This is a genomic window from Shimia thalassica, assembly GCF_001458215.1.
In the GTDB taxonomy this organism is placed as follows: Bacteria; Pseudomonadota; Alphaproteobacteria; order Rhodobacterales; family Rhodobacteraceae; genus Shimia; species Shimia thalassica.
In genome coordinates, this window is record NZ_CYTW01000001.1 from 1,945,933 (window position 1) to 2,002,964 (window position 57,032).

Annotated in this window: 56 protein-coding genes and 1 tRNA gene (2 of these 57 only partly in view); 25 read left to right on the forward strand and 32 right to left on the reverse strand. The window is 53.9% G+C overall.

Annotation, left to right across the window (positions count from 1 at the left end; translation table 11 throughout):
* The 10 genes from PH7735_RS08765 to PH7735_RS08805 form a co-directional block, all read right to left on the reverse strand.
* Positions 1-1,328: the 5' portion of a DNA polymerase gene (locus tag PH7735_RS08765; protein ID WP_058310869.1), read on the reverse strand. It extends 211 nt beyond the left edge of the window; the window shows 1,328 of its 1,539 coding nt (coding positions 1-1,328); the start codon lies at positions 1,326-1,328; the stop codon falls past the left edge of the window.
* Positions 1,325-2,992, reverse strand: coding sequence for an RNA-directed DNA polymerase (locus tag PH7735_RS08770; protein WP_058310870.1), 1,668 nt, complete (start codon positions 2,990-2,992; stop codon positions 1,325-1,327). Before PH7735_RS08770 ends, PH7735_RS08765 begins: the two co-directional genes overlap by 4 nt.
* Before the next feature lie 244 nt (positions 2,993-3,236).
* Positions 3,237-3,389 (reverse strand): hypothetical protein, encoded by a 153-nt coding sequence (locus PH7735_RS20690; RefSeq protein ID WP_158503204.1) that lies wholly within the window; start codon positions 3,387-3,389, stop codon positions 3,237-3,239.
* On the reverse strand, positions 3,386-3,553 hold the full coding sequence (locus tag PH7735_RS20695; RefSeq protein ID WP_158503206.1) for a hypothetical protein: 168 nt from the start codon (positions 3,551-3,553) through the stop codon (positions 3,386-3,388). The genes PH7735_RS20690 and PH7735_RS20695 overlap by 4 nt, the downstream gene beginning before the upstream one ends.
* Before the next feature lie 205 nt (positions 3,554-3,758).
* Entirely contained in the window at positions 3,759-4,544 is a 786-nt protein-coding gene (locus PH7735_RS08775; RefSeq protein ID WP_082645163.1) for a phage major capsid protein, read from the reverse strand.
* Positions 4,480-4,878: a hypothetical protein gene (locus PH7735_RS08780; protein WP_058310872.1), complete on the reverse strand. Its 399-nt coding sequence runs from the start codon at positions 4,876-4,878 to the stop codon at positions 4,480-4,482. Before PH7735_RS08780 ends, PH7735_RS08775 begins: the two co-directional genes overlap by 65 nt.
* A gap of 607 nt (positions 4,879-5,485) precedes the next feature.
* Positions 5,486-5,680, reverse strand: coding sequence for a thiamine pyrophosphate-dependent enzyme (locus PH7735_RS08785; RefSeq protein ID WP_058310873.1), 195 nt, complete (start codon positions 5,678-5,680; stop codon positions 5,486-5,488).
* Between the two features lie 65 nt (positions 5,681-5,745).
* Positions 5,746-6,417 (reverse strand): hypothetical protein, encoded by a 672-nt coding sequence (locus PH7735_RS08790; protein ID WP_145865288.1) that lies wholly within the window; start codon positions 6,415-6,417, stop codon positions 5,746-5,748.
* 825 nt (positions 6,418-7,242) lie between these two features.
* On the reverse strand, positions 7,243-9,537 hold the full coding sequence (locus PH7735_RS08800) for a VapE domain-containing protein (protein WP_058310876.1): 2,295 nt from the start codon (positions 9,535-9,537) through the stop codon (positions 7,243-7,245).
* Positions 9,538-9,679: 142 nt separating this feature from the next.
* Complete coding sequence (locus PH7735_RS08805; protein ID WP_058310877.1) at positions 9,680-9,886, reverse strand: hypothetical protein; 207 nt, start codon at positions 9,884-9,886, stop codon at positions 9,680-9,682.
* A 554-nt stretch (positions 9,887-10,440) separates the two neighbouring features.
* Between PH7735_RS08805 and PH7735_RS08815 the strand changes: the two genes are divergently transcribed.
* Positions 10,441-11,577, forward strand: coding sequence for a tyrosine-type recombinase/integrase (locus PH7735_RS08815; RefSeq protein WP_058310879.1), 1,137 nt, complete (start codon positions 10,441-10,443; stop codon positions 11,575-11,577).
* Positions 11,574-12,242, forward strand: a complete 669-nt coding sequence (locus PH7735_RS08820; protein WP_058310880.1) for a hypothetical protein — start codon at positions 11,574-11,576, stop codon at positions 12,240-12,242. Before PH7735_RS08815 ends, PH7735_RS08820 begins: the two co-directional genes overlap by 4 nt.
* 82 nt (positions 12,243-12,324) lie before the next feature.
* On the opposite strand, the gene PH7735_RS08825 is transcribed toward PH7735_RS08820, so the two are convergent.
* Positions 12,325-12,414 (reverse strand) — tRNA-Ser (locus tag PH7735_RS08825).
* A 129-nt stretch (positions 12,415-12,543) separates the two neighbouring features.
* Here PH7735_RS08825 and PH7735_RS08830 point away from each other — a divergent pair.
* The 8 genes from PH7735_RS08830 to PH7735_RS08865 all read left to right on the forward strand — a co-directional run bounded on the left by PH7735_RS08830 (position 12,544) and on the right by PH7735_RS08865 (position 19,271).
* Complete coding sequence (locus tag PH7735_RS08830) at positions 12,544-13,383, forward strand: DUF2059 domain-containing protein (RefSeq protein ID WP_082645205.1); 840 nt, start codon at positions 12,544-12,546, stop codon at positions 13,381-13,383.
* Positions 13,384-13,580: 197 nt separating this feature from the next.
* Positions 13,581-14,213: a 50S ribosomal protein L21 gene (locus PH7735_RS08835; protein ID WP_058310881.1), complete on the forward strand. Its 633-nt coding sequence runs from the start codon at positions 13,581-13,583 to the stop codon at positions 14,211-14,213.
* 23 nt (positions 14,214-14,236) lie between these two features.
* Positions 14,237-14,506 (forward strand): 50S ribosomal protein L27, encoded by a 270-nt coding sequence (gene rpmA, locus PH7735_RS08840; protein WP_058310882.1) that lies wholly within the window; start codon positions 14,237-14,239, stop codon positions 14,504-14,506.
* A gap of 82 nt (positions 14,507-14,588) precedes the next feature.
* Positions 14,589-15,182 (forward strand): LysE family translocator, encoded by a 594-nt coding sequence (locus PH7735_RS08845; RefSeq protein ID WP_058310883.1) that lies wholly within the window; start codon positions 14,589-14,591, stop codon positions 15,180-15,182.
* A 13-nt stretch (positions 15,183-15,195) separates the two neighbouring features.
* The gene (locus PH7735_RS08850) at positions 15,196-15,735 is read left to right on the forward strand and encodes a GNAT family N-acetyltransferase (RefSeq protein ID WP_058310884.1); all 540 of its coding nucleotides are present in this window, start codon (positions 15,196-15,198) and stop codon (positions 15,733-15,735) included.
* Positions 15,736-15,804: 69 nt separating this feature from the next.
* Entirely contained in the window at positions 15,805-16,842 is a 1,038-nt protein-coding gene (gene obgE / locus PH7735_RS08855; protein WP_058310885.1) for a GTPase ObgE, read from the forward strand.
* Positions 16,830-17,936 carry a glutamate 5-kinase gene (gene proB / locus PH7735_RS08860; protein ID WP_058310886.1) on the forward strand — a complete coding sequence of 369 codons (1,107 nt, stop codon included), beginning with the start codon at positions 16,830-16,832 and terminating at the stop codon, positions 17,934-17,936. The genes obgE and proB overlap by 13 nt, the downstream gene beginning before the upstream one ends.
* 66 nt (positions 17,937-18,002) lie before the next feature.
* Positions 18,003-19,271: a glutamate-5-semialdehyde dehydrogenase gene (locus PH7735_RS08865; RefSeq protein WP_058310887.1), complete on the forward strand. Its 1,269-nt coding sequence runs from the start codon at positions 18,003-18,005 to the stop codon at positions 19,269-19,271.
* 5 nt (positions 19,272-19,276) lie between these two features.
* Here the strand turns inward: PH7735_RS08865 and PH7735_RS08870 are convergent, their stop codons facing one another.
* Positions 19,277-19,876, reverse strand: coding sequence for a histidine phosphotransferase family protein (locus tag PH7735_RS08870; protein ID WP_058310888.1), 600 nt, complete (start codon positions 19,874-19,876; stop codon positions 19,277-19,279).
* A gap of 29 nt (positions 19,877-19,905) precedes the next feature.
* On the opposite strand from PH7735_RS08870, the gene PH7735_RS08875 reads away from it, so the two are divergent.
* The 3 genes from PH7735_RS08875 to olsA all read left to right on the forward strand — a co-directional run bounded on the left by PH7735_RS08875 (position 19,906) and on the right by olsA (position 21,815).
* Positions 19,906-20,097, forward strand: coding sequence for a DUF3553 domain-containing protein (locus PH7735_RS08875; protein ID WP_058310889.1), 192 nt, complete (start codon positions 19,906-19,908; stop codon positions 20,095-20,097).
* Between the two features lie 111 nt (positions 20,098-20,208).
* The gene (gene olsB / locus PH7735_RS08880; RefSeq protein ID WP_058310890.1) at positions 20,209-20,982 is read left to right on the forward strand and encodes an L-ornithine N(alpha)-acyltransferase; all 774 of its coding nucleotides are present in this window, start codon (positions 20,209-20,211) and stop codon (positions 20,980-20,982) included.
* Positions 20,979-21,815, forward strand: a complete 837-nt coding sequence (gene olsA, locus PH7735_RS08885) for a lyso-ornithine lipid O-acyltransferase (protein ID WP_058310891.1) — start codon at positions 20,979-20,981, stop codon at positions 21,813-21,815. Before olsB ends, olsA begins: the two co-directional genes overlap by 4 nt.
* Here olsA and PH7735_RS08890 read toward each other — a convergent pair.
* Complete coding sequence (locus tag PH7735_RS08890) at positions 21,812-22,969, reverse strand: porin (RefSeq protein WP_082645164.1); 1,158 nt, start codon at positions 22,967-22,969, stop codon at positions 21,812-21,814. The genes olsA and PH7735_RS08890 overlap by 4 nt on opposite strands.
* 244 nt (positions 22,970-23,213) lie before the next feature.
* Between PH7735_RS08890 and rpsB the strand changes: the two genes are divergently transcribed.
* Together rpsB and tsf are read left to right on the forward strand one after the other, a co-directional pair.
* Entirely contained in the window at positions 23,214-23,987 is a 774-nt protein-coding gene (gene rpsB / locus PH7735_RS08895) for a 30S ribosomal protein S2 (protein WP_058310893.1), read from the forward strand.
* 72 nt (positions 23,988-24,059) lie between these two features.
* Complete coding sequence (gene tsf, locus PH7735_RS08900) at positions 24,060-24,935, forward strand: translation elongation factor Ts (protein WP_058310894.1); 876 nt, start codon at positions 24,060-24,062, stop codon at positions 24,933-24,935.
* A gap of 425 nt (positions 24,936-25,360) precedes the next feature.
* On the opposite strand, the gene PH7735_RS08905 is transcribed toward tsf, so the two are convergent.
* The 13 genes from PH7735_RS08905 to PH7735_RS08965 all read right to left on the reverse strand — a co-directional run bounded on the left by PH7735_RS08905 (position 25,361) and on the right by PH7735_RS08965 (position 40,540).
* Positions 25,361-26,107, reverse strand: coding sequence for a LuxR family transcriptional regulator (locus PH7735_RS08905; protein WP_058310895.1), 747 nt, complete (start codon positions 26,105-26,107; stop codon positions 25,361-25,363).
* On the reverse strand, positions 26,104-26,547 hold the full coding sequence (gene aroQ, locus PH7735_RS08910; RefSeq protein ID WP_058311215.1) for a type II 3-dehydroquinate dehydratase: 444 nt from the start codon (positions 26,545-26,547) through the stop codon (positions 26,104-26,106). Before aroQ ends, PH7735_RS08905 begins: the two co-directional genes overlap by 4 nt.
* Positions 26,548-27,124: 577 nt before the next feature.
* Positions 27,125-30,667, reverse strand: coding sequence for a calcium-binding protein (locus PH7735_RS08915; RefSeq protein WP_058310896.1), 3,543 nt, complete (start codon positions 30,665-30,667; stop codon positions 27,125-27,127).
* A gap of 301 nt (positions 30,668-30,968) precedes the next feature.
* The gene (phoB, locus tag PH7735_RS08920) at positions 30,969-31,658 is read right to left on the reverse strand and encodes a phosphate regulon transcriptional regulator PhoB (RefSeq protein WP_058310897.1); all 690 of its coding nucleotides are present in this window, start codon (positions 31,656-31,658) and stop codon (positions 30,969-30,971) included.
* A gap of 20 nt (positions 31,659-31,678) precedes the next feature.
* On the reverse strand, positions 31,679-32,392 hold the full coding sequence (gene phoU / locus PH7735_RS08925) for a phosphate signaling complex protein PhoU (RefSeq protein WP_058310898.1): 714 nt from the start codon (positions 32,390-32,392) through the stop codon (positions 31,679-31,681).
* Between the two features lie 12 nt (positions 32,393-32,404).
* Complete coding sequence (pstB, locus tag PH7735_RS08930) at positions 32,405-33,202, reverse strand: phosphate ABC transporter ATP-binding protein PstB (RefSeq protein WP_058310899.1); 798 nt, start codon at positions 33,200-33,202, stop codon at positions 32,405-32,407.
* A 20-nt stretch (positions 33,203-33,222) separates the two neighbouring features.
* The gene (pstA, locus tag PH7735_RS08935; RefSeq protein ID WP_058310900.1) at positions 33,223-34,575 is read right to left on the reverse strand and encodes a phosphate ABC transporter permease PstA; all 1,353 of its coding nucleotides are present in this window, start codon (positions 34,573-34,575) and stop codon (positions 33,223-33,225) included.
* Complete coding sequence (pstC, locus tag PH7735_RS08940) at positions 34,572-36,032, reverse strand: phosphate ABC transporter permease subunit PstC (protein WP_058310901.1); 1,461 nt, start codon at positions 36,030-36,032, stop codon at positions 34,572-34,574. Before pstC ends, pstA begins: the two co-directional genes overlap by 4 nt.
* Positions 36,033-36,109: 77 nt before the next feature.
* On the reverse strand, positions 36,110-37,144 hold the full coding sequence (locus PH7735_RS08945; protein WP_058311216.1) for a PstS family phosphate ABC transporter substrate-binding protein: 1,035 nt from the start codon (positions 37,142-37,144) through the stop codon (positions 36,110-36,112).
* A gap of 131 nt (positions 37,145-37,275) precedes the next feature.
* A complete protein-coding gene (locus tag PH7735_RS08950; protein WP_058310902.1) occupies positions 37,276-38,316 on the reverse strand; it encodes a sensor histidine kinase in 1,041 nt (346 codons plus the stop codon).
* Between the two features lie 158 nt (positions 38,317-38,474).
* Complete coding sequence (locus tag PH7735_RS08955) at positions 38,475-38,996, reverse strand: gamma carbonic anhydrase family protein (RefSeq protein WP_058310903.1); 522 nt, start codon at positions 38,994-38,996, stop codon at positions 38,475-38,477.
* Entirely contained in the window at positions 38,996-39,637 is a 642-nt protein-coding gene (gmk, locus tag PH7735_RS08960; RefSeq protein WP_058310904.1) for a guanylate kinase, read from the reverse strand. Before gmk ends, PH7735_RS08955 begins: the two co-directional genes overlap by 1 nt.
* A 12-nt stretch (positions 39,638-39,649) precedes the next feature.
* Positions 39,650-40,540 (reverse strand): YicC/YloC family endoribonuclease, encoded by an 891-nt coding sequence (locus PH7735_RS08965; RefSeq protein WP_233488284.1) that lies wholly within the window; start codon positions 40,538-40,540, stop codon positions 39,650-39,652.
* Between the two features lie 174 nt (positions 40,541-40,714).
* On the opposite strand from PH7735_RS08965, the gene PH7735_RS08970 reads away from it, so the two are divergent.
* Positions 40,715-41,335, forward strand: a complete 621-nt coding sequence (locus tag PH7735_RS08970) for a PAS domain-containing protein (RefSeq protein ID WP_058310906.1) — start codon at positions 40,715-40,717, stop codon at positions 41,333-41,335.
* Between the two features lie 60 nt (positions 41,336-41,395).
* Here PH7735_RS08970 and PH7735_RS08975 read toward each other — a convergent pair whose 3' ends face one another.
* Positions 41,396-42,763 (reverse strand): class II 3-deoxy-7-phosphoheptulonate synthase, encoded by a 1,368-nt coding sequence (locus PH7735_RS08975; RefSeq protein WP_058310907.1) that lies wholly within the window; start codon positions 42,761-42,763, stop codon positions 41,396-41,398.
* A gap of 270 nt (positions 42,764-43,033) precedes the next feature.
* Here PH7735_RS08975 and PH7735_RS08980 point away from each other — a divergent pair, with 270 nt between their 5' ends.
* A complete protein-coding gene (locus PH7735_RS08980; protein WP_058310908.1) occupies positions 43,034-44,038 on the forward strand; it encodes a GlxA family transcriptional regulator in 1,005 nt (334 codons plus the stop codon).
* A 97-nt stretch (positions 44,039-44,135) separates the two neighbouring features.
* Here PH7735_RS08980 and PH7735_RS08985 read toward each other — a convergent pair whose 3' ends face one another.
* Both PH7735_RS08985 and PH7735_RS08990 read right to left on the reverse strand, forming a co-directional pair.
* Positions 44,136-44,573, reverse strand: a complete 438-nt coding sequence (locus PH7735_RS08985) for a hypothetical protein (protein ID WP_058310909.1) — start codon at positions 44,571-44,573, stop codon at positions 44,136-44,138.
* 57 nt (positions 44,574-44,630) lie between these two features.
* Positions 44,631-45,731 (reverse strand): PQQ-dependent sugar dehydrogenase, encoded by a 1,101-nt coding sequence (locus PH7735_RS08990; RefSeq protein ID WP_058310910.1) that lies wholly within the window; start codon positions 45,729-45,731, stop codon positions 44,631-44,633.
* A 168-nt stretch (positions 45,732-45,899) separates the two neighbouring features.
* On the opposite strand from PH7735_RS08990, the gene PH7735_RS08995 reads away from it, so the two are divergent.
* From PH7735_RS08995 to PH7735_RS09020, 7 genes are all read left to right on the forward strand, one after another.
* The gene (locus PH7735_RS08995) at positions 45,900-47,084 is read left to right on the forward strand and encodes an ABC transporter substrate-binding protein (protein WP_058310911.1); all 1,185 of its coding nucleotides are present in this window, start codon (positions 45,900-45,902) and stop codon (positions 47,082-47,084) included.
* A gap of 99 nt (positions 47,085-47,183) precedes the next feature.
* Positions 47,184-47,966, forward strand: coding sequence for an ABC transporter ATP-binding protein (locus PH7735_RS09000; RefSeq protein ID WP_058310912.1), 783 nt, complete (start codon positions 47,184-47,186; stop codon positions 47,964-47,966).
* The gene (locus PH7735_RS09005) at positions 47,963-48,178 is read left to right on the forward strand and encodes a hypothetical protein (protein WP_058310913.1); all 216 of its coding nucleotides are present in this window, start codon (positions 47,963-47,965) and stop codon (positions 48,176-48,178) included. Before PH7735_RS09000 ends, PH7735_RS09005 begins: the two co-directional genes overlap by 4 nt.
* A 73-nt stretch (positions 48,179-48,251) precedes the next feature.
* The gene (locus tag PH7735_RS09010) at positions 48,252-48,959 is read left to right on the forward strand and encodes an ABC transporter ATP-binding protein (RefSeq protein ID WP_058310914.1); all 708 of its coding nucleotides are present in this window, start codon (positions 48,252-48,254) and stop codon (positions 48,957-48,959) included.
* Between the two features lie 3 nt (positions 48,960-48,962).
* Positions 48,963-49,130: a hypothetical protein gene (locus PH7735_RS20700; protein WP_158503208.1), complete on the forward strand. Its 168-nt coding sequence runs from the start codon at positions 48,963-48,965 to the stop codon at positions 49,128-49,130.
* A 40-nt stretch (positions 49,131-49,170) separates the two neighbouring features.
* The gene (locus tag PH7735_RS09015; RefSeq protein WP_058310915.1) at positions 49,171-50,181 is read left to right on the forward strand and encodes a branched-chain amino acid ABC transporter permease; all 1,011 of its coding nucleotides are present in this window, start codon (positions 49,171-49,173) and stop codon (positions 50,179-50,181) included.
* Positions 50,178-51,479 (forward strand): branched-chain amino acid ABC transporter permease, encoded by a 1,302-nt coding sequence (locus PH7735_RS09020; protein WP_058310916.1) that lies wholly within the window; start codon positions 50,178-50,180, stop codon positions 51,477-51,479. The genes PH7735_RS09015 and PH7735_RS09020 overlap by 4 nt, the downstream gene beginning before the upstream one ends.
* Before the next feature lie 267 nt (positions 51,480-51,746).
* Here PH7735_RS09020 and PH7735_RS09025 read toward each other — a convergent pair whose 3' ends face one another.
* Both PH7735_RS09025 and PH7735_RS09030 read right to left on the reverse strand, forming a co-directional pair.
* On the reverse strand, positions 51,747-53,372 hold the full coding sequence (locus PH7735_RS09025; protein ID WP_058310917.1) for a hypothetical protein: 1,626 nt from the start codon (positions 53,370-53,372) through the stop codon (positions 51,747-51,749).
* Positions 53,373-53,467: 95 nt separating this feature from the next.
* Positions 53,468-55,009 (reverse strand): helicase HerA-like domain-containing protein, encoded by a 1,542-nt coding sequence (locus tag PH7735_RS09030; protein WP_058310918.1) that lies wholly within the window; start codon positions 55,007-55,009, stop codon positions 53,468-53,470.
* Between the two features lie 427 nt (positions 55,010-55,436).
* Between PH7735_RS09030 and PH7735_RS09035 the strand changes: the two genes are divergently transcribed.
* Entirely contained in the window at positions 55,437-56,036 is a 600-nt protein-coding gene (locus PH7735_RS09035; protein ID WP_058310919.1) for an invasion associated locus B family protein, read from the forward strand.
* Positions 56,037-56,113: 77 nt separating this feature from the next.
* Here the strand turns inward: PH7735_RS09035 and PH7735_RS09040 are convergent, their stop codons facing one another.
* Positions 56,114-57,032, reverse strand: the 3' portion of a protein-coding gene (locus tag PH7735_RS09040) for a beta-ketoacyl-[acyl-carrier-protein] synthase family protein (RefSeq protein ID WP_058310920.1). It continues 290 nt past the right edge of the window; the window shows 919 of its 1,209 coding nt (coding positions 291-1,209); its start codon lies beyond the right edge, outside the window; its stop codon occupies positions 56,114-56,116.

A 57,032-nucleotide genomic window follows, 5' to 3' on the forward strand; every position in this document is an offset into this window, starting at 1 on the left:
CCTTGAACGACCTGACTAATAGCGGAAAGTTGTTCCTTATTTGATGGCTTGGATCCCAAGAAATAAAATCGGTTTCCAAAGCTAGTGGAAACAAAACCTGTTTTTTTGAAACTTTTCAGAACTTCCTGTTTCCAAATCTCATAGCGTTTGAATTTCTTGAACGCATTCCTAACAACGGATCGGCCCACACCGAATTTCTGGCCAACAATGGGGAGGTTATTTAGTTTCATACCATATGCATAAGCCAAGAATAGTATCTTGGCCGCTTGACGTGAACCTTCTCCGTTAAGATGTTCTATACGGAAAGTCTCATACATGTCAGGCTCAGAAAATAGGCGGAGCAACTCTGGATCTCCTGACAATGCAGCCATGATTCCAACCTCAAACTGGTCAAAATCAACATAACAAAGTTCAAAACCTTCGGCTGCGCACAGAATAGACCTATACCTTTTCGCAAGGCTTTGAAGGAATGGACTGCGAACAGATATTCTAGATGTCCTTGACCCCTGCGTGTCCAGCACAGGATGAACCCTACTATCTTTGACTGCTATACTGTCGAGGACACCCCGAGTTAAATCCAATTCTCGAAGTGTAAGCACGGACTCTGTGTAGTCTCTAATCTGAGGCATAAAGTTCAACACAAATTCAAAGCTATACTCTTCGAAGTCCACACCTTTCGCTACGGCATATCTTTCCACGTCTTTATTGGATGGGCGTTCAAGTGGCACATCAAACTTATCTGATAAATCCCTCAAATTGGTGTAATACTCATGTCGCGCTTGTGCGCGAAATTCAGTTATTTTCGCATTGTCTACAGGAAGGCCTTGAGAGGAAATCAATGAGCAAATTAGTTGACAAGGGACTTCAATCTCAATGAACCTATGAAACTCCCCATTTATATGTGCGTGACGGCAAAGTTCGATGTAGTAAACCGTTAAGATTTCATGAAATGAGCTTACCGTTTCTGCATCCACGTCTACTTCACCATAAAATATCTTTTTGTAGCGCTGGCAGGCTTCATAATTCGTTGGGTAGATTCTGTTGATCTCTTCGATTATGTCAATTTTTTCGCGTCTTAACCTATCCTTGTTGTTTCGAGAAACGAATACTCGATATTCATCGAGGTCGATGACTTTCCTTGGCAGCGCACCCGCAGACTCAAAGAGGTCTCGGCAGATCATCCAATAGTCGTGCGTGATAAGGTAACCTTCATAGTTAGAGACTTCCTTGGCGGTAACCTCTCGGAAACCATTGAAATCGCTTAAGAAAAATCTAGAAATCGATGATGATGAAAAGTTCTTAATGAACGAAAACACAGCAATTGTCATGAATAATCCTTGATGTCTTCGTATAGCGCCGAAAACGACGGTCGCTCTCGCTCCACGATGGCAACGCCATCGGCTCGGTACTTTTTCCTTGCTCGTTTCATTGTTCCAAGCAGCTTTTCAGGTATCTTACCTCGAAGTATCTTTTGCCGATCAGCGGACAACCCGCTCGCCGCGAACAGGAAGTACCGCTGGTTTTGAAAAGGCCAAAGATTGCTGTAATTCTCTAGAAGCAAATCAATGGGGCCTAAGTTACCTACCGACTGAAGCCAGATAAATACACCTGAAGATTCGCCTGAAGTAGGGTCTGCAGAAACTATCTTCAGCGCCAATTCATGTAGAATTTCACTGTCAAACTTCGTCGATGCAAGCAAAATCCAAAGGTGATGGTTTTGCCAATCGTGTATACAAGCGCTTCGGTTTGTAAGGAAATTTTGTATTTCTATCAGAACTACATCACTTGGCTGAAGAACAAGCAGTAGACGGCAAAGTTGGTCGGTTGAAACAGCGTCGCTCCCTAGTGCAGAAATTGCGTAAGTTAGAAGTTGGTCAGCCTCTTCTCCGGCGACATCAAAAAGTCCTGCGTCAATCAACTGACTCAAACGATTCACCGCAAAACGAAATGATCGCGACTGAGTGTCTCCTGCGGTCAACGCGGTTTGAATGATTTGGATGATATATTCTACAGATCGAATGAAGACTCGGCGACTTTTGGAACGCCACATATTATCAATGGCAAGGACCAAAGGGTTTTGAGACGGGAAAAGCTCTTGCACATCAGCATCTGAACTTGTCGGTGAAAGAACGTTAGTCTTTTGCGCGTTGATATTCATACCAACTTCTCTGAGTAAGCCTATCGACGTTTGGATCGCCTTACGTGCTTCACTTTCGGAGGAGCACACGATTCTTATGTCATCGACATAACGATAGTAATCATATCCCTGTTCTTGCATTTCAAAGTCAAAACTGCTGAGCAGTATATTTGATAAGAAGGACGAACAGTCTCGATTTTGCGGAAGGCCAAACTCTCCAGAGAACGACCAGTTTTTTAGAAGTTCTTCAAGCATCCGAGTTGCGGCCAGTATTTGTCCTTTCTCGTACCCGTCGCAGTCACTTCTCTGCGCAAGGGTTCGAATTTCAGTGATTAAGTGCTTGGAAGATACGTTTTCGAAAAAGTTTCCCACATCGGTAACGGCCAGATAGGACCCTTCTTTTCGAAACCGATAAGTTAGGCCTTCGTAGTCTAACCACTTTCCGATTTTGCTACGGAAGAGGTACTTTGGGTCCAAACTATCCCTGTTGTACCTATAACTTAAGACGCGGTGAGAAAGGAGCGGGTCCAGCTTTGGTATCAGAAATGTGCAAACAGCTTGATATACGAACCTATCGAAAAAGTCTGTTTCTAAGGAGTATCGCTCTGCGTATGCTTTTTTGGGGATGCCGCGCAGAACACGCTTGTCGCCGACATACAGTCCACCCCATTCGTTCAGACACCGCAACAAAACTTGAGCAGCATAATTTTGATCTGCAAAGATGTCAGTGTACCTAAGTGTATCGGCATACCAGTCGTCTCGCATGTCTTGCTGCAGATGACGCATGACTAGGTTCACGTCTACTGGGAAACCAAAAACTTGCCCCGTCTGGAACAATTCCAATCCATCTTGCATCTAAGTAATACCAACCAATAAATGTCCATAGAAGGTACACCTTTGAGGATGCTGTGCAAGGCAAAATGCAATTTTTGGCTGAGCGTGGAGTTACTTAGTTTTGCCTACTTCCATGAGGTCAAGATTAACTCCAGAAATGACCAATCGGCTGGGCCTCATGAGACTACCATGCTGAACTATGCGATTGCAGCGAATGTCTGCGTCCGCCCACTATGTAAAAAATCCGACGTTTCAGCTTTCAATTTCATCCACGTATTGCCGCCTTTTCCAACTCTCTTGCCGCAACCAGCAAACCAGCTTTGCGGCATTCAGCGGCACGTTTCAGAAGGTCTTCACGGTTGCCTTCGATCTTGGCAGAGTTGGCCAAAACACGTTGCGCGTCGGCTTGGCTTCTCATGCTGCGTCCTCCAACCGATCATGGATTGAACCAAGCAAAACGGCGTATTCGATTGCCATAACGCTCAAGTCTTCTCGGACATATGATTTCAGGCTTTCCACCTCTTCATATTTCAACTCGCGCCGCAACTTTTTCTCGGCCTCCAAAATTGCGTATTCGATCATTTCGACATCTCCTTAAGTGCGGCGTGGTATCCAACCAAGGCCACTTCGACATCGGCCTTGAGGGTTTGGTTGCTTGGCACGTGGAAGGCCACGGCATCGGGTGTTGCCGTTGCGATTGTTTGCTTGATGCGGCTGCATCGAACGGTTGCGATCAGCGTCCGATCACGGGCAGTTGCGACCTCAAAATCTCCTTTACGTTCCCATATCAGTAATCGACCCCCGTGATCGCGACGACTGCACCCGCTCGTGTCGTTCCCCACGAAACAGGCTGGATAAAGCGGACAGCGGACGTCCAAGTTTGGAACAGCGAGCGGGTCTGTACGGTGCCTTCGTCGGCCTCTGGGTCGTCGCCCATGACCAGCATTGCTTCGCTTGATGCGTCGAACTCTGGCAGGTCCAGACCGATGAAAACCGAGTCGGCATCCATGGCAATAATCTGGATCGGGTCGGCAAGATCGCTGGTGATAAACGGCAGTCCGGCCAGCTTCCCAGCGGCAATGTCAGCCTTGAACGCATAGACACCAGTGCCCGTGGTCGTGACCATAGAAAGCGCGGCAAGCGTCAGCGGGTGCAGGATCAAGACAGGCTTACGCGCACGGATCGTCAGCATTTGTTGCAGCAACCATTTCAGGTCGGTGTTGATCTGTTCAATACTCGCGCCTGCCGATACCTGTGTCGTCGCGCCGTTCATCATTCCAGCGGGTCGGACATGGGCGGTTGCGGCTTCGGCATCGAAGAAAAACTGATCCAGAGCGGCGGCACAGTCTTCGATGATTGAGCCTTCGATTGTGGCCACCAGATCAACGGCACTGACACGTTTGATATCTTCTGTGATCGTGGTGATCACGCCAACCTTAAATCGGTTCAGCAGAGCCGTTCCGACCATGCCCTGTTTCACAGGAATGAGTGATCCTTCTGTGACCCAGTCAGCGGCAAGATAGCCTGTCTTGCGCCCGTCTCGCGCTGTCTCTGGCCCTTGTCGCCGCGTCATTCATCAGCGCAACCAAGGGCGCGGCATCACAGCCAAGCAGGGCGGCTTTGCGGGCTAGGTGGCTCACAGCATCGGTTGCGGGTGTTGTCGGGTGGCGCAGGCACAATGCAGCGCGGGTGAAGTCATCAGCGTGACGCTCTGTGTCACGGATGAGTTGCTGCGCATTGTCAGCATCAGCACAGAACCCAGCCGCAATGCGTTCGCGTTCGGCTGTCGCGCCTTGTGTGTCATTCTGTTCAGCTTTGGAGATTTCCGACAACTGGCGGCGCGTGTAGCCTGTGCGCTTTGTGACTTTGCGTGCTGCTACGGGTGCAGATTTTACGTTCAGCGTCATTGTTGTCGGTCCTATCAAGAAGGTGCCGACAGTATGAGGTGATTCTGCAAATTTGCAAAGTAGATATTGCTAATTTGCTAATGCGGGTGTTAGCTGGGGCTGCGCTTGATCTGGCCAGCCGACGCAGGCTGGCGCACGAAGAAAGCGCACAGCGTCCCGATTTTGGCCCTCTTTATCGGGGCGCTTACACACTCAGCACCAGCAAATAAGAATGCGCCCGACGGCTGTGGTGTTGCGATAATTGATTTGGGTCATGGAATCACATATCGAATCTTGAATAAGATGAGTTGTCCCGCCCATATTCTGGGTATGTGTGTGTTTGCGAGTTGAATTTTAATCAACCTCACCCCGCTTCTTCCCCAGGAGGCGGGGTCAATTTTTGCAAACGGTCAACTGCCACCACGCACCGTACACAAAACAAGACCGTCTGGACGTCGCCCACAGGTGCTGCACCTTAGCCGCTGGGTGACATCACCCAACCGCGCATCAGCGCCTAGCAAGCCAATGAGTTTTTGCACCTCAAACTCCCTATGTCGTCCGCAATGTCTCGGGTCGCAATTGACGCTCACGACAACAGGCAGAGTGAGCAATTCCATCAGCCTCTGGCTCATAACATTGACGACACAGCCGCATAGGATACCAAGCCAGCCAGCACGGCAAACACGATGCCCAAAGGCGTGATTAAGGGCACAGGCTCTGGCTCTGGCAGTTCGATGCGCACGCGGATGACGTGCGGTTCGGGTGAAACGTCTGCGTCACGCAACGGTTCGCCTGTGTCGATGGAATACACATTATCTGTCATTGCTTGTCCCAACCCGCGCCAATCGGGGTGTTTGTAAATGGTTGTATTGATCCCAATAGTGGTCCCTACTTTTTTGCCTCACAAGCATTGAGGTCGCCTCGCAAGAACACCTCTCTTTCTTTACACCCCCTGAGCCACGATTCGCTTTTCATCGCGTTTGAAGCTAAGAAACCAACCACTCGTGCAGGCAGTGTTATATCTCCGTCGTCATGGTAACTTGGAATTCGCGAACAGCGGTAATCGAATACACGGTTCTCCAATTTTGGTTTTTCGCCGTTCTTGGTTGGTGAAGAGGTTTGAATTTCTGCAATTCCCCTGTCTGGAATAAACTTATGATTGCCTTCAGAGACTTCACTTTGGCTGGGCAAGCGGATTGTTACTTCTTCTCCGTCGAATTGCTTACCGGTGCATGTGAAGCCATCGCAGGAAAGTGACCCGCCAGTAGAGTCGTCCCAGAACATGAATGATCGCTCAAGATAGCCATCCATTCGAGCGACTAGGTGAGGAATACTTCCGCGACCTTGTTCATCTAAGAAACAGTACATTTGTTCAAGCCATACGGTTTCCGCGTCGGCAACTGAAGCAAACAGCGAAACATGCAGGGCAACTAAAACTTGTTTTTGAATAATGCTCTCCCACTGACATAGGCGCGACGGTTGCAGGTTACGAAGGTTCTGTAAATTAGTCGAATTGGAATTGCCGACCTTATGAAACAACAAGCCATTGTGCTGCGTCACCCAATAAAGCTGCCCACATTTGGTTCATAGAAAGACTCCCTGCGTTGCGGCCTCATGTTTCCACTGTCGGACGATGTCATTGCTGTTTCGGACGCCAGTGGGGTCAACTGTTAGCGTGACGCCAGCACAGGTGATTACATGGGTGTCCGGGGCGGGGTGCTGATACCGTGTCGGGCAACCAGCGTGACGCGCAATTCGTCGTCTAGCGTTGGTGATCGCATTCGCTACGTCGATGGCCCTAATTTCGTCTAGAATCGTCTGATCCATCGAAAATCACCTTCAAATGGCTGCGCTGTCCGTGTCGGGGCGGGCGCGATATGGGGTATTTTAACACCCCACAATCGCCGCGTCCATGAAGTGATTTTTGCGGTGTTTTCTCAAGATCAACTTCCCTGCGCGGTGCGCGTTCCCCGCGATAGTTGCTGGATGCCCTCCCCCAAGACAGACACCAGCGGCCCATCATCGGTCAGAGAACGAATAGCTGTTGGGCTATAGGTGTGTGGGGATGAAGTGTTGGTGGATCGGTGATGGACAGGGCTTTGGATCGGTGACGGATCGATAGCGAATAGGTTATAATTTAACATGTTAATGTAGATCGCGTATCGGTTTTCTATAAAGTACACAACATCCAAAACACCAATGTAGAACACCTCATCGTTCTACCTACTATATGAATATTAATATAACACTAAGTGATTGATAATAAACAATATTGAGAATTCATATGGAGGGAGAGTACGTACTGTCGATGCGATCTACAAACCGATAGGTGATCGAATATAATAGGTAGAACGGGGGTGTTCTACCTATTTTGATACGACCGTTCTACACTCGAATAAAGCGTCTTGAGTTCCTGTAGGGAACACCCATCACACCGTCGGGAACCCAACCGTTCTGACGCAGGGCACGACCAACAGCCTGTTCCATCTTCGTATCTCTCTTGCCGTTGATTGGTTCCAACCCTAGCGCGAACATGCATTCTCTCACACAGGTTTGAGATTTATCGGCCAAAAACATGGTCAGTCCGACTTCCCATTCTTCCTTGGGATTTCGGCTTTGCTGCACCTGACGTGCGACAGCTTCCATCTCGGGTGACAGCCACCATTGCTCACCAGCTTTGTAGGCATGGACAGCTTCGGCCCATAGCTGGTCGCGGTCGCGCTTCACGCCTGCAATGTCCATCACACCGTCACAGCGCACGATCCAGAACCGACGCTCGCCTTCGGCATCCTTGATGTAGTCATCGCGGTTGGTCGTACCTGCAAACACACAACGGCGCGGGGCTTTTGTTTCCAGCCGTCCATAGCTTGCCCGATACTGTTCCACCCGACGTGTCAGGAAACGGCGCATATCTTCCAGATTGCTACGCCAGACAGATGTTAGTTCGGCCAGTTCGATGATCCATTTCCCGTTCAAATGCTCGCTGGCATCTTTGGTGTGAAAGTCGGGCACACCATCAGAGAACCAATCAGGATCGGGGCACAACTCTCGCAGGACGGATGATTTACCCACCCCTTGGCCACCTTCAAGGATTAGAGCGTGATCGACCTGACAGCCCGGTTTCATGGCCCGTGCAACGGCGCTGATCATCCATTTGCGCCCAACCTGACCGACATAGTGCAATTTGGAAGGGTCCAACGTATGAAGCACGACTCCCCCATAGTCGATCAACCAATTGCTAATGCGGGGCACCCCATCCCATTGAACCCCTTCAAGATAGTGCTGCACAGGCTCATACACATTCTCATGACAACGTATATCCACGGCATCAATGACATCCCCTTTAGTAATCTTCTGAAACACGTTCATCTGAAACCAGACATGGACCACCCGATAATCGTTATCGGTCAGCATGCGTCCCACACGACGGTCAGGTGATTTCGGGATCGGGGCGGTCATGATTGGTTGCTGGTTGAACGCATCGAAGGCAAAGCAATCTCGCCACATATCCATGTTGTGAAGGTAGGCGTGAACATTCCCTTTGTTGGCGACAGGGTTCCCATCCGAGTCCACCACATAATCGATCCATGGGGTATTCTCTGCACCATCAGCAGGTGCGAGCGGTACACCAGCAGGTGAGGTAGGCATAGTGGACACTGCGGCCCCATACCGTACACGGGACGCAATCTCAGGCGGTAGAAACCCGCCTTGGTCCTGTCGGGCTAGGTGTACCAATGTCCCAAAGCCTGTGGACCCGTCAGGCTTTAGTCCAGACCATATTCGCTTGGTCATTTTCGGATCGTCTTTTGCGGCCTTTGCGGACCATGTGGCAAACGCCTGCCATCCGACATCCCCCAGCGAGGCTTTGATTGCATATCCTACGCGCACCCAGTCGTCGTATTCCAGATCATCATTACCAATCATATCCACCAGAGGGGCGACCAGCGACTGATCAAAGGGCTGGGCACCCAAAGCACTGGTGCCATCGTTTGATCCTGTTTTGGTCGCTCTGCCACGCGTCCAGCCATGTGACTCGGCGATCCGCAAACAGTAATCCACCAAAGCGTCCATGTATTCCTGTGTCACAAGCGGCATCATGTCGGCTGTGATAGTGCGATCCCACTGGTAATCCATACCCTCTGGGTGGCCACCATAGATCACAACCTGTGTCGGGGTCTTCTTGTTGGACTGACCTTTGACTTCGATCAGTTGACGGCCTTCGACGCCTTCTTTCCGCATCGGGTACTGGCGCGACAAAATCGGATCACCAGAGACTTTAAACAGGATCATAAACTTCGGTGCCTTACCGACACGGACAGGCCACACAGCCCCCGTTCTGGCGGCTTCGCCCATCAGATAATCGTACATAGCACGGGCCAATATCTCGTCGGTGACATCGATATCCAGCGCCACCCAGACAGGGCCGCATTTAAGGCCCACATTTGCGCCTAGCTGGTCCCACTTGACGGCTAGGGCTTCTGTCATCTGATAGGAGGGCCAACATCCAAGACCGTCCCAAGCACCTGAGTAGAAATCAGCGGGTACTTTGCCCCGCGCGTCAGGGTCCACCAGACTGTGTTCGTGCAATGTGGCGTTCGGCGGGATTACGGGGATGGTTTCGGTAAACCCAGCACGGTACGCCACTTGATGTGCGGTGGGTGTTATAGTATAACCATTCATATGACAGACCTCTTTTTTGATCCTTTTGAGGTTACGATTTGGCCCCGTCACGATTCATTTCGCGACGGGGTTTTTTCATGCACAACCGTTGGTCTGTCAGTTTCAGGTTCCGGGTGTTACGTGCGATGAATTTCAAGTGAACTTACGAACCGTAGGGCGGCACATGGCGTCCGTACCCATTAGCTAGATGGTATTCGAACGCCTCTTCGGTAATCATCAGTTTCGCACCGGCAGGTATAAAGGGGATGAGTCCTAGTTTGGCGGCGCGGTAGATCGCAGCGGGTGTTACGCCGGACGGCGCGGCAAGGTCTGCCAAAGGACGGCGGGTTGATTTGGTCGGTTTTTCCATAGCATTTCCCATCGTTACGGTAAATACGCCAAAAAGCGTTACTTGTATAAAACAACAGAATGGGTATTTTATTGTCAATAACATAAATGCATGTTAGGTTAAATACATTGAATGCGTTTAAAGGAACCATGAAGAAATGCAAAAAATTTGCTTGGGTGAAGACGTCAATACCTTTCCGGATTGGCTAAATCAGTTCGTTGACGCCGCTTGGACAGAGCCAGACCGTGACAAACAGCGCACCCCGATTGACCGACTCGACCCGAACCTTTCGCAAGAATTCGCTACGCGCATAAATACCGCGATGCAGGAACACAGGTTCGCGCAATTCCATTTTGCGTTGGATGAAAAAGGCGGGTCGTTCCAAACGACCTATTTTTGGACGCCGGACCATCTGACTACCCAAATCGCGCAAAAGCTGTCACAGGTTTGGTCGGATCGTCTCAATTTGGCAAACTGCCAAACGTGCAACGCATTGCTGGTGCCCAGTAAGGGCCGCGTAACCAAATTCTGTTCAAATAAGTGTCGGATCGCGGCTCACAGGGCAGGGGGGTGAGATGGCAAGCCTTTACAAATCATCTGATGGACGCTGGACCGTACAATGGTCGGCAGGTCGCGACAGGCATGGCAAGACAGTCCGAGACTCTCGAACATTCAAGTCTGAAGACCTAGCGTTTCACTTCAAAGTAGAACAGGAACGGCGCGGGACGGGAACGGGCAAAGAGTCCCTTATCAGTCGCGCGGATACTTGGGTTGATCATCGCTTGGGGATTGGAAAAATTGGTGAAAAAACAGCGGTTGGATACCGTGAACGGATCGCGGCATGGGGTCGTCTACTGGGTGACCGTCCCTACAAAAAACTGACAAGTGCGGACATCGAGTCTGCATATGGACGTCTTGCGGCGGGAGACACTCCTACCGGGCGGATACCGTCCGCACGGACTTTGAATCATTACAAGTCCGTAATACGTGCATTCTTCAATGCTATGGAAAAAGCTAGCGAGATTGACCGCAACCCCACGAGAGCACTGGAATCGCCAAACGGTCTGGATAAACGCACCCGACGCGCCCCATCTCGTACAGAGATGCAATCAATTCTAGATGAAGCAGAAGCCAGCAGGGCGCTATTTGGTCAAATTGGATTCATTTTACGTCTATCGTCACATCTTGGATTGAGACGCGGTGAAATTGCCGCCTTGCGTTGGTCCGATCTTGACCTTGTTGCCATGACCGCTTCAATCACACGCGCGGCCACGCAGCCAACGGGGCGGGAGGTCTATTTCAAAACGCCCAAATCAACCGCAGGTATTCGCAACATTTCAATGTTGGAACCAACCGTCCAGCTATTGCACCAGCAACGTAAAAGGGTCGCCGCGTGGCGTCTTAAGGCTGGCCGCTCATGGGCAGACAATGATTTGGTTTTCTGTGATCCGTTCGGTCAGGTTTTGGACTTGGAAGAAATGAGCCGATCGGCTGGACGAATAAGAGACGCAGCGCAAGTCTCGCGTGAGGTATCACCTTTACATGGCACAAGGCACTACAACCTTACCCAACTACACAAGGCGGGTGTAGACAGTGTCACAATCAAAACGCGGGCAGGGCACGCCGATATTCGCTCTACGGTAGGGTACATAACGGTAGATGACGAAGAAGACCGCAAAGCCGCAGAAGCGGCAAGGGGGGCTTTGTTGTGAGTAGATACTATCAAACAACTGCACGCATTGCTTCAGGCTTGGCTGCATTCGTGACTTTTCTATGGTTGCTTTGGCCTTCGGATGAATGGCGTATTGAAGGAGAGCCAACGGTCGCTTTTCTAATCGCCATCGGTTTTTGGATTTTGACCGAGTTCAAACACAGCGAAGAAGTAGTGTTCCGTGCTTCAACTCCCAATGACATAAGGGTTGCCCGAGAGATGTTGTGCTATTTGACAGGCAAAATGCGCACCATGCTGAAAGATCACGATTTTCACAGAGGAATTGAGTCCCGATATCTATACGAAATCGATTACCTTCTAACAGAAGTGGAACTTGATTTGGTTTACTTTCAAGACAGAAAGATAGAACCGATATTTCAGGATTTTTGCTATAGTCTCAAGCAGTTTGACAACTATCTAGGCGTTCATTCATCGCCAGAAGAATTCAATGGTCGCTGGCTTCAGAGTATTAAGCATCCGAAACACGATGATTACAATTTGCCTGCAAAGGTACAGGATGAAATCTCGGAGACAAATCGACTAGCAAGCGAAGCATGGGCCACTGCATTGCCCCTAATTCGTATTATAAGACAAAGAGTACCTGAAGCCTTTGACCACCCTATACAAAAGGGTTGGGTACGCACCAAAGACGAAGCGACCGAGTGATGAAACGCAAATGGAATGCAAATGATACACCGAGACAGCACCCCGAAGGGTTCATTTCTATTTGGCTAAGTCATTGATTTAATGGCGGAGAGACAGGGATTCGAACCCTGGGAACCCGTGAAGGCTCAACGGTTTTCGAGACCGCCCCGTTCGACCACTCCGGCACCTCTCCGCGGGGGTCTTGGTGAAGGGGCGTTTAATGATGTTTCCAGAAGGGTGCAAGAGGCGTTTTGCATTGTTTGGCAAAAGATTTTTGCTACGCTACATCTCGAGAAAAAAAGGAAACGGAAAGGACCTTATGATGGCAAGGGGTTTTGCAGGTTTGTTCAAGACAATTGCGGTGGGTGCAATCTGTCTTGTCACGACGGCAAGCGTGTCTTTTTCGGCCTCGCGTGAAAGCGTTGAAGCGTTCCTGAAAACCACTGGGTTCGATGTGGCGATTGATTCCATCGCTCTGTCTGCGGCGGGGGCGCCATCGATGCTCGGTCTGGAAGAGGCCGAGTTCGGGTCGGAATGGGCGCGGGCAGCTGATCTGGTGTTTTCGGAAGAGATCATGCGGGACCGTGCCATCACAATCCTTGAGGCCACACTGGATGACGATGTTCTGGCACACGCCGCCGGATTTTACGCTTCTGACCTTGGCATGCGTCTGGTCGAGGCGGAAAACATCGCCCATTTTGCCGATGACGAGGTAAAGCAAACCGAGGGGCAGGAAATTCTTGAGGAATTGATGTCGGACAACCATGAACGTGTCATGGCATTTGAACGCATGGGGCAGGCGATTGATCCCAACGATATCGGCCCCAAGGCGTTTCAGGAAGTCCAGATCCGATTTGTTCTTGCCGCGGCCTATGCCGGAATTATCCAGTTGCGCACGGACGAAGACGGGCTGCGGGCTGCGGTTGCAGAAGATTATGAATCCCTGCGGGATCTCATCAACGAATCCGCCTTGGTGGCCAACGCATGGACATACCGCGATTTTTCCGACAAAGACGTTCTGATCTATGCAGAAGCGCTTGAACATCCGGACATGGCCACGGTGTACGAGTTGATGAATGCGGTGCATTACGAAGTGATGATGAACCGGTTCGAAGCATTGGCCCTGATGCTGGGGCAATTGGGGCCCGCACAAGAGCTTTGATGCCTGTAAACAATAGGTCTTGACACGTTCGCCGAAAGTCTGGATAAGCCCGCATCCGGCGTAAGGACCTCCTTGCGCCGTGTTTTGTTGAAACAACGCCTAAAAATAGGCGCGCGGTTCGAGGCGGTGCGGGGTAACCCAATCCACAAACACCCGAAAGGGGGCCACAGAACGCGGTCAAATCAAAGGAATAGGACATGTTCGCAGTCCTGAAGACCGGCGGCAAACAGTACAAGGTTCAATCGGGCGATGTGCTCCGCGTTGAGAAACTTGCTGCTGACGCTGGCGAAACCGTACAATTTAACGAAGTTCTGATGCTTGGCGGAGACAACACTGTTGTTGGCGCCCCTCTGGTTGCAGACGCAGGCGTTCAAGCCGAAGTGATCGACCAGATCAAAGGCGAAAAGGTCATCCACTTCGTTAAGCGTCGTCGTAAGCACAGCTCGAAGCGCACCAAGGGTCACCGTCAAAAACTGACTTTGGTTCGTATCACCGACATTCTCGCCGCTGGCGCAGACAAGTCGGGCGTAAAAGCTGCTGTTGGTGCTGGCTCGGTATCGGCTGCTGCTGTTGAAGCTGCTGCTCCTGCCAAGAAAGCGGCACCAAAGAAAGCTGCTAAAGCAGAAGCTCCTGCTGGCGCAGACGATCTGAAGAAACTGTCGGGTGTTGGTCCCGCTCTCGAGAAGAAACTTCTTGAAGCTGGCGTGACAACTTTCGCACAAATCGCAGCCTGGACCGAAGCCGATATTGCCGAGTTCGACGAGAAATTGTCGTTCAAAGGCCGCATCGAGCGTGAAGGCTGGGTCGATCAAGCCAAAGAACTGGCATAAGCTGAGATTAGGAGACAAGCGATATGGCACATAAAAAAGCTGGCGGTAGCTCCCGCAACGGTCGCGACTCAGCGGGTCGCCGTCTTGGTGTAAAAAAATACGGTGGTGAGAACGTCATCCCCGGGAACATCATCATGCGTCAGCGCGGCACAAAAATGTGGCCGGGCGAAGGCGTCGGCATGGGCAAAGATCACACCATCTTTGCAACCACCGAAGGCAACGTGAAGTTCCACAAAGGCCTCAAAGGCCGCACCTTTATTTCGGTTCTGCCACTGGCGGAGGCCGCAGAATAAGCCGACCTTAAAGGTATGAAGACATTAAGGGACCGGCTGAACAGGCCGGTCCCTTTTTATTTAGCAAACAGGAGCAGCGGACATGCCCGTTGCGATCATCAGTTTTAGTGCATTCGCAGCAAGCCAGGTGGCAACACCGGGCCCCGCAAACATGGCGCTTCTTGCCACCGGAGCCCGCTTTGGGTTCAGGGCCGCCTTGCCATTTGTGGCCGGCGTTGCCTTGGGCAAGCAATTGATTATCTGGCCCATCGGATTTGGCCTGATGTCTTTGGCCGATACGGTGCCCGGTCTGTTTGTGGCGCTGAAATGGATTTCCGCCGCCTATATCTGTTATCTGGCTTGGCGTGTCGCGCATTTGCGTTTGTCACCAGACGGCGCCTCGGTCGAAAAGGCCCCCGGTTTTGCCGCTGGTTTGGTGGTGCACCCACTCAACCCCAAAGCATGGGCCATGATTGTTACGGGCTTTACCAGTTTTGTGACGCCGGACACGCCCGTCTTGCAAGCGACGGCGACAATCGCCATCTGTTTGCTGGCATGTCAGGCGATTTTCCACCCGATCTGGACTTATGGAGGAGACCGGATCGCTCGTTTTGTCGCGGGTCGTCCCGCGGAACGTTATTTGATGCGAACCTTGGCCGCTTTGACGGTGGCCTCGGTTCTGTATGTGCTGTTTTGAGGAGGGCAGGCATATGAAACACGACACGATCGTTAACCAACCCGTTATCAATGCCGACCGCATTGTATTGCGTCCCTTGCGCCGTTCGGATCAAGGCCTGATCGAGATGTATGCCGGAGACAAGGATGTCGCCGCAAACACGACATCGATCCCGCATCCTCTGCCACCGGGCAGTATCGAAGCCCTGATTCAGCGTGCGCAATCCGAAGACCGCATGGAAGATATCTGGGCGATGGACGGGACGGCCGATGGCGGCCCCGAAGTGATGGGCGTAATCGGGCTGACTCGCGTAGATCACGGCAAATCCGAAATCGGCTACTGGGTGGCGCCTGCGTTCTGGAACACCGGTCTTGCCTCCGAGGCGGTGCGCACCCTGATTGCGGCAAACCCCCTGCAAAGCGACACGATTTTCGCAAGTGTCTTTCAGGACAATCCGGCATCGGCCCGTGTTCTGACCAACTGTGGTTTCCAATACCTTGGCGATGCCGAGAGTTTTTCGGTGGCGCGCGACGCAGCTGTGCCCACATGGACCTACAGCCTGAAACAAAGCTGAAACAACATTGAGCCTTGCCCCGCTTGGCGTTATCACGCGGGGCAACCCCTCGCCCGAAAGGATAAACAGATGAAATTCCTCGACCTTGCCAAGGTTTATATCCGTTCGGGTGGCGGCGGTGGCGGCTGTGTGTCCTTCCGTCGTGAAAAATACATCGAATACGGTGGCCCTGATGGTGGCGACGGCGGCAATGGTGGATATGTCTGGGCCGAAGCGGTCGAAGGCTTGAACACCTTGATCGATTTCCGCTATCAACAGCACTTTTTCGCCAAGAACGGCCAGCCCGGAATGGGGCAACAGCGCACCGGTAAATCCGGGGACGATATCATTCTGCGCGTGCCCGTCGGCACCGAAATTCTGGACGAAGATCAGGAAACCCTAATTGCCGACCTGACCGAAGTCGGCCAGCGCGTCTTGCTCGCCAAGGGCGGTAACGGCGGTTTCGGGAACCTGCACTTCAAATCCGCGACCAACCAGGCGCCACGCCGTGCGAACCCCGGTCTTGCCGGTGTCGAGCGCACATTGTGGCTACGTCTGAAACTGATTGCGGATGTGGGTCTTTTGGGTCTGCCCAATGCGGGCAAATCGACCTTCTTGTCGGCGACATCAAATGCGCGCCCCAAAATTGCAGATTACCCGTTCACAACGCTGCACCCGAATCTGGGTGTTGTAGGCGTTGATAATGTCGAATTTGTCGTGGCCGATATTCCCGGTCTGATCGAAGGTGCCTCAGAGGGGCGCGGTCTTGGCGACTTGTTCCTTGGACACGTCGAACGATGCGCCGTTTTGCTGCATCTCGTCGATGGCACGTCGGGCACACCTATCGAGGATCACCAGACCATCGTCAAAGAAATCGAGGCCTATGGCGGTTTCCTTGCCGAAAAGCCCCGCGTCACGGTGTTGAACAAGATCGACACGCTGGACGCAGAGGAGCGCGAGTTCATCAAAGACGAACTCGAGGCCGCCACAGGCACAAAGGTCATGTTGATGTCCGGCGTCAGCAAAGAAGGCGTGACGGATGTTTTGCGGGCCTTGCGCCAACAGATTGACGATAACCGCCTCCGGCAGAAAAAACTTGGCGAGGAGCCTGAAGATTGGCGACCCTGACTGACGCAAAACGTGTTGTGATCAAAATCGGATCTGCCTTGTTGGTGGATCGGAACAGTGGGGATTTGCGCAAAGACTGGTTGCAGGGGCTGGCCGAAGACGTGGCTTGGCTCAAAGGGCAGGGGACAGACGTTGTTCTGGTCTCTTCCGGCTCGATTGCACTGGGGCGCGGCGTTCTGGGATTGCCCCGCGCCGAGTTGCCGCTTGAGCAGTCACAAGCAGCAGCGGCCGTGGGGCAAATTCGCCTTGCGCGGGCATACGAAGAGGCGTTAACGCCGCTCAACATCACAACCGCACAGGTTCTGGTGACGCTGGAAGACAGCGCAAACCGGCGCCGCTATCTCAATTCCCGTGCGACGCTGGAACAATTGCTGGGCTTCGGGGCAGTGCCGATCGTCAACGAAAATGACACGGTGGCCACCGACGAAATCCGCTATGGCGACAATGACCGTCTGGCCGCGCAGGTGGCTCTGACCACGGGGGCAGACCGGTTGATCCTGCTGTCGGATGTGGACGGTTTCTATAGCGACAACCCCATGACCAACCCCGATGCGCACCGCTATGACGTGATTGACGAAATCACCCCCGAGATCGAAGCGATGGCCGGCGAAGGCACGTCCGGTTTGTCCAAAGGCGGCATGATCACCAAATTGCTGGCCGCGAAGACCGCGACCGCGGGCGGATGCGCCATGGCCATCACCGAAGGCAGCGCATTGCGGCCTTTGACGGCCCTGGAAAACGGTGCCAATGCCACGTGGTTTACGGCCACTGTCACACCACATCAGGCCCGTAAACGGTGGATCGGCTCGATGAAGCCCCAAGGCACGCTGACGCTGGACGCCGGCGCCGTAATCGCGCTTCATAAAGGCAAAAGCCTTTTGTCGGCTGGTGTGAATGCCGTTTCCGGCGCCTTTGGCCGTGGTGATCCGGTGGCCATTCTGGGCCCGGATGGTCACAAACTGGGGCAGGGGCTTTCGGCCTATGCCGTGGACGAGGCCGACGCGATCAAGGGCCACCACAGCAAAGATATCGAGGGCATCCTCGGGTATCCGGGACGCACCGCTCTTATCCACCGTGACGATATGGCCCTCTAGGGCCGGTATTGATAAAATAGTTTTGCCGGAGACCACCCCCGGCACTTTCGAAAAAGGACCAGGCGCATGAAAGACATCGCAGACATTCCCGCCCTGATGGCAGACATCGGAGCCAAAGCCAAAGCAGCTGCCGCAGATCTTGCCTTTGCCCCGGCCGAGGCCAAAAAGGCTGCTTTGCTGGGCGCTGCTGATGCTGTTTGGGACAATCGCGCCGCCATTATCCAGGCCAATCTCAAAGATCTGGAGTTCGGCCGCGAAAAAGGTCTGAGCCCCGCCATGATGGACCGCTTGATGCTGGATAAAGACCGGATTGGCGGGATCGTTGGCGGATTGCGGGCCGTGGCAGAGCAAGCTGATCCTGTAGGAGAAGTTCTCGAAGAATGGGATCGCCCGACCGGATTGAACATCCGGCGCGTCCGCACGCCTTTGGGGGTTGTCGGCGTGATCTATGAAAGCCGTCCGAATGTGACTGCGGATGCCGGTGCGCTTTGCCTGAAGTCAGGCAATGCCGTGATCTTGCGTGGCGGATCGGAAAGCTTTCATTCTTCCAGCGAAATCCACGCTTGTCTTGTCGCGGGCCTGAAATCTACTGGCCTGCCGGAACATGCGATTCAACTGGTGCCAACGCGGGACCGTGCCGCGGTGCAGGAACTTCTCACGATGATCGACACTGTCGATGTGATTGTTCCCCGGGGTGGCAAGGGACTGGTCGGATTGGTCCAGCGCGAAGCGCGCGTACCTGTTTTTGCCCACCTTGAGGGCATCGTGCATGTGTATCTGGACGCTGCTGCCGATCCTCAAAAGGCGCTGGATGTGGTGCTGAACGCCAAGACACGGCGCACGGGCATTTGCGGCGCGGCAGAGTGCCTTTTGATCCATGAAAGCCTGCTCGATACTGTGGGGCAGGGCATTCTTGAGGCGCTGATCAAGGCGGGTGTGACCGTTCATGCGGATGACACCATTGCGGCCAAGGTTGCAGGCACAGTGCCCGCAACAGAAGAGGATTGGGGCAAGGAATACCTCGATATGGACATTGCGGCCTGTGTCGTGTCCGACGTCGACGCCGCCATTGCCCATATCCGCCGCTTTGGCTCTGATCATACGGATTGCATTATCACCGAAGATGATGCGGCCGCGGATCGCTTTTTCGAGCGCCTGGATAGTGCGATTCTGATGCGCAACGCCTCGACCCAGTTTGCCGATGGCGGTGAATTCGGAATGGGCGCCGAAATCGGCATCGCAACCGGAAAGATGCATGCGCGCGGTCCAGTCGGTGCCGCCCAATTGACCAGCTTCAAGTATCTGGTTGTTGGTGACGGCACCGTCAGAAGCTAACCCATTCAGAAGCTGATCGAAAAACCGCCGTCCGCATCTTTCATGAAAAGCGTTTTCCCCAACTCGGCAAGTGTTGGGGGAAACAAACCAAACTGGACAAAGCCTGCGGTGATTTCGACCCGCTTTTCGCTTCGATGAAGATCACCCCATAAATCTTTGTCAATATTCAACTTTCTTCCCACAATGGACAGATCCCAGAGATCATTTCTGTGCGAGATCGTGATCACGCCACCATAGGGAAGTGCCGTCTCGAGGCACATGATCGCGAGGAAGACAGCGCGCAATTGCGGGCGATCCACCGATGTCGTGCCTTGCCAGTCATAGCTAATGCGTCCGCCGGCCTCGACATCGGCCAGCAACGATTTGATTTCACTCAAAGAAACGCCTTGGCCTGCGCCGCTGTGACCAAATGCAATGCGAAAGAACCGGATGCGTGCATTGGCGCTTCCGACGCTGTCAGAAATCAGTTCGAGTTCAGGCCCCGAGGCCGCGCCGCTCATTTCAATGAGCTCAAGTCCGTTTCCAATGGCGCCAACAGGGCTTATCAGGTCATGGCAGATACGCGAACCTACCAGCGCGGCAAAATCTGTATTACTGTTGTTCATAACAACGTTTCCAAGTTTTGAGGGACTCAATGGACGATCTGAACGCCTTTCTTGAACCCGGTATGGTCGTGACCCACCCGAACCAGCCCGATTGGGGGCAGGGACAAGTGCAATCCAACATTAGAGGTCGGGTGACCGTGAATTTCCGGGACGCAGGCAAGATCGTCATCAACAGCTCTCATGTGATGTTGTTGCCCGTTATTGAAGGCGCAAGAGATTGACAATTGGTTAACGCAACCCTGAGTGGAATAAAAGCCCGATCCCGCCGCGTCGATGTTGCCAAGGTGTTTTCCCACCGTTAAGACGCCGTGAAACAGGAAAGATGCCTCTTCATGGTCAAACCCGTCCCTGACTTCAGATTAAAGCTTGCTGAAACGCCCGCAGAAATCGAAGCCGCGCAACGGCTTCGCTACGACGTCTTTGTTGCAGAGTTGGGCGGTGGCGGCGCAGATGTCGATCATGAAAAACGGCTCGAGCGGGATCAGTTCGACCCGTTTTATGACCATCTGATCTTGTACGATATGTCCCGCAAGAACGACGACCAAGCCATTGGTGTTTATCGTCTTTTACGTGGAGGCAAAGCGAATGAGATTGGCCGTTTCTACTCAGAGAGCGAATATGACCTGAGCGTTTTGCGCGAAAGCCAGCGCAAGCTTCTCGAGTTGGGGCGCAGCTGCCTGCATGCGGATTATCGCGGGGGCGCCGCGATGTATCATTTGTGGAACGGCCTGTCGGACTATATCTTGCAGCATGAGATCGACATCCTGTTCGGTGTGGCCAGTTTTCATGGCACCGATGTTGCCAAGCTGGCCGAACCTTTGTCGTTGTTGCACCATCGCCATTTGGCGCCGCCAGAATTGCGTGTGCGTGCCCAAGCCGCCGCGTTTCAATCCATGGACCTGATCCCAGAACAGGAGATCAACCGCGTCACTGCCATGCGTGATGTACCGGCGTTGATCAAAGCCTATCTGCGTCTTGGCGGGTGTGTGGGCGAGGGGGCCTTTGTCGATCATGAATTTAACACCACCGACATTTGTCTTGTGATGGACACCCAGCGGCTCAACGCCAAACAAAAAGCGATTTACACCAGAGGGCAAACCACATGACACCAACCTGGGACAGCGATCAGGACAATCCAGTGTCAAAACCGCTGGGGGTTATCGGATGGGCGCTTGTGCTGGTCCGTGGTCTTATCCTTGGCACGTTGGTCTTTGGCGGGTTGCTGGTGTTGCTTCTGGTCCGGCTTGTCGAGCGGCCGTTGTTCGGGCTGCGGCGTCCGTGGACGCCTTTTATAACGCAATTTGTCTGTCGCACCGCCTTTTTCATCCTGAACGTGCCGTTTCGCACCACGGGCGCACTTATGAAACAACACGGTGCGGTGGTTGCAAACCATTCTTCGTGGCTGGATATCTTTGCCCTGAATGCCCGCAAGCGGATCTATTTCGTGTCCAAGGCAGAGGTCGCCCAATGGCCCGGCATCGGATGGCTGGCCCGCGCAACAGGTACGGTATTCATCAACCGTGATCCCAAAGAAGCCCGCGCCCAGAAAGGTGTTTTTGAAAGCCGTCTGAACGCCGGACACAAGTTGCTGTTCTTTCCCGAAGGCACATCAACGGACGCCACCCGTGTCTTGCCCTTCAAACCAACCCTGTTTGCGGCGTTCTTTTCGGAAGGTTTGCGCGACACGATCTATGTTCAACCGGTTTCCGTGATCTATCACGCGCCGAAAGGCGAAGATGCGCGGTTCTACGGCTGGTGGGGCGACATGGAATTTGGCGAACATATGCTGAAAATTCTTGGCGCGCGGCGTCAGGGATCGGTTGAACTGGTGTATCACTCAGCGGTCAAGGTTTCGGATTTCAAGTCCCGCAAGGATCTGGCAGCCTATTGCGAGACACAGGTGCGCAGTGGCGTGGAAAACAGACTTCAGAAACCCTAAAAAGTGATATGCGCGCCAATTTGAAGGGCTTCACCATCTTGATATTGGGTGGCGCTGGTATCGGAAAAGGAAAAGACGCGATATCCGGCAAACACATCCAGATTATACCGCTTGATGCGCTGCATCACACCCAGCCCCCACATTTCGCTTTCTGATCCGGCAGAGACATAGTCGCGGCCCCAAAACCCTTCGATATAAAGACGCGTCACCCCGGCAGAGGCAAAATCCGCGTCCCAACCGGCCTTGGCCCAGACATAACTGGGCTGTGTCGCGGTGGCATCGCGCCCCGAGGCAAGGGTCAGGTTCAGCCCGGTGTTTTTATCCAGCACGGAAACAGACCCAGCCGTTGTGTAGTCTGTGGCCCCTCCGGCAACATCGACGTAACTGTTGCCGAGTCCGGCAGAAAGCTTGAACCGCCCCAAATCGGTCGCATAGCGCAGCGCGACATCATAAAACGTGTCATCTACACCCGAAGTCAGAATTTCCTCGCCGTATGCCGCAGCAATGGAAAACCCGTTCCAGTCCGGCGTGTCATAGCGCAGGCGGAATTTCCGGTCGCCGTCAAAACTGTCGAATGTGTCGCCCAGATCAATGCCCGACAGGGCGCCGCCGGTTGTGCGAAACTGGTATGATCCCCCCATCTCTGAAATGTTGGATTTGGCAACCACGGTGGTTTTGCCCAAATCAAGCTCGGCAATGCTGTCTGTTGCCATGCTGCCTTGTCCCGCGCGCAGGGTGCCGAATGCGCCGCGATAGATCACCTGAACCTGACGAAACTGTTTGCGATCCCATCCAAACAGATCGGGTGTGTTTGTCTGGCTGGTTTTGCTTGAGCCGCGCAAGCCCAATCCTGTCTCGAACTGGAAGGACACCCCGTCGTCCGTGTCTTTGCGTTTGAGGTAAAATCCAAACCGGCTTGTCGAGGTCGACATGTCGACAATATTGGATGTCGTGTCCTGCCCGTCGTCAAAAGCCTGATAGGCCATGACAAAACGACCGTAGGGATCATAGGTCCAGCCGTTCCCGATAGAGGCGCTTGGCAATCCAAACGTTTCTGCATGCGCCGCACCGGATACAAAAGTCACGGCGGCGAAGAAAATCGCGATATTTGCTGAGTGGACCTTGGACATCGAACACCTTTGAGTAAGAGACATGATGCGCGTTTCAGACAAGTCTCTGCGAGTCTGTCACGGCAATCAATGCGCAACCTTGGAAAAGTGTATTGCTTTTCACAGATTCACGCTTGTGCATTGGCAAACTCTTGTGTAAACGCGCGCTATTCAAACCCGCAGGTGGGGTTTGGGTTGCTTCGGGGAGACATCCCGAACAGTCCGCCGGTTGGAGCATCCGCTCTCACTTATCCCCACCAAGGCGTAAACCGGAAAAGGAAATACAAGCATGGCTCTTCCCGAGTTCACCATGCGCCAGCTGCTCGAAGCAGGCGTACACTTTGGTCACCAAACACAACGCTGGAACCCTCGTATGGGCGAGTTCATTTATGGCTCGCGCAACGGCATCCACATCATGGACCTGACACAGACCGTTCCAATGCTGGACGCTGCTCTGAACGCCATCCGTGACACCGTCGCCAAGGGCGGCCGCGTTCTGTTCGTTGGTACCAAGCGTCAGGCTGCTGCACCGATTGCAGACGCTGCTGACAAATCGGCTCAGTACTACATGAACCACCGCTGGTTGGGTGGCACGCTCACCAACTGGAAAACTGTGTCGCAGTCGATCAACCGTCTGAAAGAAATCGACGAGAAGATGACAACCGGCGCCGAAGGCCTGACCAAGAAAGAGCGTCTGGGCATGGAACGTGACCAGACCAAACTGCAGGCGTCTTTGGGCGGCATCCGCGAAATGGGCGGCGTTCCTGATCTGCTGTTCGTCATCGACGTGAAAAAAGAAGCTCTGGCCATCGCAGAAGCAAACAAACTGGGTATTCCGGTTGTTGCGATCGTTGACACAAACTGCTCGCCTGACGGTGTTGATTACATCATCCCCGGCAACGACGATGCGGCACGTGCGATCGCTCTGTACTGTGACCTGGCTGCACGCGCAGCTCTGGACGGCATGACCGCTCAGATGGGTGCCGCTGGCATCGACTTGGGCGCGATGGAAGAAGCACCTGCAGAAGAAGCTGTTGCTGTTGAAGCGCCAGCTGAAGCGTAAGCTTTACATTTCTGATACGGGGGCAGGGTAAGCCCGCCCCCGATTACCACATTTTTGACGAGGAGAGCCAAGATGGCGATCACAGCAGCTATGGTCAAAGAACTGCGCGAGATGACTGGCGCAGGCATGATGGACGCGAAAAAAGCCCTGACCGAAAACGACGGTGACCAGGAAGCAGCAATCGATTGGCTGCGCACCAAAGGTCTCGCCAAAGCAGCCAAGAAATCTGGCCGCATTGCAGCCGAAGGTCTTGTTGCCGTTAAAGTTGACGGTGGCAAAGGTATCGCGGTTGAAGTGAACTCGGAAACCGACTTTGTTGGCAAAAACGCAGACTTCCAGGCAATGGTTGGCGGCATCGCTGATGTTGCACTGACCGTTGACTCAACCGAAGCTCTGCTGACGGCTGACATGAACGGCAAACCAGTTACCGAAGTTGTGACTGACGCTGTTGCAACCATCGGTGAAAACATGTCGGTGCGCCGCATGGCTTCGATCGAAGGTGACACTGTTGTTTCTTATGTCCACAACCCGGCAACTGCTGGCATGGGCAAAATCGGTGTTCTCGTTGCGCTGAAAGGCGGCGACGAAGCATTCGGTAAACAGGTTGCGATGCACATTGCAGCTGCGAACCCCCAGTCGCTTTCAGAAGCTGATCTGGACGCAGCCGTTGTTGAAAAAGAGCGTAACGTTCAAATCGAAATCGCACGCGAGTCGGGCAAGCCCGAGCAAGTGATCGAAAAGATGATCGTTGGCCGCATGAAGAAGTTCATGAGCGAAGTAACCCTGCTGGGTCAGAACTTTGTTGTGAACCCTGATCTGACTGTTGAAGCAGCTGCGAAAGAAGCTGGTGCTGAAATCGTTGGATACATCCGCATGGAAGTGGGTGAAGGCATCGAGAAAAAAGAAGAAGATTTTGCAGCAGAAGTTGCAAAGGCCGCTCAAGGCTAAAGTCTTTCATTTCTCAATGGAATGACAACAAGACGCCGTCTGCAATCGCAGGCGGCGTTTTGCGTTGGACGGGATGGTATTCAGCTAACAGGAACCACTCCATTGGACATGGCCCAAAAATGAAAGGCGACGTCACCGGGGAAAGGTAACGCCGCCTTTATCGATCGTCTCTATTCATGGGGATGAGAGACGTAATCGAAGATTGCTGACCCTGAAGCGAAAATGCACTCCAAGGCCGAGCGTCCGGGTATAAACCGGGAGCGAACAAGAGAGCCTCGGTATCTCGAAGATCTTGCCCACAAAGTTCCAAGGCCAAAGCCACCACTCACGGAACATTGCCAATGTCACATAGTTACCATACGTCAATCAAGTCAGGTTTACCCTACTTCTCGACGCCAGACAGCGTCAAAAAGCTGTTAAAAATGTCAGGGACGGTAAATTTGGTGAAGAAATGATGCTTTGAGCAGCGCCTGAGCCGTTGTTTCAACGTTCAGTGCTTCTCTGGCAAGCCGCAGATGCTTTTCGATGGTCGCAGGTGTGCGGTCAATAAGGGTTGCGATGTCCTGAATCGTCTTGCCGTCACCAACCCACTCGAGAACTTCGCGCTGGCGCTTGGTTAACATGCGATCAGGATAGTCATAGGGCAGGGACAGTATCTTGAGATGAGCGATGTTGTTCGCCAACTCGATAAATTTACCATCGCGGGCCCAAATGAAATCGACGTCCGCCTGGCTCAGCTCGCGCTGAGCGGTCATGGCAATGGCGCCTTTGGTGCGCGACGAAATCGTTGGAAAGCTGATCGTGTAGCCGGCAAAAACGCCCATCTGTGCGTTCACCTCAAACACGGATATTTCATCCTTGGTCAGGTTGCCCTGGGCCGCCTGACTCTGGACCCAGCTCCAGCTACAGGCGCCGGTGTTCTCAAGCGACCAGCGCATCATGGGGCCGTTAAAGTACAGACCTTCGCCCAAAAATTTGTCCAGATACGCGCGGTCATGGTTGGACAGGATCATAAAGTCTTCGACGTCGCCCAAAGATCCATTGGTGCGAAAATTGGTATACCCGTAAATCAAACGATCAAAGCCATACGATGCCATGAACTCGGTGTGCATGGCCCACAGTTCTTCCAGAGACTGCGCATTTGTAATGGCTTCGATGTATTCGAGTGTCATGTGGCGGCACCCAGATGTGCCAGCAAAGCGTCCATCGCAAGGATATAGCCATGCGCGCCAAAGCCGCAAATCTGACCCACGGCAACCGGCGCGATATAGGACTTGTGCCTGAATGCTTCGCGGGCATGGATGTTCGACAGATGCAGCTCGATCACAGGCAGCTCGACAGACGCGATGGCGTCCATCAACGCAATCGAGGTGTGGGTGTAGGCACCGGCATTCAAAATGATCCCATCATGCACACCTTTGGCGGCATGTATCTGATCGATCAGTGCGCCTTCATGGTTGCTTTGGCTGAAAAGAAGGCTGCAACCAACGGCTTGTGCATGCGCCTTACAGCGCGTTTCAATATCCCCGAGAGTTGTTTTACCGTACACCTCGGGTTGCCGTTGCCCCAGAAGGTTGAGGTTCGGGCCGTTCAAAATAAGCATAGATGCCATGAATTTCCCCATGTTGGTGATCGATTGTACAAGCGCAAAACTGGTTCTGTCTAGCGTCATTGATGAGAATCACAGAAAGTTTGCTTATTCGTAACATTCGGAAAAGATGTAGATATGTTCGAAAATTAGTCTAAAGGGTCAGAATTATGCAATTTGGCGCGGGGCCAATGGTTTACTGTATCATTATTTAACATAATACTGATTATAAGAATTAGATAGATCTCGATCTGGCATCCCTTTCGCCGCAAAAAACCGCCGGACTACAAAGACGTCTTGTGCCAGTGAAGCCAAATCACCAAAGCACCTTGTCTTGCTGAATACTGGAGATCGCACGGGCGAATGTGATTTGGGAGAATTCATCACAAGATCAATCGCTTGTGCACCACAAATCAACAAACACGATAAGGCGTAACACCTGCTCACCCGGCATGTCCCGCGCAGAAATGGCGGCAGTCAAAACCAGCGCAAACCGTGTCGCGAGGTTTTGAATGCCTGAAATTAGTCGTTGATACTGAATCGCATAGGCCCGACACCATCAGGTCATCCTGATGACCCGATGGTGTCGATAAAAGTGATTTTACGACAGCAGATCAAACACTTCTCCGCCAATCTGAAGGTTAATGCTTGATTCACCTCCACCATCAACCAAGGCCCAGATGATCTGTTCTGTGGGTCGATAGATCACAAACGCTTCTTCAACGCTGTCCTCACCTGACCGTTCTCCGGCTGCGGTTGCAGTATGTGTGGTGTTCACCTGGAACTGGCTGCGTGTGGCAGAGCTGTTGCCAAAGTGAAGGATGTCACCTTCCGCGGCGCTATAGTCCTGCACCCAATCCGATCCGTGATCAAAGATGCCGATATGATAAAAACGATCGGCCCCTGAGCCCCCGTTTAAAAGATCATGACCAAAGCCTCCGTTGACAAAGTCGTCCCCGTCGCCGCCAAAAATCTGGTCGGCAAAGGCACTGCCTGTCAGAGTATCGTTGCCGGTGCCACCGATGACCGTGTCGGCACCGAAGCCACCTGCAATCGTATCATTGCCTGCATCCCCGCGCAGTTCATCATTGCCATAGCCGCCGTCGATCAGATCATTGCCCGCACCGCCATAGATCACATCGCGCAGATCGTCCTCGTTGTCGCCACCAATCAATGTGTCGTTGCCGCTTTCGCCATTCAGCGTGTCTCGACCAGAACCGCCCAAAAGACTGTCGGCGCCCTCGCCCCCGTTCAGGGTATCGTTGCCTCCGAAACCGTAAATTGTATCGTCGCCCAAGCCGCCATTGTATCTGTTGTCGTCTGAATAGGCGAAAATGAGGTCGTTGGCATCTGTGCCAAGTGTCCTGCCGGGTAAGTTTGACAAGACCTCGCCATAGCTTAGAAACGTATCGGTGAACTGAAAGCCCTCGACATCGTCATTGACTGCAACCGCGCCAAGCGTTGAGTGCACATTCAGCCCGTTTCCAGTAGACCATGCGTGAATTTGAACATCGGTGCTGGCAACATCGAATAGGACAGTATCAACACCATCGCCGCCATGAATCGTGTCGTCGCCCCCTGCCCCTTGCAAGGTATCGTCGCCGCCATTCCCATCCAGAACATTGGTGAATTCATCGCCAATAAGCAGATCGCCGTAGTCATTCGAGCCTTCAACACGTTCAACATTTGTCAATTCGTGACGGAAGTTTGCGCCGCGCCAAACGCCGGTCGCAATACCGGTTCCAAGGTTCACCGTGACGGCTTCGACCTGCGATCTGTCATACCGCACGCGGTCAAATCCTCCGCCGCCATCCAGAGTGTCATTGCCCGCCATCAGGATAAAGCGTTCGTCCGCGTCACTGCCAAAGACGATATCATTTTCCATGGTGGTGCGCAGCTCTGGCACAGAGCCGACAATCGTATCCTCCCCGCCATAACCGTCATTCGAGACACCGCCGCTACCCAGATCAATCGCAACGCCGGTTCCGGCACGATCATAGTCGCGATAATCGAGACGCACGGTGCCTTCACTGTCTCCGATTATGATCCGGTCATTGCCTTCAATGGGCCGGAGAGACATCCAGCCATCGTCAGAAACCGTGACATTCAACACATCATCATATTCGGTGCCTTCGAATGTAAAGGCATACCCATCCATGGGGTTGCGCACATTGATGATGGACGTGGTTCCGCTGCTGCTTGTGACCGTGCCGGTGTTTGCATTGCCATCAATGACGGCATTGATCCCCGCGTTAAGATCCCAGAATTGCAGGATTGCCTCGCCGGTCAGCATCTCGGACAGATCTACGGTATTGTTGCCTTCACCGGGAAGGACGATGTCATAGCTTCGATCGTTGTTGCCCGGATTGAGATAGTCATCACCTGTCCCGCCGACCAATGTATCTCCGCCGGGGCCGCCACGCAGCGTGTCATTGCCGCCGTTGCCCACAATGGAATCGTTGCCAGAAAGACCGGAAATATTGTCGTTGCCGGACCCACCCAACAAAACGTCATCCCCACTTGTCGGCGTTGCTGTTGATCCCGTGGGCAGAATAATGTCCCCATCCTCAAGGTCCAGCTCTTCAACACCAAACAGCACATCTGTACCTTGGCTGGACACAACTGTGACGCCCGCAAGTGTGTCACCGGAATACGAGATGTCAGAGATAGACAGGCCGCGATAGAACGCTTCGTCATGGCCGTCACCGCCATAGAGAACATCATCGCCCGCGCCCCCTTCGAGGTCGTCGTTACCGCCGCCCCCGTTCAGCGTATCATTGCCGCCGTTGCCGGACAGGTAATTGTGCTGACCATCCCCTGTCAGAACATCGTCGTCGTCGCGAGATCCCCGCACTTCTTCGACATTACTAAAGGTGTGATCAAAACTTTCCCCGTTCCATGTCCCGCGTGCCACACCAGCCGCGATGTTTACCGTCACGGGCCCAACGCCCGAACGATCAAAGCGCAGGACATCCCAACCCGCGCCAGCGTTCAGCGTGTCGTTGCCTTGATGCAGAATGAACCGTTCGTCGCCGGCACTGCCGGTGATGGTATCGTTCTGATCGGTGCCTTCAATTTCAACCCGTATCGAGGTGTCGTTGATATTGATGGTGTCTCGGCCGCCAAACCCGTCGTTGGTCGCGACCCCTTGGTTGAGGTTTACGTTCACACCAGTTGTGGCTGGCACACCCGACGAACTCCCCCAATATCCAAGGCGAATAATGTTGCCACCATCCAGGTTGAAGGTGTCATTGCCCTCGCCTCCGGCAATGCCAACCCACGAATTGTTTGGGTTCATGTTCACGTTAAACGTGTCAGCATGCGCAGTTGCGTCAAGCCAAGTTCCAGTCCCGATGGAGTAATCGGAAGCAAAGTGGAAATCGACAAGCACATCATTTCCATTGGCCCCTTTTAGGACATCAGCGATATGATGCTCGTAATCGAGATTGACTGTGATGCCACTGTTTAAAAGGTGGTAATCCAACCGGTGAAACGTTGAAGTGTTCAATTCGGTCAGCGCAAAAATATCATTACCGGCGGAACCAATCAGAAGATCCTGATAGTCGTTTTCCTCTGGCATATAAATATCGTTGCCAGCCGTCCCCATAAGCGTATCACTGCCTATTGTTCCCTGGATTACATTGTCTGCTTCAGTCGTAATCCCTAATAGGCTGCTGAGAGGAATATTGGTGTTGGGCGCCAACGGACCACTGGTTGGTGCGGCTCGAACCTGCGTGATCAAACTATTTAGCGCAGTCAACTCAGCCAACGAGTTGACTGCTGGGAAAGGTGCTCCACCAAGCGCAAAGACATGCTCGATCGAGGTTCCGTTTCCAGTATCCATCCAGAAAGTAGCAACGGTCGTTTGGTTGCCTTGCCAAGTCAGTTGACCAACATGAGAATAGAGGTCGTTTGAATCCAAATCATACCCAAGGGCGTTGATGGCGATACCAATTATGCCTGTCGTATCAATGTCGACTTCACTAATTCCACCATCGTTGGTTCCTAAAACGGTGTAGCTGAAGGAATTTGTACTGTCCTCGGTGACGATGCGAAGCGTTGACGAATGTGAATCAACTTGTTCGTAGTTTCCGGCTGTTTCTAGACTGTGGATCGTAAAACCGGACAATGTATAGATTGTCATATGTGCCTCCAAAAAAGCAAAGTTGAAACGCAAAAATCAAATGCATCCGAATACGGATTCATATCTCAATTGCTGAATTTTGGAGGGGATAACCTCTTAAAGCAAGGAACTTTTGTGTGGGTCCCCTCCTCAAGCGAGGGGTATTGAACCCAAGGTGGATTGGCACTTGCGTCAAAAAAAATGTCTGGAGAAAAGACGTTAGTATTAAAAATAAGTGATTAATGATGAAATTGAAGCGGTCAAGTTCACGCCCGGATCGAAGAAAACAGTGTTTTCCTTCGATCCAGAACGAGAAGACAGTTCATCCCAGCGCGTACCCTGCCCCGCGCACGGTGCGCAGCGGGTCTTCGCCACCGTGTACGCACAAAGCTTTGCGCAGGCGTCCAATGTGAACGTCCACGGTGCGGCTATCGACATAGATATCGCGGCCCCAAACCCGATCCAGAAGCTGTTCACGGCTCCAGACACGGCCCGGTTTCTCCATAAACGTGGACAACAAACGAAACTCGGTTGGCCCCAGTTTGAGAGATTTTTCGTCACGCGTCACACGGTGCGTTTCCGCATCCAGCATGATGTCCTGATACTCAAGGCGCTGCCCGACAGACGCAGGGCGCACGCGGCGCAACTGGCTGCGCACCCGTGCCATGAGTTCAAGAACCGAATACGGTTTGACAACATAGTCGTCTGCACCGGTCTCGAGCCCCCTGACGCGATCCACTTCTTCGGAGCGCGCAGACAGCATGATAACCGGAATACCGCTTGTCTGGGCCTTGGTTTTCAAACGACGGCAAATCTCGATTCCCGAAATTCCCGGCAGCATCCAGTCCAGAACAATAATGTCCGGAACCTCTTCCTGAACCAGCAACAGGGCTTCGTCGCCATCCGCGGCAGATACAACCTCAAAACCTTCTGCCTTGAGGTTATAGGACAGAACTTCGCGTTGTGCGGGTTCGTCTTCGACGACCAAAACGGTGGGATGATCATGTGCCATAATAATGGACCTTGATACAGTTAGTCAGAAAGGTGCAGTTCCGCACGATAATGGTCTTCGCGCGGGCGGTTTTCGTCGGGCAATGCCCCCGTCACCAGATAGATCACCTGTTCGGCAATCGACGTCACGTGGTCGCCCATACGCTCGGTATTCTTGGCGATGAAATGCAGGTGCATACAGGGCGTGATATAGCGCGGGTCTTCCATCATGAAGGTCAGGAATTCACGGAACAAGGCGTTATACATCTGATCGATGTCGCGGTCGCGTTCCAGAATATCGCGCGCCAGTTCGGCATCCCGCTGGATATAGGCATCCAGCGCATCCTTGAGCATCAACTGTACTTCGCGGGCCATGCGCCGCAACGCACTTCGGGCGCCTTCAACCGGTGTCATATGCACCAGAACACTGGTCCGTTTGGCCATATTCTTGGCATAGTCGCCAATCCGCTCGAGGTTGCCCGCGACCTTCATCACAGACAAGGCCACCCGCAGATCGACGGCTGTGGGTGAACGCAGTGCGATCAACTTGAAAGCTTCGTCATTTACACGCTGTTCCAGCGCATCAATGGCTTTGTCGTTTGCGCGCACTTGCTCGGCAAGTTCTTCATCGCGGTTCTTGAGCGATTTGGACGCATCCAGAATGGCCTCTTCGACCAGACCGCCCATCTTCATGATATGTGCCTGAATTTGTTCCAATTCAGCGTCAAACGAAGAGACAATATGTTTGTCGTTCATCTGTTGAACTCCTTACCCGATCCGGCCCGTGATATAGCTCTCGGTGCGTTCATCTTTGGGATTGGTGAAAATGTTTGCGGTGTCGTCATACTCGACCAGATGGCCAAGGTGGAAAAACGCTGTTTTCTGGCTGACACGCGCGGCCTGTTGCATCGAGTGGGTCACGATGACAACGGAATACCGCGAACGCAGCTCGTCGATCAGCTCTTCGACCTGAGCCGTTGCAATCGGGTCAAGCGCCGAACAGGGCTCGTCCATCAAGAGAACTTCGGGTTCAGTCGCAACGGCGCGTGCAATACACAAACGCTGTTGCTGTCCGCCGGAAAGACCTGTGCCCGGTGCGTCCAGACGATCTTTGACCTCGTTCCAGATCGCGCCACGACGCAGCGCTTTTTCAACGATCTCGTCCAGTTCGGCCTTGTTCTTAGCCAGACCATGAATGCGGGGGCCATAGGCCACGTTGTCATAAATCGACTTCGGGAAGGGGTTCGGTTTCTGGAACACCATGCCGACTTTGGCGCGCAACTGAACCGGGTCAACGCGCTTGTCATAGATGTCTTCGCCATCCAGAAGGATATCGCCTTCGACGCGGCAAATATCGATGGTGTCATTCATCCGGTTCAGACAGCGCAGGAATGTCGACTTGCCACATCCAGACGGGCCGATAAACGCCGTTACGGTTTTGTCCTGGACTTCGATGTCCACGTCTTTGATGGCGTGGGTTTCGCCATAGTAGACCTGTACCTTCTTGGCAGAGATCTTGATGTCTTTTTGTTCCACGGTGGCCCCCAGATTAGGTGCATCATACATTATTGTGTTTCCTTCGGGCTTTACCAGCGGCGCTCAAAGCGGCGGCGGAGGACGATTGCGATGGCATTCATGGCCAACAGGAAGACGAGAAGAACGATAATCGCGCCCGAAGCTCTTTCGACAAAAGCAGGGTCTGCCCGTTGGGTCCAGTTATAAACCTGAACCGGAAGCGCGGCAGCGGGGTCAAAAAAGCCTTCTGGCGGAGCGGCTGGGAATTCGCGAACGAAGGCAACCATACCGATCAAAAGCAACGGTGCGGTTTCACCAAGCGCCTGAGCCAGACCAATGATGGTCCCTGTCAGGATACCGGGCGCCGCCAAGGGCAGGACGTGATGGAACACCGCCTGCATTTTTGATGCCCCGACGCCCAGTGCGGCATCGCGAATGGACGGTGGCACAGCCTTAAGAGAGGCGCGGGTCGCGATGATGATTGTTGGCAAGGTCATGAGCGTCAGCACCAATCCCCCCACAATCGGGGCAGACTGCGGCAACCCCATAAAGTTGATAAAGATCGAAAGACCAAGGATACCGAACACAATGGACGGCACAGCCGCCAGGTTCGAAATGTTGACCTCGACAATATCGGTGATCCAGTTCTTGGGGGCAAATTCTTCAAGATAGATCGACGCGGCCACACCAATTGGCAATGTCAGGCACAACACAACAATCATCATGTAGAAGGACCCGAGGATCGCAACACCAAGACCGGCCGCTTCGGGGCGGTTTTCCGAACCGTCTGCGCGGGTCAGAAAGCCCATATTGAACGATGTTTGGAGGCTGCCTTCAGCCTTGAGCTGATCCGCCAGCATCAGCTGTTCGGTAGACACGTTTTTGTCGAGCTTTGCGCTCTCCATTGTCACGCGGCCTTTGAAATAACCATCAATCCGACCCGACGCGAGAAACTTGAACGACACCGTTTCACCAATCATTTCCGGATTGGCCAAAACAAAGCGGCGCATTTCAGCGGGGCCTTCTTTTGAAATCATCTTGGCGGCCTTTTTGGCGCTCAGACCTTCAACGCCGACATTTGGATCTTCAAACTTCTTCTCAAAGGATTTCGCAATCAAAGGTGCATAGCCGAAGGTGGACACCTTGGCGATTTTCTCAAGATTGCCAGAGCCGTCTTTGTCAAGTTTTGCGGGGTCCAGATAGACATCCATCGTGATGAAGGTCTGGCGGAAAGCGGACGAGCCGTTGTTGAGGATTGACCCGACAAGACCGATCAATGCCAGAATGGCGATGACGATGGCCACCACGCCATAGGCGCGAAAGCGGGCTTCTGCTGCATTGCGTCGCTTGGTGCGTTCATCAACGGCAATAAGCGAGGTTTTGAGTGCCTTCTTGGGGGCACCGTTGTTCGTCGCGTCGGTCATTCGTACTGCTCCCGGTACTTGCGAACGATATAGAGGGCCAGGACATTCAGTCCGAGCGTGACTACAAAGAGTGACAGACCCAGTGCGAAGGCAACCAGCGTTTCAGGGCTGGCGAATTCTGTATCACCGGTCAGCTGGCTGACGATCTTGACTGTGATCGTTGTCATGGCTTCAAAGGGATTGAGGTCAAGCTTGGCCGCGGCCCCTGCCCCCATCACCACGATCATGGTTTCTCCGATGGCGCGCGAGGCTGCCAGAAGAACCGCACCGACAATGCCCGGAAGGGCTGCGGGCAGGATGACCTGTTTCACGGTTTCGGATTGCGTCGCCCCAAGACCGTAAGAGCCATCGCGCATTGCCTGTGGGACGGCATTGATCACGTCGTCCGACAGAGACGAGACAAACGGGATCAGCATGATCCCCATGACAATCCCTGCTGTCATAACAGAGGACGAAGAGGTCCCGAGCCCCAAGGGCTGTGCGAAATAGTCCCGCAGCAACGGGCCCACTGTGATCAGGGCAAAGAGACCGTAAACGATGGTCGGGATACCCGCCAGAATTTCAATCGCGGGCTTCACGATAGAGCGCACTTTGCGGGTTGCATATTCCGACAGGTAAATCGCAACAAGCAATCCGATTGGCACGGCAAAAACCAAAGCCACAAAGGACACATAGAGCGTGCCCCACAAAAGCGGCAGGATCCCGAGATCAGACCCGCCCGTGAATTGCGGGTTCCATGTCAGGCTGAACAAAAAGTCTTTGGCCGGATACAGGCGGAAGAAATGCGCGGTCTCGAACAACAGCGATGCAATGATGCCGATCGTGGTCAAAATGGCCACTGTCGAAGACAGGATCAACAGCGCCTTTACCGCGGTTTCCGACACGTTGCGCGCCCGGAAATCCGGTTTGATACGGGACAGGGAAAACACGGCCCCGCCCAAGCTCAGAAGGATCACGATAATGGCCATTGCACTGCGCAGTGTCGCGGTCATTTCGCGGTAGGTCTTGGAGGCGACAAGGACGCTTTCTTTGACCTCTGAGGCCAGTGCGACCCCGACCGAACCAAGCAAAGCACGCACATCAGACTGATCCGCGCTCAGGGCGCCGAGCTGGTCTTCTGTCAGGGCACCCGTTGCGATGGCCACATCCAGACCTGTCGCGATGCGGCGCACATCTGCCATCACCAATCCACGAGAACTGCCCTCGGCGATATCCGACGGCGCGATCATGTTCGTGATCTGGCTTTCCACCAAAATGGGTTGCAACAGCAACCATCCAAAAGCCACAAGCAGCGCGGGAACCGCTGCTGCCAAAAATACAGTCTGGCCATAGTATCCGGGCAACGAGTGCAATTGACGAATGTTGCCATTCACCGCGCTCAAAGAACGGGATCGACCAATAAAAAAGCCGGCAGTCGCAATTGCGATGACGACGAGGATGACGAGACCGGCGCTCATGGGTGCTCCAACGCGATAGTCGTGGACAGGAAAAAGGTGGCGCCCGGAACAGGCGCCACCTTGGATTTAGGGAACGCTTAGTTCAGCGGAGCCATCGAGACGCCAGTCGAAACCATTTCTTGGGTTTTCGCCAGCTCTGGGTCCGACACGAGGCCGTATTCAGCCAATGGGCCGTCTGGACCAGCCATGTCGTCCGACACGAAGAAGTCGATGTACTCTTGCAGGCCTGGGATCACACCCAGGTGTGCTTTCTTGACGTAGAAGAACAAGGGGCGCGATACAGGGTATTCACCCGAAGCAACTGTTTCGGTCGACGGTGTCACGTCGTCCATTGTCGCAACGATCAGCTTGTCCGTGTTGTTCTGGTAGAAAGACAGGCCAAAGACGCCGATGGCTTGTGGGTTTGCATCAAGACGCGCGAGGGTCTCGGTGTAGTCACCGTCGATGTCAACCGAAAGACCGTCTGTACGCAGCGCGTGACAGGCTTTCTTTGCTTTCTTCTTGTCGCCACCGTTGGCTTCTGTGAAGATGTCATAGGCGCCAGTTGCTTTACAGCCAGCTTCCAGAACTTTTTTGTCGAACACTTCACGTGTACCGTGCTTGGTGCCTGGGATGAACGCCAGGATTTCGTTAGCAGGCAGATCAGCGTTTACGTCAGCCCAAGTTTTTGCAGGGTTAGCAACCAGTTTGCCATCTACAACAACTTCTTTGGCGATTGCCGAGAACCAGTCAGCTGGTGTGAAGGCAAACGAAGGACCGTTGATGTCCGACGCAAAGACGATGCCGTCATAGCCAAAGCGGACTTCCATGATTTCGTTGACGCCGTTCGAGGCACACAGTTCGATGTCCGAAGGCTTGATGCGCGAGGACGAGTTTGCGATGTCGATGGTGTTTTCGCCAACACCTTCACACATTGCTTTACGGCCTGCGCCCGAACCACCACCTTCAACAACAGGTGTCGGGAAGTCAAAGTTTTCACCAAATGCTTCAGCAACGATAGTAGCGTAAGGCAGAACGGTCGAAGACCCTTTGATCTGCAGCTGATCGCGGGCAGAGGCGGTTGTGGCAGCGGCGATGATGGCCAGAGCCGAGGCGGTCAGTTTTACCGACATGAGAAATAACTCCATTGGTTTTGGCCATCCGACTGTGACGACCTTGAGAGCGTGCTAAGTCTCTCTGACAAAGCTTTTGTGACGGGTTTGTAACGCTTTTGTGACACCACGAGAAATCCGCGTTTCTTTCGTCATTTTTTGGGAAGGATAACCGTAAAAGTTGATCCCTGACCCAGGGTGCTTTCAACCTGAAGGCGTCCACGGTGCCGATTCAGGATATGTTTCACAATCGCGAGGCCCAAACCGGTGCCGCCCATCTCGCGCGAGCGATGTGAGTCGATCCGATAAAATCTCTCGGTCAGGCGGGGCAGATGCACGGCATCGATTCCGGGACCGTTGTCCGAAATGGCAATCAACAATGCAGGTTTGCGCAACACGTGGTCGCGCGCCACAAAAGAGACCTTGATCGAGACCTGCGTCCCCTGCCCGCCATATTTCAAAGCGTTTTCAATGAGGTTGGTGAAAACCTGCAAGAGTTGGTCCGGATCCCCGGTGACGCTGGTCGGAACATCCGGAGTGTCATAAAGGAACTGACCGCCATTTTCTTCTGCTACAGTTTCAAGATTACGCAGCACAGATCGCAAAAGCTGATCCAGATCGATTGCAGAGGTCGGCCGCATGCGAGCCTCTTCTTCGACACGGCTCAAAGACAGAAGATCGCCGACCAAACGGTTCATGCGGCTGGCTTCGGCGGACATGGTTGTCAGAAACCGTTGCTGGGCCTCGGGATCACCGCGGGCGGGTCCCTGAATCGTCTCGATAAATCCCAGAATGGCCGTGAGCGGCGTGCGCAATTCATGGCTGACGTTTGCCACAAAATCCCTGCGCATCTTGTCGGCCTGCTGAAGGTGGGTGACATCTGTGAAACACAAAAGCACCCCATCCACTTCTTCCCCCGTAACACGCGAGAAGGTCACGTTGTAGCGCACATTCAGCGGCCCGTCGTGATGATGGTAAATGGCGCGCTGCTCGGTTCCGTTCGCAAGACAGGAATCCAGCGCTTCGGTCAGTCCGGGCTGGCGGAACACCAGAACAAAGGGGCTGGTTTCGTCAGCCTTGGGATTAAGCGTCAAAGCCCCTTCATTTGCGGCAATGATACGTTTGTTCGATCCAACAAAGACCGACGGCATCGGGATGCCATGTACAAAGGATTTTGCAAGTGTCGCGCTCATGGGTCAGGTCCGCCATTCAGATCACGGCCAGAGTTTCCGAGCCAAACAGATTTGTAAACGGGGCAAAGCAAAAGTTTCACCCAGTTGTTACAATTCAATAAGCAGCTTTATAAACAAGATGTTACAAGTTAAACATCATGTTTTCTTGCAACTTTCCTTTACAGGGCGACAAGACCGGCCCGAAAACGGCGCATGTTTTGCTGATAATGCAGCGCACTTCCACGCAGCCCGTTGATGGCCGCCTCGTCCAGCGTGCGCACGACTTTGCCCGGTGCGCCCATGACAAGAGATCCATCCGGAATGACCTTGCCTTCGGTGACAAGCGCCCCTGCCCCGATCAGACAATTCTTGCCGATCTTTGCCCCGTTCAGGACGGTTGCGCCCATTCCGATCAGGCTGTTTTCACCGATGGTGCACCCGTGCAGCATCGCCTTGTGTCCGATGGTACATCCCTCACCAATTGTTAAGGGACATCCGGGATCGGTGTGCATGACCGTGTTTTCCTGCACGTTTGATCCCTTGCCGATCACGATGGTTTCATTGTCACCACGAATGGTGCATCCGAACCAGACCGACGCACCTTCTTCAATGCGGACATTGCCAATGACATTGGCGTCCGGTGCAACCCAGCTGTCTTCTGCAATGTCGGGGGAAACCCCATCCAGTTGATAAATCGGCATCAGGACATCTCCTCAAATTCCGCATGCAGGGTGCGCACGTGTTCTTGCAACATGGGTTGCTGTTCGCGGCGCATCCGTTCCGCTGTGATGATGGTTTTCAATTCCTTTTCAGTGGCATCAAGATCATCATTCACCAGCACATAGTCATATGCGCCCCAGTGGCTGATCTCGTCCCAGCTTTTGAGCATCCGCTTGGAAATCACCTCTTCGCTGTCTTGGGCGCGCGACACAAGACGTCGATGCAGCTCCGTGATCGAGGGCGGCAGAATAAAGATCGACAGCGCGTGTTTGCCAAGGTTTGAATTGCGGATTTGCTGTTCGCCCTGCCAATCGACATCAAACAGAACGTCATTGCCGCTTTCGATCACCTTTTGCACAGGAGCCTGAGGCGATCCGTAAAAGTTGCCAAAAACGTGCGCGTGTTCCAGCATTTCACCGTTGGCGGCCATGCGTTTGAATTCATCTTCCGACAAAAAGTAGTATTCGCGGCCATGTTCTTCGCCGGTGCGCGGCGCACGGGTGGTTGCGGATACGGAAAAGCTGAGGCCCGGATCCCACTCCATCAAGCGTCGGGCCAGTGTCGATTTCCCTGCGCCGGACGGGGACGACAGGATCACAAGAAGGCCGCGGCGGTTGCTCATATCAGTCATGTTTCATTCCACGTTTTGAACTTGTTCGCGCATCTGGTCGATCACCGCCTTGAGGTCCAGACCAATCCGCGTCAATTCTGCATTCTGTGACTTTGAGCACAACGTATTGGCCTCGCGGTTGAATTCCTGCATGAGGAAATCCAGCTTGCGCCCGACGGGGCTTCCGGCGGAAAGAAGATCGCGCGCGGCATCGATATGGGCGCGCAACCGGTCCAGTTCCTCGGTGATGTCCTGTTTGACGGCAATGATCGCCAGCTCCTGTGCGATACGGCCTTCGTCCATGTCATCTGTGTTGTCCATGACCTTGGCCAGATTGCGCCGCAGCGCCGCAGCCGTTTCGTCGCGGCGGGCCTCAAGCACCTCTGCAGCAGCATCCGTCAGGTCCGCAATCGTGTTCAACTGGTCCTTCAGAACCGAATCGAGCGCCTCGCCCTCGGCACGGCGCATTTGCAGGAAAGCGTCCAGAAGGTCCGGCAAATCGGCCAGTATCGCCTCGCGCAGCGCCTTGGTATCCGTTTCGATGCTGGCCGTATCCAGCACGCCGCGCAGCCCGAGAACATCACTGGCTGTAGACGGCGCAAGGGACAGCCCCCGGTCCATGGCCTGTGCTTCGATTTCGGTCATGGCATCCAGAACAGCCGACAACTGCGCACTGTTCAAAGCCAGCGATTCACCCTCGTCGTCCCGCGACACCCGCAACGAGATGCTGACCGATCCGCGTGCCATCGCTTTGCCAAGGATCGCCCGCATGGCGGGTTCGAGACCTTCAATCCAGTCGGGAACGCGCAAGCGCAAATCCAGACCTTTGGCGTTCACGCCGCGCATGTCCATGGCCCAGGTAAACCCTTGCGCCATTCCTTTTTGCACAGCAAATCCCGTCATTGATTGCAGCAAAGGGTCTCTCCTTTTTTGTTGTTGTGACACCTAAAGCCATACCACCCTTTGGCGCAAGCGGTTGACAGCAAGACAGCGTTGGAAGTTAACCAATTCCTTCGATTTTTCACCGCATTTCTCGAAAAGCTGACATAGATTGTTAAGGGAAAATTAGTGTTTTGAAAGGTGAAGGACATGTGGTCGATCGGTGGCTCCAAGACAGATGCAGGGAAATCCGTTCCGAACAGACAAACCGATCCACATATGTTGGCGATCGAAGAGTATTGGGAGTCCCTGCGCAACACACGCTGTGTGCCGTCCCGCGCAGAGGTGGACCCGCGCAGTATGCAAAAATCTTTGGGACAGGCCTTTATCCTTGAGCGGATCGCACCGGGCATGGCCCGCTTTCGGGTTGCGGGGCATCTGGTGAGCGATCTGATGGGTGTCGATGTCCGTGGCATGCCCCTGAGCGCGCTGATCACACCGGACTCGCGTGACGGGTTTCGCGATGTTCTCGAGCAGGTGTTTCGCGGACCGGCCAAAGCCACGCTGCAACTTGCTTCTGAAACGGGACTGGGCCGCCCTTCCCTAAGTGCCGAAATGCTATTGCTGCCCCTAAGCGGTCATCGTGGTGACGTATCGCGTGTGCTGGGTGGCGTGTCCTTCACCGGACAGATCGGCGCGCGGCCGCACCGGCTGGGCCTGAAAGGAAGCTTTCTGCGTCAGTTGAAACGCCCTGTCGGTGCCTTTCATGAAGGGACCAAAGAACAATCCCGCCCGACACAGGTGTCTTATCTGCGGGTTGTCGAGGCCTGACTCTACGAAAAAGGCGCGGCCCTTTATGGACCGCGCCTTTCTTACAATTTCAAGAACCGCTTAGACGGCTTCGGCTTGGCGCGTTTCACGCAAAGACGACAGCTCTTCGGCGACAAGGAATGCCAACTCGAGAGACTGAGATGCATTCAAACGCGGATCACAGGCTGTGTGATACCGATCTGACAGATCCTCTTCGGTCACTGCACGGACACCACCGGTACATTCTGTAACGTCCTGACCGGTCATCTCGAAATGCACGCCACCCGGAACAGTGCCTTCGGCCTTGTGAACGCCAAAGAACTCGCGGACTTCGCGCAGAACGCTGTCAAACGGACGGGTTTTATAACCCGTGGCCGACTTGATCGTGTTGCCGTGCATCGGATCACAGGTCCACAGCACGTTTGCGCCTTCTTCCTGAACGGCTTTCACCAGACGAGGCAGGTGTTCGCCAACACTGCCCGCACCAAAGCGCGCGATCAATGTCAGGCGCCCGGCTTCGTTTTCAGGGTTCAGTTTCGCCATCAGCACTTTGAGGTCTTCTGCTGTCGTGGTGGGACCACACTTCAGACCAATCGGGTTGAGGACACCGCTGCAATACTCTACGTGGGCGCCATCGGGCTGACGGGTACGGTCACCAATCCAGATCATGTGACCCGAGCCGGCCAGCCATTTGCCGGATGTCGAATCCAGACGTGTCAGCGCCTCTTCATACTCCAGAAGCAAGCCTTCGTGGCTGGTATAGAAATCAACCGTGCGCAGTGCGCTGGATGTGGCCGAGCTGACGCCGGCGGCCTTCATGAAATCAAGCGCGTTGCTGATACGGTTGGCCATATCGCGATATTTCGTGGCCTTTTCACCTTCGGTAAAGCCAAGCGTCCACGAGTGTACCTGATGAACGTCAGCGTAACCGCCTGTTGAAAATGCGCGCAACAGGTTCAGCGTTGCAGCCGCCTGCGTATAGGCTTGCAGCATTTTCTTGGGGTCGGGAATGCGCGAGGCTGATGTGAAGTCCAGCTCGTTGATGATGTCACCGCGATAGCTGGGCAATTCGATACCATCCACGGTTTCGGTCGGTGCCGAACGTGGTTTCGCGAACTGGCCCGCCATGCGTCCGACTTTGACAACCGGCACCTTGGCGCCATAGGTCAAAACCATCGCCATTTGCAGCATCACTTTGAACGTGTCGCGGATGCCATCTGCGGAAAACTGTTCAAAGCTCTCGGCGCAATCGCCCCCTTGCAACAAAAATGCTTCGCCGCGCGAGGCGGCACCGAGTTGTTCCTTCAGGCGGCGCGCCTCACCGGCAAAGACGAGTGGCGGATAACTGGCCAACTGGGCCTCCACGGCCTTCAGTGCGTCCTCATCCGTATAATCAGGCATCTGGATCCGCGGTTTGTTCCGCCAGCCAGATTTTACCCATTCTGCCATTGTCTTAACTCCGGTAAAAAATGTTCAGGCCCTCTCTATACAAAAGGTCTTGAGCAAGGGCCATAACTGAATTAATGCGCCATTCATCAAACTTGAAATTCAAGTTTGTTCGTCGTGTTTGGAACAGTTCAATGTTGCGGACCCGTCAGAACCAAGTTGTCCTTCAACTTCCGACCGAAACGCTTTGGGGCCTTGACCTGTGATGGTCATCTGGCGCTAACATTGAAACACTTGGCGAAAATCGCCCCTCCACTTTGAGGATAACCCAGCATGTCACAGCTGAAACGTCTCAGTGCAAGCCTTGAAAATGGTGCCAAACCGCGCCGCTTTATCTTTGTTTTGCTTGATAATTTCACGCTTTTGTCTTTTGCGTCGGCATTGGACTGTTTGCGATTGGCCAATCGACACACAGACACCCCCTTGTACGAGTGGCACTTGATTGGAGAAGGCGGTGAAACTGCGAAATGCTCGACAGACACCGAGTTTTCGCTTCAAAGCGATCTGATCGATTTGCACCGTGATGATACGGTTATCCTGTGCGGCGGTCTGGACATTTTGAACGTCACCTCCAAGCGGTTGCTGAACTGGCTGCGACGAGAGGCCCGCAAAGGTGTGCGCATCGGTGGGCTTTGTACCGCCGCCTATCCGATGGCCAAGGCGGGGCTTCTGGATGGAAAGCGGGCAACGATTCACTGGGAAAACCAGGACAGCTTTTCCGAGGAATTCCCCGAGGTCGAGCTGAGCAAATCCGTCTTTGTCATCGACGGGAACCGCATGACCACTGCGGGTGGCACGTCTTCGATCGATATGTTCTTGCAGATCATCGCGAATGACCACGGTGAGGAACTGGCCAATTGGGTTGCGGATCAACAGATCTATTCGTCGATCCGCACGGATCAGGACACACAGCGTCTGTCGGTGCCCACACGGATCGGTGTGCGACACCCGAAACTCAGCCAGGTGATCCAGATGATGGAAGCCAATATTGAAGAGCCGATCAGCCCTTCAATTCTGGCCAAGGATGTGGGCATGTCCACTCGACAGCTGGAACGCCTGTTCCGGCGTTATCTCAATCGCTCGCCCAAACGCTATTACATGGAATTGCGTCTGCAAAAGGCGCGCAACCTGTTGATGCAAACCGATATGAGCGTGATCAACGTGGCTCTGGCCTGCGGATTTGCCTCGCCGTCGCATTTCTCAAAGTGCTATCGCGCCCATTACGACACGACCCCGTATCGTGAACGCGGCACCCAAGCGGCCCGCCTGTCGATCTAGAGCTTGCGCTTTTTGGCCAACGGCACGCCGACCGAAAACAAAAATGGGCCTTGCGACACCCGCCGCAAGGCCCAATTCATTTCGACCGTCGAGGCCTTTAAAACAGCATGTTCAGCGCATGGAAATCCGCGTCAAAGCGGAAATTCAACAAACGCGGGCGGTTGTTCACGGTGTGCATCAGCAGATAGACATAGAGATACTGCTCGTCGTTCCAGTACCCGATGATTTCCTGCCGAAAACCGTTTTTGTGAATTTCAGAGCGGATCAGGGCAACGTCCGTAAAATCGGTTTTGTAGAGCACGCGCATTTTTGTATCGAGCGCGGCCAGCTCCTTGTTGTCGGGCTGGCCCAGTGATTCAAACATGCGGATCGCATCCCCCAGCCTGCGCTGTTTGATCAAGGCGTCCATTTCTTCGCGGGCTTCATTATAGGTTTCGCGCGGACCAATCTTTGTCTCTTCCTGCGCGGTGGCGGCCATCGGTGCCAACGCCGCAAAAACGACAAGGGAGGAAACTTTGAAAAGTGTTTTGATCATTGGAAGCCCTTTCTGGCAGTTGGATCAAGTTTGGCCTTGTAAAACGGTCAAGGTCAATCAATCCCTTGGGGAAATCCGAAAAATTGCTCCCTGATCTTCTGCTATAAACCAGATTGCGCCGTCTGGCGCTTCCCGGATGTCACGCACACGGGCGGTTTCATCACTTTTCAACCGCTCCCGCTCGCTCAGCTTTGATCCCGAGAGCCTTGAAATAAAATCAAACTTCAGGCTTCCAACAAACATATGTCCCCGCCATTCCGGCCACAGCTTGCCGGAATAAATCATCAAACCAGACGGCGCGATGGACGGGTCCCAGAAGAACTTGGGCTGTTCCAACCCGGATTTAGATGTGCCTTCCCCGATTTTTGCGCCCGAATAATGCGTGCCATAGGAAATCACCGGCCAGCCATAATTGCGCCCTGCACGAATGCGGTTCACCTCGTCGCCTCCTTTCGCGCCGTGCTCAACCGCCCACAGGTTGCCGTTTCGGTCCAAGGCCGCGCCTTGCGGATTGCGATGCCCATAGGACCAGATCTCTGGTTGGGCAGCGGCATTAGACACAAAAGGATTATCCGCCGGAACAGCACCGGTTCGGGTGATGCGGATGATGCTTCCGTTATGGCGCCCAAGATCCTGCGCTGACGGCCGATCCCCACGTTCGCCCAAAGTCACAAACAGGGTGCCATCCCGCGCCTCGACAATCCGGCTTCCGAAGTGGCGCCCGCCCTTTGACCCCGGTGCCATCTCGAAAATCTGACGCACATCCGACAGGCGGTTTGAATTGGCCTTCAAAGTGGCCCGCGCCACCGCCGTGCCTGCGCCGCCGCCTTGTTTCTTACTGTAGGACAGGAACAGTTCGCGCCGGTTTTCAAAATCGCGGGGCACCATAACATCCAGAAGTCCGCCCTGGTTTTGCACAGCGACATTTGGCAAGCCTTTGATCTGGTGCTTCTTTCCCTGAGGGGTGACTTGCCACAGCTTGCCTTCACGTTCGGTCACAAGGAAACTACCGTCTGGCAAAAAAGCCAAGGCCCAAGGCGTGCGAAATCCGACAGCCATCTTTGTGAGGGTCAACGCCCCCTTCTGTGAGGAAATCACTTGCGCCTGCACCACCACAGGCAGAAGCCACACGCATATTACCAAAAGAAGACGCAGCATTCGAATATCTCCAACAAGTATCAGGTCACAAGGCAGCAAGAGTTTGCACATATATAGTGCAAACAAAGGCTAAATCCTTGTCTATCCCCCTTTTCATTCGAAAATTTGCGGCATAGGCTCGTGACCGGTAATCAAGATATCCAATAAATCCAAATAGGGAGTGGACTTATGAAAAAACTGCTGATGGCATCTGCTGCCGCGGCCCTGATGACGGGCGCCGCCTCGGCTGAAGACATTAAAATGGGCGTGATTCTGGGCTTTACCGGCCCGATCGAATCTCTGACCCCTGCAATGGCTGCTGGCGCCGAAGTCGCCATGGCCGAAGTCACCGCAAGCGGCAAACTGATGGGTGGCGCGTCTGTTACTCCGGTACGTGCGGATTCGACCTGCATCGATGCGGGCGCTGCAACAGCTGCCGCCGAACGCCTGATCACCGCAGAAGGTGTCAAAGGTATCATGGGCGCTGACTGTTCGGGTGTGACCGGTGCGGTTCTGGCCAACGTCGCCGTGCCAAACGGCATGGTCATGATTTCGCCTTCCGCAACATCGCCTGCTCTTTCGGATGCAGAAGACAACGGCATGTTCTTCCGCACCGCCCCATCGGATGCCCGTCAGGGTCAGGTTCTGGCCACTGTTCTGCTTGAGCGCGGATTCAAATCGGCGGCTTTGACCTATACCAACAACGACTATGGTAAAGGTCTCGCAGACAGCATCTCGGCAGCCTTCAAGGCAGGCGGCGGTGAAATCACTGCAACCACAGCGCACGAAGACGGCAAAGCTGACTACTCGGCAGAAGTTGCGGCACTGGCATCGGCTGGTGGCGACATCCTGATCGTGGCCGGTTACGTTGACCAAGGTGGCCCCGGCGTGATCCGCGCAGCACTGGACACAGGCGCGTTCGAAACCTTTGCTCTGCCTGACGGTATGATCGGCACCGCGCTGGAAACCAACTTTGGCGACGAAATCGAAGGGTCGATCGGCACGGTACCAGGCAGTGAAGCTGCTGATCCGTCGAAAGTTCTCGAAGCTGTTGCAGCGACCGGTGCAGATGCATCCGGCCCCTACATCGGCGAAAGCTATGACGCTGCTGCATTGATCATGCTGGCAATGCAGGCTGCCGGATCGACCGATCCCAAGGCTTATTCTGCCAAGATCATGGACGTTGCAAACGCACCGGGTGAACCGATTGCTGCGGGCGAGCTGGACAAAGCTCTCGAAATCCTCGCGGGTGGCGGCGAAATCGACTATGTCGGCGCGACAGCTGTTGAGCTGATCGGTGGCGGTGAAGCCTCTGGTGGATACCGTGAAATCGAGATCAAAGGTGGTAAGATGACCACTGCCCAATATCGCTAAGACCTGTTAAAAGGTTGGCTTAATATCGAACAGCCCGGACATGTTCCGGGCTGTTTCAAATTTCTGTAAGGCGCAACGAACGCCAACGGGGGAAGACATATGATCGTCGTAGAAGACGTTCACAAGCATTTTGGCGGCTTTCGGGCTGTTGATGGTGCGACGCTCAAGATCGAACCGGGTTCGATCACCGGCTTGATCGGTCCAAACGGGGCCGGAAAAACCACACTTTTCAATGTGATCGCAGGTGTTCTGAATCCTACGTCAGGCAAAGTGCTTATGGCGGGTGAAGACATCACGGGATTGCCGCCGCACGAATTGTTCCACAAGGGATTGCTGCGCACGTTCCAGATTGCGCATGAGTTCAGCTCGATGACATGCCGCGAGAACCTGATGATGGTGCCGGGCACGCAGTCGGGTGAAACGCTGTGGAACACATGGTTTGGCCGCAAGCGAATCGCGGACGAGGAACGCGCATTGCGCGCCAAGGCGGACGAGGTTCTGGAGTTTCTGACCATCTCGCATATCGCCGACCTGAAGGCGGGCGAAGTCTCGGGGGGCCAGAAAAAGCTGCTGGAACTCGGGCGCACCATGATGGTTGATGCCAAGATCGTGTTTCTGGACGAGGTGGGCGCCGGTGTGAACCGTACCCTGCTTTATACCATTGCGGATGCCATCAAGCGCCTGAACGAAGAGCGCGGATACACGTTTGTTGTCATTGAACACGATATGGAGTTCATCGGCCGCATCTGTAATCCCGTGATCTGTATGGCCGAAGGCAAGGTTCTTGCCGAGGGTACGCTGGACGAGATCAAGGCGAACGAACAGGTGATCGAGGCCTATCTGGGCACCGGCCTTAAGAACAAAGAGATGATGGAAGCATGATCGCGCGTTTTGCTTTTGCCGCGATGGGTCTTTCGGTTTTGACGACCCTGCCCGTTCACGCCGATAACCCTGTGGTGAAATGCGATTGCGACCGGATCGGTGATCCAAACCGGGCATGTCAGGACGCGGGTCTTGCTGTTCGGGCGGAAAACACCGTTGGCGGCCGGTATCTTGCGTCATTTCAACATCTTGGAACCTACAGCGCCACCTGAGCGCGTCACGGTTTCCTGTTTCAGACAAAGGCATTTGCCGGGCCTCAACCGGCAACAGAAGGGACAAAAGACGATGAGCTTTCTGATCGGACAGAACATGACCGGCGGCTACGGAAAAGGGCCGGACATTCTGCATGACTGCACGATTGAAGTCGACAAAGGCGAGATCGCCGTCATTGTCGGCCCGAACGGTGCCGGAAAATCGACGGCAATGAAGGCTGTTTTCGGAATGTTGAACGTGCATTCTGGAACGGTATTTCTGGATGGGGAGGATATCACCCATCTGACGCCACAGGCGCGCGTGCAAAAGGGCATGGGCTTTGTGCCCCAGACCCACAACATTTTCACGTCGATGTCGGTGGAAGAAAACCTCGAGATGGGGGCGTTCATCCGTAAGGACGACATTTCCGAGACCATGGAGCAGGTCTATGAACTGTTCCCGATCCTCAAGGAAAAGCGCAACCAACACGCAGGCGAATTGTCCGGCGGGCAGCGCCAGCAGGTCGCTGTGGGCCGCGCGTTGATGACCAAGCCGAAGCTGTTGATGCTGGACGAGCCCACCGCAGGCGTGTCGCCCATCGTAATGGATGAGCTGTTCGACCGCATCATCGAGGTCAGCCGCACCGGCCTGCCCATTCTGATGGTGGAACAGAACGCCAAGCAAGCCCTTGAAATCGCGGACAAGGGCTATGTTCTGGTGCAAGGCGCCAATGCCTATTCCGGCTCGGGCAAAGAACTTCTGGCCGACCCGGAAGTGCGCAAATCGTTCCTGGGTGGGTAACACATGATCCGTTGGGTTGCAGCTTTGACACTTTTGGCGACGCCGGCCTTGGCTGGTGGCCCGAAGTGCCTCACTGAAAAGACCTTCACCATCACGTCGGACAACTGCGTTGCGACTGAGGGCAAGGATCCGAATGTGTATGGCGAGACCTGTGTCGAAGGTGACACCTAATGAATGACAAAAAGAATATCGAAACGAGAGACGTGACCTGATGGACTTTCTGAATGGCCTTGTGGCCCTCTCAAACTTTGTGCTGATCCCAGCGGTCGCCTACGGAAGCCAGCTGGCTTTGGGCGCGCTCGGGGTGACGCTTATCTATGGCATCCTGCGGTTCTCGAACTTTGCCCATGGCGACACCATGGCGTTCGGGGCAATGGTGACAGTGCTGGTAACATGGTGGTTGCAGGGCATGGGCGTGAGCTTTGGCCCGCTGCCGACCGCCCTGCTCGCCCTGCCCTTTGGCATTCTCGGCACCATAGGGCTGGTGTTGTTAACCGACAGTGTCGTCTATCGGTTTTATCGAGAACAAAAGGCCAAACCCGTGATCCTTGTGATTGTGTCTATGGGTGTGATGTTCATCATGAACGGCCTTGTGCGCTTTATCATCGGGCCCAACGATCAAAAATTCGCGGATGGTGAACGTTTCATTATCTCCGTGCGTGAATTCAAGGCTATGACCGGTCTGCGCGAAGGTCTGGCGATCAAGACCACACAAGGTCTGACAGTTGTTGTTGCCGTCATCTGTGTGGCGGCGCTGTTCTGGTTCCTGAACCGCACGCGCACGGGGAAATCCATGCGCGCCTATTCCGACAACGAGGATCTGGCGCTGTTGTCCGGCATCAATCCCGAGCGCGTCGTGATGTACACATGGATGATCGTGGCGGCACTCGCGACGATTGCGGGCGTGCTCTATGGTCTGGATAAAACCTTCAAACCGTTTGTTTATTTCCAGCTTTTGCTGCCGATCTTTGCATCCGCCATTGTCGGGGGGCTGGGCAATCCGCTGGGCGCGATTGCTGGCGGTTTCATCATCGCCTTTTCGGAAGTGACAATCACATATGCGTGGAAAAAGGTTCTGACCTATTGGTTGCCCGAGCCGCTTGAACCCTCCAGCCTCGTGCAACTGTTGTCCACAGACTATAAATTCGCGGTCAGCTTTGTCATTCTGATCGTCGTGCTTTTGTTTAAGCCAACCGGCATCTTCAAAGGAAAATCGGTATGAACGATACAGTGAAAAATTCGCTGCTGTTCGCAGCTGTTGCGGCGCTGATTGTTGGCACCGGTTTCATGCAATCGTGGAATTCGGCGCTTGGATTGCTGAACATGGGATTGATCTCGGCCATCATGGCGTTGGGGGTGAACCTTCAGTGGGGCTTTGCCGGGTTGTTCAACGTCGGTGTGATGGGGTTTGTCGCGCTGGGTGGTCTGGCGGTTGTAATGACCTCGATGCCCCCCGTGACCGAAGCATGGGCCGCGGGTGGCCTGCGTGTCATGGCTGCGTTGGCCTTTGGGGCCGCAACGATTGTCGCGACGGTCTTTGCCTATAAACGTCTTGCAGGCAGAGCACGCACCGTGGCCGTTCTGGCCATTTTGATCGGTGGCTTCTTTATCTACCGTGCGCTGTTTGATCCCGCTGTCGAGGCGATTGAGGCAATCAATCCGGCCGCCACGGGATATCTCGGCGGTCTTGGCCTGCCGGTTCTGCTGGCTTGGGTCATGGGCGGTTTGCTGGCTGCGGGTGTTGCCTGGCTGATTGGGAAAACCGCACTGGGCCTTCGGTCGGATTACCTTGCCATTGCGACCTTGGGTATTGCGGAAATCATCATTGCGGTGATGAAAAACGAAGACTGGCTGGCGCGAGGCGTGAAAAACGTCAATGGCCTGCCCCGCCCCGTGCCCAAAGAGATCGACCTGCAAGAAACCGAAAGCTTTGTGCAGGCTGCGCAAAATCTGGGGATGGATCCGGTCACGGCCTCGTCCCTCTATGTAAAAGCGGGCTATTCGCTTTTGTTCGCAGCGGTTCTGATCTTGATCCTTGTGGCGTCGCAACTGGCCTTGAAAAGCCCTTGGGGCCGCATGATGCGCGCCATCCGCGACAATGAAGTTGCCGCCGAGGCGATGGGCAAAAACGTCACCCGCCGCCACTTGCAGATCTTTGTTCTTGGCTCGGCTGTCTGCGGCATCGCGGGCGCGATGATGACCACGCTGGACGGGCAGCTGACACCGGGCACGTATAACCCTTTGCGCTTTACCTTCCTGATCTGGGTGATGGTGATTGTGGGTGGATCCGGAAACAACCTTGGCGCCGTTCTTGGTGGTTTCCTGATCTGGTGGCTCTGGATTCAGGTGGAACCGATCGGCCTCTGGACCATGGAACTGATCACAAGCGGTATGGCAGATGACAGCGCCCTGCGTGCCCATCTTCTTGATAGTGCGGCGCATATGCGTCTTATGACGATGGGGATTATTCTTCTGCTTGTTCTACGTTTCAGCCCCAGAGGGTTGATACCGGAAAAATAGGAATGCACTTTGGAGGGTGAAAAAGGCCGTTCATCACAGCCAGTCCTCTAGGCGGAAGTGTTGCAAAACGAGAAACATCACGCAGCACGACCGGCGCATCCAAACAAAAACACCCCCCGCAGATTTCTGAGGGGGGTGTTTTTGTTTCGGAACGGCGGCTTTGCGGGACAAAGCACCATTTCGCTGCGAGTGCGCCAAGGTCTGCTTCCGTGAGTACTAGTAATGACATGGTCGACTTTAGAACTGTAACTTCGAAGTTACGAAAATTTAGATTTCGCATCGATCGGTGATTGCAAAAAGGTGACTCTCACCCACGGCCAAAACCGAGGCCGGTTCATTTAGGACACCCACAAATCCTGTAATTCGTTCCGCTGAATTGACTTCGGCGAATTCCAGCATATCTGGCGAAACATAGATTTTGCCCGAACGACGATCGTTAACAACGTAAGTCTGCCAAGCATCTACGTAGTAGATCGTGACTTGGTGTCGCCAAGGGTTCTCAGTAGGAAAGCGATTAATGCGTGTAACGGACAGATCTACATCTAGCAAAAAGATACCATTCTCAGACTGGATGAGATGCAGTGGCCCTAACGTGCGAATGAAAGGGAAATTGCCAATAATATCGTAGCGAAGTGGCTCAATATCTTCGAAGTTTGCACCGTCGAAAATCGCAATCCCTTCTTCAGAGCGAACAAGTGCGGGCATGTCGCCAGCTAGGATTGTGACATCCGGTCGATAGAATGTTTTTGTGCCAGAGATTTCGTACGGCGGCTGCAAGTCTAAAATAACTTGCGCCGTAGTTTGGTTTGGTCCCAGCGAGAAGGCTTTTGGAAGAACTGGTTGAACCACGACTTTCCAAAACCCAAACCGCGTTTCAACAATTGGCTGAACCAGCTGGCCACTCCACCCAATCCAGGTTTCACTAGATGGATGGTAGTGCCAGTCGCCTCTGGGAGCGCTTCCTGCAAAAGTCAGGCCTTGGGGTGAAATCCGAAAAATCAGTGGCTCGAAAGCGGAGTTGTTAGGAAATACTCTGACCAACCCATTGCTTATCTGAATTCTTGCGTCGCGAAGGTCACTGAAGATCCGCTGCCCTTCCGGCAGATCAATCTCAATTCGTCTCCACATTCCGCCAAAAACGCGAAACCAAACCGAACTGCTTTCAGCAGGGGTCGCACGATGCGGCCCGGTCAGTGCCATGACACCATTAGCTTCTGGTATGGTCCGGATGGATTTAGTTGGATCTTCATTGAAGATGGGCAGCTTTGCGTCTTTGTACATAACACCACCGCTTAAACGAATGGCGGCCCCTGCCGATGTTTGCCGCACGTAAAGTTCACCAGAACCCTGATCAAAGAACGCGTTGTAGTAACCCTTTGTTTCTTCGATTGGCCGCCAACTGGAAGCGCCATGCGGAATATAGAACACCACCCTTGGCCTTGATCCGAGGCCGTAAGCGTCGTGTTTTGGGGAAATTCGGATTCCTTGCTCGAATGCGCCCCCCCAGACATGCGGGAAATCACTTTCGATACGTTTCAGGTTGTTCCCGTCAAATTCATAGAGCTCATGCCGATTGAACGCGTTAACAACCAGTCCAGCATACCCAGGAAGACCCCTTGGGCGCGTAGCTATGCGGTAAGGTTGTTCGACCTCGACTCTTAGAGTTGGTTCACTCCCAGCAACAGGCACCATACAATATTCTGCTGCGAAAGTGGTATTTGCACAGAGCACAATAACGAAGGCCAGAATTGGTTGGAGGTACATGCTCGATCCTAGAGTGATGTTGATAGTACGATGCCAGCCGGTCAAATGAATTTCAATGTTGGTTTTGTACAGAAAAGCCGACCTCCATGCGTCCCGCAGCATCAATGAGAATTGGCTCAAACCTGACATTGACACACGGCCAAGTTCAAACGCACCTCTGCCGAGAGACTTACATCAGAGCGGCCTTTCTTTGTTCATTCTCATTTAGAAGATGACACCGGCGTTCAGCGGCCTTTGAAGAGGCTGCCCAGAATGCCACGCACAAGTTTGCGGCCCGTGGTGCCAGACAGTTCTTTCATGACCATTTTCCCCATGGCCTCACCAAAGCTGTCTTGCTTGCGTGTGGTGCGTGACGTCGATCGTGTCACACGGGTGCCACTATAACGCCGCCCGGCGTTGAACTCGCGCTCGTGCGCCGGCATGTCTTCTTCCTGCGCTTCCAGAGCCTCGGCATCTGTTGCCGCTTTCTCGGCACGCTGTTTCAGGATTTCATAGGCCGACCGCCGGTCTTTCAACGTTTCGTATTTGCCTGCCACAGGCGATGTATTGATCACCTGCTTGCGGTCCGAGGGATCAATGGGTCCCAGTTTGGACGATGGCGGACGAACGAGTGTGCGCTCGACAATGCCGGGCACGCCCTTTTTCATGAGCATCGACGTGACGGCTTCGCCGACGCCGACCTCGCGAATGGCGTCCTCGGTCGAGAACCTCGGGTTATCGCGATAGGTTTCCGCCGCCAGCCGCAGCTGTTTGCGGTCCCGCGCGGTAAAGGCCCGCAAGGCGTGCTGAATGCGGTTGCCCAGCTGGCCCAGAATGTCTTCAGGAATGTCAGAGGGGTTTTGCGAGATGAAATAGACGCCAACCCCTTTGGAGCGGATCAGACGCGCCACTTGTTCAACCTTGTCCACCAGAGCCTTTGGCGCATCTTCAAACAGCAGATGCGCTTCGTCGAAAAAGAACACCAGTTTCGGCTTGTCCGGATCTCCCACTTCGGGCAGTTCCTCGAACAATTCCGAAAGCAACCACAGCAGGAACGTCGCATAGAGACGTGGCGAGCCCATCAGCTTGTCCGCGGCAAGGATGTTGATCCGTCCCCGCCCGTCCGCGTCGGTCATCATAATATCGGTCAATTCCAGAGCGGGTTCGCCAAACAGCTTTGCACCACCCTGGTTTTCCAGAATAAGCAAGCGACGCTGGATCGCCCCCACCGATGCAACAGAGATGGCCCCGTAGCGCAGCGCGAGGTCTTTGCGGTTCTCGCCAACCCAGACAAGAAGCGCCTGCAGGTCTTTGAGGTCCAGCAACGGCAACCCCTGCTCATCCGCAAGACGGAACGCAATGTTCAGGATGCCTTCCTGTGCTTCGGAGAGTTCCAGAAGTCGCGCCAGCAACAAAGGCCCCATCTCGGCGACGGTGGTGCGCACCGGATGCCCCTGCTCGCCAAGCAGATCCCAGAACGTGACGGGAAATGCCTCGTATCCGTAATCATCAAACCCGATTTTGGCAGCACGGTCGGAAAATGCCTGATGAAGCTTGAAGGTTTCGCTTCCAGCGGCGGCAATTCCAGAAAGATCGCCTTTTACGTCCGACAGAAACACCGGCACGCCCGCTTTGGAGAAGCCTTCCGCCAGAATCTGAAGTGTCACGGACTTGCCCGTGCCGGTCGCACCGGCAACCAAACCATGTCGGTTGGCATACTTTAGTGTCAGACCCTGTTTGACGGCATAGTTTTCGCCGCCCCCGCCAATAAATACCGAATCTTCCAAGACACATCCCCACACTGAAATTCTATTTTACCAAAATACAATCTTAACGAATTTGCGCCACATTGAATCCATCCGAAACACCAAATTGGCTTTCGGATTGTTTCCTCCCTGTTGAACTGAGCCACGCAAATATTGCGTGGCTTTTTTTGTGCAATATCAAACCGAAGAACATCGTTTTTTACTGTTGACGGGTCGCTTTTTTATTCGTAGCGTTCCCTCAATGAATAAGTCGGCCAGTCCGACGGGGAGTGAATATGGAAAAGAGGCCTTAGGGCCTCTTTTCTTATTTTGGGCTTGATTCAGAGGTGACCTTAGGTCACCCTGCGGCGATTTTTTGCCTTGTTGGAAAATAGCCGCCCGTTTGCCCTGACATTGCTGCCAACGCATGTTAAGCGAATATCGACACAACAAACTGGCGGTTTGATTCATGAAAAACAAAGCAATCTATCTGGCAACTCTGGCATTCCTTGCAACGTCTGTTCCCGCTCTGTCGCAGGGCGTCGGTTCGCTTTCCGACGGGTCGTTGGCGATGGGTGAAACTGTCAACAACAATGCACCTGCCCAAAGCTCTGGACCTACGGATGACGTGACAAACGACACCTATGGCGACTGGAGCCTGCAATGCGCAAAAACGGGTCCCGAACCACGTCCTTGCCGCATGTACCAGCTTTTGAAAGATGCCTCGGGTACTGCAGTAGCAGAAGTCACGGCCTATCGTCTGCCTGACGGCTCACCAGCGGCGGCTGGCGCAACATTCGTCGTGCCTCTGGAAACGTTGCTGACCTCGCAGTTGACGGTGACCATCGATGGCACAACAACAAAGCGCTATCCCTTTGCCTTCTGTAACACCATTGGCTGTTTCGCACGCATCGGTCTGACCGCAGAAGAAGTCGAGGCTTATAAAGCCGGCACAAACGTGGCGCTTACGATTTTCCCGGCGCGGTCCCCGAACCAGCCCGTGAACGTCAGCATGTCTTTGCGCGGCTTTACCGCAGCGTATGACAAATCCACGGCTGTTGCGAACTGATCCCCAAAAATATCTCTGAATGAATCAAAAACGCCTGCGAGATGTCGCAGGCGTTTTTCGTTGGTCATCCTGTTGCTTTAGACTTTGCGCAGGGCAATCACGGCGTTCAATCCCCCAAAGGCAAAGGCGTTAGACAGAACCGCATCCACCTTTGCATCGCGCGCTTCGTTCGGAACAACGTCCAGCGCGCATTCGGGGTCGTGTTCCTCATAGCCAATCGTGGGCGCAATGACGCCTTCGCGCAGCGCCATGATACCGGCAAGCAGTTCCACAGCCCCCGTTCCGCCAATCAAGTGCCCGTGCATGGACTTGGTCGAGGAAATCATAAGGTTGTCGGCATGCGCGCCAAACACATCCGCAACCGCGGCGCATTCCGTTTTGTCATTGGCCGCCGTGCCCGTGCCATGCGCATTGATATAGCCCACATCGGAAGGGTTCAGTTTGGCATCTGCCAAAGCCCCCGCAATTGCCCGCGACGCCCCTTGTTTGGACGGCATCACAATATCTGCGGCATCCGAACTCATCGCAAAACCGGCCACTTCGGCCAGAATTTCGGCCCCACGCGCACGCGCATGGTCATATTCCTCGAACACGAAAATACCCGCGCCTTCGCCCTGAACCATACCGTTTCGGTTGGCCGAAAACGGACGACAGGCGTCTTTTGACATGACACGCAGCCCTTCCCACGCCTTGACCCCGCCAAAGCACAACATGGATTCCGATCCGCCCGTGATCATCACGGGCGCCATGCCGGATTTCACCATCTGAAAGGCCTGTGCCATTGCGTGGTTTGAAGACGCACAGGCCGAGGCCACGGTAAAGGACGGCCCTTTGAGGTTGAATTCCATGCTGACGTGGCTGGCCGCAGCGTTGTTCATCAGCTTTGGCACGACAAACGGGTGTACTCGGTTTTTGCCGTCTTCATAGACCGTGCGATAATTGGCATCCAACGTGGTCATACCACCGCCGGAGTTTCCCAGAACAACACCGGATTTC

Coding starts and splice junctions, on each gene's coding strand:
- PH7735_RS08770 (WP_058310870.1), bottom strand. CDS start 2,992: ATGCAAGATGGATTGGAATTGTTCCAGACGGGGCAAGTTTTTGGTTTC.
- PH7735_RS20690 (WP_158503204.1), bottom strand. CDS start 3,389: ATGAGAAGCCAAGCCGACGCGCAACGTGTTTTGGCCAACTCTGCCAAG.
- PH7735_RS20695 (WP_158503206.1), bottom strand. CDS start 3,553: ATGATCGAATACGCAATTTTGGAGGCCGAGAAAAAGTTGCGGCGCGAG.
- PH7735_RS08775 (WP_082645163.1), bottom strand. CDS start 4,544: ATGACGCGGCGACAAGGGCCAGAGACAGCGCGAGACGGGCGCAAGACA.
- PH7735_RS08780 (WP_058310872.1), bottom strand. CDS start 4,878: ATGACGCTGAACGTAAAATCTGCACCCGTAGCAGCACGCAAAGTCACA.
- PH7735_RS08785 (WP_058310873.1), bottom strand. CDS start 5,680: ATGACAGATAATGTGTATTCCATCGACACAGGCGAACCGTTGCGTGAC.
- PH7735_RS08800 (WP_058310876.1), bottom strand. CDS start 9,537: ATGAATGGTTATACTATAACACCCACCGCACATCAAGTGGCGTACCGT.
- PH7735_RS08805 (WP_058310877.1), bottom strand. CDS start 9,886: ATGGAAAAACCGACCAAATCAACCCGCCGTCCTTTGGCAGACCTTGCC.
- PH7735_RS08815 (WP_058310879.1), top strand. CDS start 10,441: ATGGCAAGCCTTTACAAATCATCTGATGGACGCTGGACCGTACAATGG.
- PH7735_RS08830 (WP_082645205.1), top strand. CDS start 12,544: ATGGCAAGGGGTTTTGCAGGTTTGTTCAAGACAATTGCGGTGGGTGCA.
- PH7735_RS08835 (WP_058310881.1), top strand. CDS start 13,581: ATGTTCGCAGTCCTGAAGACCGGCGGCAAACAGTACAAGGTTCAATCG.
- rpmA (WP_058310882.1), top strand. CDS start 14,237: ATGGCACATAAAAAAGCTGGCGGTAGCTCCCGCAACGGTCGCGACTCA.
- PH7735_RS08845 (WP_058310883.1), top strand. CDS start 14,589: ATGCCCGTTGCGATCATCAGTTTTAGTGCATTCGCAGCAAGCCAGGTG.
- PH7735_RS08850 (WP_058310884.1), top strand. CDS start 15,196: ATGAAACACGACACGATCGTTAACCAACCCGTTATCAATGCCGACCGC.
- obgE (WP_058310885.1), top strand. CDS start 15,805: ATGAAATTCCTCGACCTTGCCAAGGTTTATATCCGTTCGGGTGGCGGC.
- PH7735_RS08865 (WP_058310887.1), top strand. CDS start 18,003: ATGAAAGACATCGCAGACATTCCCGCCCTGATGGCAGACATCGGAGCC.
- PH7735_RS08870 (WP_058310888.1), bottom strand. CDS start 19,876: ATGAACAACAGTAATACAGATTTTGCCGCGCTGGTAGGTTCGCGTATC.
- PH7735_RS08875 (WP_058310889.1), top strand. CDS start 19,906: ATGGACGATCTGAACGCCTTTCTTGAACCCGGTATGGTCGTGACCCAC.
- olsB (WP_058310890.1), top strand. CDS start 20,209: ATGGTCAAACCCGTCCCTGACTTCAGATTAAAGCTTGCTGAAACGCCC.
- olsA (WP_058310891.1), top strand. CDS start 20,979: ATGACACCAACCTGGGACAGCGATCAGGACAATCCAGTGTCAAAACCG.
- PH7735_RS08890 (WP_082645164.1), bottom strand. CDS start 22,969: ATGTCTCTTACTCAAAGGTGTTCGATGTCCAAGGTCCACTCAGCAAAT.
- rpsB (WP_058310893.1), top strand. CDS start 23,214: ATGGCTCTTCCCGAGTTCACCATGCGCCAGCTGCTCGAAGCAGGCGTA.
- tsf (WP_058310894.1), top strand. CDS start 24,060: ATGGCGATCACAGCAGCTATGGTCAAAGAACTGCGCGAGATGACTGGC.
- PH7735_RS08905 (WP_058310895.1), bottom strand. CDS start 26,107: ATGACACTCGAATACATCGAAGCCATTACAAATGCGCAGTCTCTGGAA.
- aroQ (WP_058311215.1), bottom strand. CDS start 26,547: ATGGCATCTATGCTTATTTTGAACGGCCCGAACCTCAACCTTCTGGGG.
- PH7735_RS08915 (WP_058310896.1), bottom strand. CDS start 30,667: ATGACAATCTATACATTGTCCGGTTTTACGATCCACAGTCTAGAAACA.
- phoB (WP_058310897.1), bottom strand. CDS start 31,658: ATGGCACATGATCATCCCACCGTTTTGGTCGTCGAAGACGAACCCGCA.
- phoU (WP_058310898.1), bottom strand. CDS start 32,392: ATGAACGACAAACATATTGTCTCTTCGTTTGACGCTGAATTGGAACAA.
- pstB (WP_058310899.1), bottom strand. CDS start 33,202: ATGTATGATGCACCTAATCTGGGGGCCACCGTGGAACAAAAAGACATC.
- pstA (WP_058310900.1), bottom strand. CDS start 34,575: ATGACCGACGCGACGAACAACGGTGCCCCCAAGAAGGCACTCAAAACC.
- pstC (WP_058310901.1), bottom strand. CDS start 36,032: ATGAGCGCCGGTCTCGTCATCCTCGTCGTCATCGCAATTGCGACTGCC.
- PH7735_RS08945 (WP_058311216.1), bottom strand. CDS start 37,144: ATGTCGGTAAAACTGACCGCCTCGGCTCTGGCCATCATCGCCGCTGCC.
- PH7735_RS08950 (WP_058310902.1), bottom strand. CDS start 38,316: ATGAGCGCGACACTTGCAAAATCCTTTGTACATGGCATCCCGATGCCG.
- PH7735_RS08955 (WP_058310903.1), bottom strand. CDS start 38,996: ATGCCGATTTATCAACTGGATGGGGTTTCCCCCGACATTGCAGAAGAC.
- gmk (WP_058310904.1), bottom strand. CDS start 39,637: ATGAGCAACCGCCGCGGCCTTCTTGTGATCCTGTCGTCCCCGTCCGGC.
- PH7735_RS08970 (WP_058310906.1), top strand. CDS start 40,715: ATGTGGTCGATCGGTGGCTCCAAGACAGATGCAGGGAAATCCGTTCCG.
- PH7735_RS08975 (WP_058310907.1), bottom strand. CDS start 42,763: ATGGCAGAATGGGTAAAATCTGGCTGGCGGAACAAACCGCGGATCCAG.
- PH7735_RS08980 (WP_058310908.1), top strand. CDS start 43,034: ATGTCACAGCTGAAACGTCTCAGTGCAAGCCTTGAAAATGGTGCCAAA.
- PH7735_RS08985 (WP_058310909.1), bottom strand. CDS start 44,573: ATGATCAAAACACTTTTCAAAGTTTCCTCCCTTGTCGTTTTTGCGGCG.
- PH7735_RS08990 (WP_058310910.1), bottom strand. CDS start 45,731: ATGCTGCGTCTTCTTTTGGTAATATGCGTGTGGCTTCTGCCTGTGGTG.
- PH7735_RS08995 (WP_058310911.1), top strand. CDS start 45,900: ATGAAAAAACTGCTGATGGCATCTGCTGCCGCGGCCCTGATGACGGGC.
- PH7735_RS09000 (WP_058310912.1), top strand. CDS start 47,184: ATGATCGTCGTAGAAGACGTTCACAAGCATTTTGGCGGCTTTCGGGCT.
- PH7735_RS09005 (WP_058310913.1), top strand. CDS start 47,963: ATGATCGCGCGTTTTGCTTTTGCCGCGATGGGTCTTTCGGTTTTGACG.
- PH7735_RS09010 (WP_058310914.1), top strand. CDS start 48,252: ATGAGCTTTCTGATCGGACAGAACATGACCGGCGGCTACGGAAAAGGG.
- PH7735_RS20700 (WP_158503208.1), top strand. CDS start 48,963: ATGATCCGTTGGGTTGCAGCTTTGACACTTTTGGCGACGCCGGCCTTG.
- PH7735_RS09015 (WP_058310915.1), top strand. CDS start 49,171: ATGGACTTTCTGAATGGCCTTGTGGCCCTCTCAAACTTTGTGCTGATC.
- PH7735_RS09020 (WP_058310916.1), top strand. CDS start 50,178: ATGAACGATACAGTGAAAAATTCGCTGCTGTTCGCAGCTGTTGCGGCG.
- PH7735_RS09025 (WP_058310917.1), bottom strand. CDS start 53,372: ATGTCAGGTTTGAGCCAATTCTCATTGATGCTGCGGGACGCATGGAGG.
- PH7735_RS09035 (WP_058310919.1), top strand. CDS start 55,437: ATGAAAAACAAAGCAATCTATCTGGCAACTCTGGCATTCCTTGCAACG.